Below are 57,671 nucleotides of genomic sequence, written 5' to 3' on the forward strand. Positions count from 1 at the left end.
GCCGGGACCGCCGCAGCCGCCGCCCTGGCAGCCACCGGGGCCGCCCTGGCCGCCGCCCGGACCGCCGCTCGGCATGCCCGAGGGGTTGCCGCTGGGGGCGCCGGACGGCTTGGCGGTGGAGTTGCCCGTGGGGGCACCGGAGGGGGCGCCGGAGGGGGCGCCGCTCGGCATGCCGGACGCGTTGCCCGTGGGGGCCTGACAGTTCTGCTGGCCCGAGTTGCCGGTGTTCGAGGTCGACGACGAGTCGCTCGACCCGCAGGCCGCGAGGGCGAGGGGCGAGAGCGCCAACAGGGCCACGGCGGGGAGGAGACGCACACGCTTCATGAGAGACAGCTCCAGGGAGGATGAGGAAGTCCTGAGGCCCGGAACTCAACCAACGGCCCTTAAGGCTTCCTTGAGTCCGCACTGTGCCCGGCCTGTGCGCAGGGCAAAGCGCGTCTAAAGCAACCCTTCTGACCTGGTGCTACTCTCCGAGCCCGCACCTACTCGCTGGTACAAGTCCGTGACAGAAGTGGCCGCTCCGGCGACCTCGGCGCGCACCTCGGGCGGTGCGAGCACCTCGATCCGGTCGGAGAACTGGAGGAGTTGGCGGGCCTCGCCGACCACCCCGAACGCCAGCCGGACCGTCACCCACGCGCTCTCGCCGTCGTCCTCGGGGAGTCGGGACAGATGCGCGGCCATCAGCCGCAGGAACAGGTCGAGTCGGTCGCGGCGGACCCGTACGGTGGCGTCGATGCCGCCGGGCCGCTCCTCCACCCGCCGCTTCAACACCTCCCAGGCGTCGGCGAGTTCGACTCCCGGGCGGCGCCTGACGGGGGCGTCGAGCAGTGCGGCGGAGCGCACCCGGTCGGCGCGGAACAGCCGCGGACGGGCGCGGCGGTCGGCGACCAGGTACCAGACACCGGCCTTGGCGACGAGGCCGTACGGGTCGACGGTGTACGTCCGGGTCTCCCGCTCGCCGCTGTGCCGGTAGCGCAGCCGCAGCCGGCGGTCGGCGAAGACGGCGTCCTGGAGGACCGCCAGGTCGACGGAGCGCTGCGGGCCGCCCTTCCAGCGGGTGGCGTCGACCAGGATGCGCCGGGAGGCGGTCTCGGCGGCGGGGCGGTGCGGGGCGGGCAGCGCGGCCATCACCTTGCGCAGGGCCGAACCGAGCGCGGAGTCGAGGCCGAGGGCCGCGTGGGCGCCCTGGGCGGCCAGCACGAACAGGGCCCGGGACTCGTCGGCGGTCAGGCCCGTGACGTCGGTGCGGAAACCGGCGAGGAGTTCGATGCCGCCGTGCCGCCCGCGCTCGGCGTAGACCGGGACGCCCGAGGCGGAGAGGGCCTCGACGTCCCGGTAGATGGTGCGGACCGAGACCTCCAGCCGCTCGGCGAGCTCGGGGGCGGTCACCCGGCCGCGGGTCTGGAGGAGCAGCAGGATCGACAGGAGACGGTCGGACTTCACCCCACCAGCATCCCGCCCCGGGACCGGTTCGCGAACGGTCCCCGACCGGCCCGGGATCCGCTAGCCGAGCCTGACCCGGGCCAGCTGCCGGGACTGGGCGACCAGCCGGTCCGCGCTGTCCCAGACCTCGGCGTCCTCCTCCAGGAAGCCGCCGGCGAGGTTGCGGGTGGTGATGGAGACACGGAGCGGGCCGGGGGCGGGCCTGCACCGCACGTGGACGGTCAGTTCGACCGTCGGCACCCAGCCCCTGAGGCCGATCTCGAAGGCGGTGGGCGGCAGCGCGTCCACCGCGAGGAGCAGCGAGAGGGGGTCGGGGTCCCGGCCGTCGGCGAGCCCGAACCAGGCCCGCATCTCGCCCCGGCCGGACGGGGCGCCGAGGGCCCAGCCCAGGGTCGAGGGGTCCAGCTTGAGCATCAGCCGGTCGGCGATGGCGGAGCTGCCGTCCACGGGGGCCGGGCCGTCCTCGGGGCCGAAGCACTGGTCCACCGGCGGGAAGGCGGGCGGCTTCGCCGTCGTACGGACGTCGTCGGGGAGGGCGTCGAGGTCGCCGTAGGAGGCGAGGACGCGGATGCGTTCGACTTCGGCGCCCTGGTCGTCGTACTGGAAGAGCGAGGCCTGGCCGGTGGAGAGGGTGCGGCCGGTGCGGACCGTCTCCGTGCGGACCACCGCGGGGCCCGGCTGGGACGCGGTCAGGTAGTGCGCGGAGATGGTGAACGGGTCGGCGTGCGGCAGGGCGTCCGCGAGGGCGCGGCCCAGGACGGCCAGCAGATAGCCGCCGTTGACGGCGCTGATGATCGTCCAGCCGGCGGAGAGGTCGATGTCGTAGACGCCGGGTGCGCGGCGGGTGACCGCGGTGTCCCGGTCGAACTCGCTGTCGCCGACGGTCGCGCGCGTGACGGAGGCTGCTTCAGGCATGCTTGAACGGTACAACAAGAGACTACTAAGCGGTAGCTTTTCTCGGTCACGGGGGCCCTCAGGTGAGACCAGGGCAATTTCCCGGTAAGTGTCCGCTCTCGTCCGTAAACCGATGACACGACTTCGCCCTCTGTACGGACATGAGCCTCACCGGGACCACGTTCCTCTACACGCTGATGGTGCTGTCCGCAGTCGCCCTCGTGCTGCCGCTCGTCCTGTGGTCGCGCCTGCGGGGACCGCGGATCGTGCGGGGCGCCGCCCGTGTACTGATGGTGCTGTTCGCCCAGGGCACGGCCGTCGCCCTCGTCTTCGTCCTGGTCAACAACCAGAACAACCTCTACGACAACTGGGCCGACCTGATCGGCACGGGCAACCATGTCCAGCAGGCCGCGGACCTCGGCGCCGACGGCACCGGCGGGATCTCGCTGAAACGATTGCCCAAGGTCGAGCAGCACTTCAGGAACGCGAACGGACCCGGCATGGACGGCGTGCGGGTGACCCAGCTCAAGGGCCGGGTCTCGGGCGTGAACGCCGAGGTCTACGTCTGGCTGCCGCCGCAGTACGACGAGCCGGCCTACCGGAACCACAAGTTCCCCGTGGTGGAGCTGCTGTCGGGCTATCCGGGCTCGGCGAAGGCCTGGTTCGGCTCGTTGCACGCGGTGAACCAGCTGGAGCCGCTGATGCGTGAGGGCCGGGTGGCGCCGTTCATCCTGGTCGCCCCGCGCATGAACCTGCTGGCCGGGGTGGACACCGGCTGCGCCAACATCACGGGCACGGTCAACGCCGACACCTGGCTCAGCGTGGACGTGCCGAAGATGGTCACCGACAACTTCCGCGCCCTGTCCGGTCCCGCGGGCTGGGCGGCGGCCGGGTACTCGGCGGGCGGGCACTGCGCGACCAAGCTCGCCGTCGCGCACCCCGACCGCTACCGGGCCGCGATCAGCATGTCCGGCTACAACGACCCGATCGGCGAGCGCAACTCGCTGGCCTCCGCGACCCTGGCCCTGCGCCGCGCCAACAACCCCTACGTGCTGCTGCGCGAGGACCGCACCCCGCCCGCGATCGCGCTCTACCAGTCCGGTCAGCCGGGCGACGGCTACGAGGCGGGCGTGGGCCTCGAACAGATCGCGAAGGCGCCGACGACCGTGCACGTGGTGTACATCCCGAAGAGCGCGGGCGGGCACAACATGGCGCTGTGGCGGCCCCAGTTGGTGCCGGCGTTCCAGTGGCTGACCCAGGAGATGGGGCTGCTGCACGGCCGGGCGGGCGCTACTCCTCACGCACGGTCGAGCGCCGGTTCCAGGCCCGCGGAGCTCGCCAGTGGAACCGCATCGCGAGAAGGCGCAGCACGAAAGCGGTGACGGCCGCGAGTCCACTGGTCAGCGGGGTGAGGATGTCGTAGCGGATGCAGAGCACGACCATGGTGGCGCCGACGATCGCCGGCACCGCGTACAGGTCGCGGTCCCAGCGCAGCAGTGAGGGCACCTCGTTGGCGAGCACGTCCCTGAGCACACCGCCGCCGACCGCGGTGGCGAGTCCCAGGGTGGCGGACTGGGTGAGGCCGAGCCCGTACTCGTACGCCTTCGTCGTCCCGGCGACGCAGAACAGGCCGAGGCCGGCCGCGTCGAAGACGTTCACGCCGACCTGGATGCGCTCCACGTGCGGGTGCAGGAAGAAGACCAGGAGGGCGGCGAGCAGGGGCGTGAGGAAGTAGCCGAGGTCCGTGAAGGCGGCGGGCGGCACCGCGCCGATGATCAGGTCCCGGAACAGCCCTCCGCCCAGCGCGGTGACCTCGGCGAGCACGGCGATGCCGAAGACGTCGAAGTTCTTGCGGACGGCCAGCAGCGCGCCGGAGATGGCGAACACGAAGATGCCGACGAGGTCGAGCGTGTGCTGGACGGAGGGGCTGAACAGTTGCTGGAGCACACCGCATTGTCGCGCAGGGACCGCTAGAGGGCGGGCTTGCCCGTCGTGAACAGCCAGGTGGCGAAGAGGTCGTCCAGCTGCCGGCCGCTGACCTTCTCGGCGAGCCGGATGAAGTCGGCCGTGTTCGCGTTGCCGTAGCGGTGCAGCTTCGTCCAGGTGGGCAGGAGCTTGAAGAAGGCCTTGTCACCGATGCGTTCGCGCAGCACCTGGAGGGTCATCGCGCCACGCTGGTAGACCGCGGAGGCGAACATGGTGTCGCGCTGCGGGTCCCCCACGACGGTCTGCCAGAAGGCGTTGTCGGCGGGGCGGGCGTCGTAGGCGGCCAGGAAGGAGTCGTGGGCGCTGCGGGTGCCCTGGTGCTCGGCCCACAGCCACTGGGCGTAGGTGGCGAAGCCCTCGTTGAGCCAGATGTCCTTCCAGTGCGCGACCGAGACGCTGTCGCCGAACCACTGGTGGGCCAGCTCGTGCACGATCGTCGTCTCGTTGCGGACGGCCGAGTAGACCGGTTTCGTCTGCACCTCCAGCGAGAAGCCCGCCTGCGGCATGTCGTCGACGATCGCGCCGGTCTCCTCGAACGGGTACGGGCCGAAGACCTGCGACCAGTAGTCGGTGGCGGCCGCGGTGACGGCGTACACGTCGACGTTGTTGCTGTTCTGGAGGACCGGGTCGATGGCGACGTAGATGGGGGTGCCGCCGGGGGTCGTCCCGGTCCTCACGTCGAACTTCCCGATGGTGGCGGTCGCGAGGTAGGTCGCCATGGGCTTCTTCTCGCGCCAGTGGGTGTACGTCGAGGCGCCCTTGTCGTACGTCGACACGAGGCGGCCGTTGGAGACGGCGGTCAGGCCCTTGGGGGTCTTGATGCGGATGTCGTAGGTGGCCTTGTCGGAGGGGTGGTCGCTGGAGGGGAACCAGGTGGAGGCGGCGTTGGGTTCACAGGCGACGAAGACTCCGTCGGGGGTCTTCATCCAGCCGTAGTCGGAGCCGAAGACGATGGGGCCGCTGAGGGGTTCCGGGACACCGCCGTAGGTGACGGCGACGGTGAAGTCCTTGTTCTTGCGCAGCGATTGACGCGGGGTGATGCGGATCTCGTCGCCGTCGCGGGTGAACTTGGCGCGTCTGCCGTCGACTTCGACCTTGGTGACCTCCAGCTTCTGGAGGTCCAGGTCGAAGGAGGAGAGGTTCTGGGTGGCGCGGGCGGTGAGTGTCGTACGGCCGTCCAGGCGGTCGGTGTCCGGGTTGTACGCCACGTCGAGGGTGTAGTGGCGGGCGTCGTAGCCGCCGTTGCCGAGGAGGGGGAAGTAGGGATCGCCTATGCCCGGGGCGCCGGGTTTCGGGGCCGGGGCGGCGGCGACGGCGATGGCGCAGAAAGAGGCCACCGCGGTGACGGTGGCCCCTAAGCGTGCTGAACGGGAGAGTCTCATGGTGTCGTCCCTTTCGAGCGTGTGCCGATAAGTCGGACACGGACGACTCTGCGCTCTCCCGTTCGGGCATGTGCATGACTTTGCCAACTTGTCATGCGTTACTTGTCGGTTGACTCCTGACTGGGGGATTCCGCTTCCGTGGAGGGGTTGTCGGTCGGCTGCGGGTCGGTGGGGGCTGGTCGCGCAGTTCCCCGCGCCCCTGAGTTGGCCGACTCGGCGGTGTCGTCACTTCGAGCCTCTCCCACCTCCGCCGCCACCGCCGCCGACGTCTCCGCCGACTCCGCCAGGACCTCGTCGGCGACCAGCTCTGCCGCCTCCTTCGCCACCGAGAGGAGGACCGTGTCCTGCGGGGCCTGGTCCTCGAAGTTCTCCGGATGGTGGCAGGCGACCCGCTGGCCGGGGCGGAGCTCCACGAGCTGCGGCTCCGTCGTCTTGCAGATCTCCGTCGCCTTCCAGCAGCGCGTGTGGAAGCGGCAGCCGGAGGGCGGGGAGATCGGGGACGGGACGTCGCCGCGCAGGAGGATGCGCTCGGACTTGGCGCCCCTGCGCTTGGGGTCCGGGACCGGGACCGCCGACATCAGGGCCTTGGTGTACGGGTGCATCGGCGCCTCGTACAGCGAGCTACGGTCGGCGAGTTCGACGATCTTGCCGAGGTACATCACCGCGATGCGGTCCGAGACATGGCGTACCACGGAGAGGTCGTGCGCGATGATCACGTACGTGAGGCCGAGCTCCTCCTGGAGGTCGTCCATCAGGTTCACGACCTGCGCCTGGATCGACACGTCCAGCGCCGAGACCGGCTCGTCGGCCACGACCAGCTTGGGCTTGAGGGCGAGCGCGCGGGCGATGCCGATGCGCTGGCGCTGGCCGCCGGAGAACTCGTGCGGGTAGCGGTTGTAGTGCTCGGGGCTCAGGCCCACCAGCTCAAGGAGGCGCTGGACCTCCTTCTTCACCCCGCCCTCCGGCTCCACGCCCTGGAGCCGGAACGGCGCCGAGACGATCGAGCCGATGGTGTGCCGGGGGTTCAGGGAGCCGTAAGGGTCCTGGAAGATCATCTGGATGTCCCGCCGCAGCGGACGCATCCCGGCCGTGTTCAGCCGCGTGATGTCCTGGCCCTCGAAGTGGATCGAGCCGCCGGTCGGGTCCTGGAGCCGGGTGATGACCCGCCCCATCGTCGACTTGCCGCAGCCCGACTCGCCGACCACGCCGAGCGTCTCGCCCTTGCGCACCTCGAAGTCGATGCCGTCGACCGCCTTGACCGCGCCGACCTGGCGCTGGAGGACACCCTTGCGGATCGGGAAGTGCTTCTGGAGCCCCTCGACCCGCAGCAGGACCTCACGCTCGTCGGCGGCCGGGTCCGGTTTCTTCGTCACAGCTTCGGAGTCACTCACAGCTTCGGCGCAATCTCTTCGGTCCAGATCCGCGTACGGTCCTCCGGCGAGAGGTGGCACGCGGAGAAGTGCCCGCCGCCGACCTGCTGGAGCTCCGGGCGCACGGTACGGGTGACATCGCCCTTGGGGACGTCCGCGTACGGGCAGCGGGGGTGGAAGGCGCAGCCCGAGGGGACGTTGATGAGGCTCGGCGGCTGGCCCTTGACGGGGATGAGCCGCTCGGAGGTCTCCCGGTCGATCCGCGGCATCGAGCCCAGCAGACCCCAGGTGTACGGGTGCTGCGGGCGCTCGAAGACGTCGTCGACCGAGCCGCGCTCCACGCACCGGCCGCCGTACATCACGAGGACGTCGTCGGCGATCTCGGCGACCACACCCAGGTCGTGGGTGATGAGGACGACCGCGGAGCCGAACTCCTTCTGCAGGTCCCGGATCAGGTCGAGGATCTGCGCCTGGACGGTGACGTCGAGGGCGGTCGTCGGCTCGTCCGCGATGAGCAGCTCGGGGTTGTTGACCAGCGCCATGGCGATCATCGCGCGCTGGCGCATACCGCCGGAGAACTCGTGCGGGTAGCTGTCGACGCGCTTGCCGGGCTCGGGGATGCCGACCCGGTCGAGCATCTCGACGGCCCGCTTGCGCGCGGTCTTCTTGTTGACGTCGTGGTGGACCCGGTACGCCTCCACGATCTGGTTGCCGATCGTGTAGTACGGGTGCATCGCGGACAGCGGGTCCTGGAAGATCATCGCCATCTCGCGACCGCGCAGCCGGCGCACCTCGTCGGGGTCGGCGGTGACCAGTTCCTTGCCGCCGAGCCAGATCTCGCCGGACATCTGCACGTTCTTGCCGCGCGCGCCGAGCCGGTGCAGGCCCATGATCGCCAGCGAGGTGACGGACTTGCCGGAGCCGGACTCGCCCACGATGCAGAGGGTCTTGCCCTTCTCCACCTGGAAGCTGAGCCCGTCGACGGACTTGACCAGGCCGTCGTCGGTCGGGAAGTGCACCTTGAGGTCGCGGACCGCGAGGAAGGCGTCGGGGGCGTTCCCCGGTGCCGGCTCGCCCAGGGCGGCGCCGGTCTTGGAGAGTTCGGTCACGAGAGCCTCACCCGCGGGTCGGCGGCGGCGTAGAGAAGGTCCACCAGGAGATTTGCGATCACGACGAAGAAGGCGGCGAGCAGGGTGACGCCGAGGATCGGGGGCAGGTCATTGTCGGTGATGCCCTGCACCGCGTACTGGCCGATGCCGGGCAGCGAGAACACCGTCTCGGTGATCACCGCGCCGCCGAGCAGCAGGCCCAGGTCCATGCCGAACACGGTGATGATCGGGGTCAGCGCGGCGCGCAGCCCGTGCCGGGCCACGACCTTGCGCTCCCGCAGGCCCTTGGCGCGGGCGGTGCGGATGAAGTCCTCGTTCATCGTCTCCAGCATGCCCGAGCGGGTCAGCCGCGCGTAGATGGCGGAGTAGAGCAGCGCCAGCGAACACCAGGCCGGGAAGAGCGTGTTGGCCCACTGGGCCGGGTTCTCGGTGAACGGCACATAGGTGCGGCCGAAGATCGGCCACTGGTAGGTGAAGAGCAGCAGCGCCAGGTTGCCCGTGAAGAACATGGGCAGCGAGACACCGGCGAGCGCGACGCCCATGAAGGCGCGGTCGAAGAAGCTGCGGGGCTTGAGCGCGGAGATCACGCCGATCACCACACCGGACACCAGCCACAGCACGGCCGCGCCGGCGGCCAGCGAGATGGTCACCGGGAGGCGCGAGGTGAGCTGCGGCCAGACCGCGACGTGGTTCTTGAAGGAGTAACCGAAGCAGGGCGCGTCACAGTGCGCCGTCGTGGGGCCCAGGTTGTAGGTGGCGCCGGACACGATCCCCTTGATGAAGTGCCAGTACTGGGCATACAGGGGCTGGTCCAGACCGAGGTTCTGCTTGACCGCGGCGATGTCGGCCTTCGTCGGACTCTTGCCGATGTACTGCTGCGCGAGCTGGTCGGCGGTCTGGCCGGCCATTCGCGGCAGCAGGAAGAAGATCGCGAAGGTGACCGCGGTGACGACCAGCAGCAGGATCACTGCCGCGAACGTCCGACGGAGGATGTACGAGATCACGGGGACCGGCGCCGGTGCCCGTGGGCCGCTGAGCCCACGGGCACCAAAGCCTTCACCTGCCTTCCGGGGCTACTTCTTGGTCGTGCCGATGTTGAGGTAGTCGTACTGACCGCTGAAGGCCGCCGTGGACACCAGGTTGGTGTAGTTGGCCGGGCGGTACAGCAGGACCTTGAAGTAGGTCAGCGGAACGAGCGCCGCGAGGTCCATCGCACGCTTGTCGATCTGCGCGTACAGGGCGTTGCGCGCCGTGTCGTCCTCGGTGGCGATGGCCTGCTCCAGCATCTCGTTGATCTGCTTGTCGTTCAGATACGAGAGGTTGGTGTTGCCGGAGGCGCCGATCGCGTCACCGTGCAGGATCTGCTGGAGGAAGCCGTAACCGGAGTTCCAGTCGGCACCCCACTGCATCATGTGCAGGCCGATGTTCTGCTTCTTGTCGAACGTCGGCACACCCGCGTAGTCGGTGAAGTACTTGCCCGACGGGTACTGCTTCAGGCTGGCGTTGATGCCGACCTTCTTCAGCGAGGCGATGATCGCGGTGGCCGCGTCGATCTCCTGCGGGCGGTCGCTGCGCGCCGAGATGTTGGTGTTGATCGTCGTCTTGCCGCAGGCCTTCAGCTGCTCCTTGGCCTTGGCGACGTCACCCTTGTTGTCGGTGGTCGCGTAGACGTCCGCCTTCGCGTAGCCGGTGATGTCCGGCGGCAGGACGGTCGTGGCGATGTCACCGCGGATCGGGCCGCCCTCGGCGGTCTGCACGGAGACCTTGTCGACGGCGTACTCGACGGCCTTGCGGCACTCGACCTTGTCGAACGGCGCGACCTGGTTGTTGATCGCCATGTAGACCAGACGGCCACCGTAGGTGTTGTCCGTGTTGGCCTTCAGCTTGGCGTCGTTGACGACCTTCGCCTGCGTCGCGGCCTGGACACCGGTACCACCGAGGTCGATCGCGTCACCGGCCTGGACGTCCTGGTCGATCGTCTCGGCGTTGACCTTCAGCTTGACGACGATCTTGTCCGGGTACTGCTTGCGCAGCGGGTCGGTCTTCGGGTCCCAGTTCTCGTTGCGGACGAGGACGGCCTGCTTGCCCTCGTCGTAGCTCTGGAACTTGTACGAGCCCGAGGACACGATGCTCTTGACGTAGTCGATGCCGGTGTCCTTGGCCTGCGGGACCGGCGCCGTCTGCGGCGTCGCGACCAGGTAGTCGAACTCCTGGAAGGGACGGTTGAGCTTGAAGACGATGGTGGTGTCGTCCGGCGTCTCGATGGACTTCAGGCCCTCGGCGCTCTTGTCCTTGTAGGGGCCCTTGTACGCCTTGCCGCCCTCCATGAACTGCTGGAAGTAGTTCGGGCCGAGCGAGAGCACGTCACGCGCGAAGTTGGAGCGCTCGACGGCGTACTTGACGTCCTTCGAGGTGATCGCGGTGCCGTCCTGGTACTTCAGACCGGAACGGATCTTGTACGTCCAGGTCTTGCCGCCGTCGCTCGGCACGCCCGCCTTCTCGGCGAGGTCCGGGACCAGCTTGTTGCCCTCCTCACCCGCACCGGGCTGGAAGGTCATCAGCGGGCGGGCGTAGAGCCGGCTGAGGTTGTACATGTAGGCGTAGTACGTGTTGCCGGGATCGAAGGAGTCCGGGACGTCGGAGTACTCGTACGTGACCGTCCCACCCTTCTGGGTGGAGGCGTTGACGACACCCTTGGTCGCTGCGTTGGCCCCAGCCGACTTGCTTTCGTCTCCACCGTTGTCATCGGCCTTGCTGCAAGCCGAGAGCAACAGGCTCGCACTGCCGATGGCCGCCACTGCGGCCAGCGCTGACCTTCGCATGATGGTCTGCTTCCCCTTCATTGTCGGAAATCTTGTGGACTCTCACCGCGGTCGCGGGTCAGCGGCTGCGCGGGTCGAGAGCGTCGCGGAGACCGTCGCCGAGCAGATTGAACGCGAGGACGGTCACGAAGATGGCCAGACCAGGCACGATCATGAACTGCGGGTCGACCTGGTAGAAGTCGACGGCCTGGTTGAGCATGCCGCCCCAGGAGGCCTGCGGCGGTTGGATGCCGACGCCGAGGAAGCTCAGCGACGCCTCGAAGAGGATGTTGGTCGGAATGAGCAGCGTCGAGTAGACGATGATCGGGCCGACGAGGTTCGGCAGCAGCTCGCGGAAGAGGATGTACGGCCCCTTGGCCCCCATCCCCCGCGAGGCATCGACGAACTCCCGCTCGCGCAGGGCCAGCGTCTGACCGCGCACGATACGGCCCAGGTAGGGCCAGTTGAAGAAACCGATGACGAAGATCAGCACGCTGATGTGGAGCGGCAGGCCCTCCAGGCCGAAGGCACCGCCCTGGAGCGTCGCCGAGATGGCGATCGCGAACAGCAGGAGCGGGAACGCCAGGAAGGTGTCCATCAGGCGGCTGATGATCGTGTCGACCCGGCCGCCGTAGTAGCCGGCGACCACGCCGAGGACGGCACCGATCGTGTTGGACAGGATCGTGGCGCCGAAGGCGACGACCAGGGAGACCCAGGAACCCTCGAGGATGCGGGTGGCGATGTCGCGGCCGAACTTCGGCTCCACGCCGAGCGGGTGGTCCCAGCTCATGCCGCCCCAGTCGCCCTTGGGCAGCGAGGTGTTGGGGTCGATCAGGTCCTGGTGCAGGGCGTTCGGGTCCAGGCCGAAGAGGGCCTGGATGGGGCGGGACAGCACCGCGAGCAGGACCAGCAGGATGACGATCACGCCACCGGCGACCGCCACCTTGTCCCTCTTGAAGCGGGACCAGGCGATCTGGCCCAGGGAACGGCCCTCGATCTGCCCCTTGTCGACGCCGACGAGGACAGCCTCCGGCTGCGCCTCGGCCTGCGCCCCGGTGGTCTCGATCGGTGCGGTCACAGTGACCCGACCCCTCTCGCCGGTGGTGACCGGCCTACGCCTGCCGTGGATTACGGCTTTGTCGACTTGCTCTCGATCACGGGACCGTCCGATCCCGTGTCTGACTGGGGAGTCTTCAGCGTGGCCGCGATCACCCGCCAGGCCTGGCGAAGAAAGTATGCGTAACCGTGATGCAGTGCGGAGGATTCCGTTATCCGAACAGCGGGTAACGCCCCTCGGACGCGGGGCAGTTGGGACAGAAGCGGAGATTAGCCGACCTTCGGGGCGATCCGCCGCCATCTACGCGCGGAGAAATGTGGTTGTAACGTGATGGCGCAATGACGCGGGCGGTGACGTTCAGTAGCTGCCCCGGGCCGGTGGGTAGCCGTATCCGGCCGCCGGGGCCTGCGCGGGAGCGGCGTGCGCCTCGCGGTCGTAGAAAGGCCGGGCGCCGGCCCGCATCCACAGCGCCACCGGGTCGTAGTCGTCGGACATCGCCACCGTCGAGACCGGCAGCCCGTCGGGGACCGCGCCGATGGACTGCTGCATCATCGCGCGCACCGAGTCGACGGCCGACGGGCTGGCGTCGTAGACGTCGAGACCGATGGCGAGGTACGGCGCCCCGAGCGCGGGCTGGACCCAGGCGCGGCGCAGGGAGCGGACCGCCGGGGTGCGGTGGGCGTTCTGCACGAGCAGGGCGTAGAACTGGGGGATCTCGATGCCCGGTTCCGCGAGCCGCAGCGGGCCCGCCGGCTGGCGCTCCAGGCCGGTCGCGATGCGCCGCAGGTCGAGCCAGGGGATGCCGACCCCGCCGCCCGGGGCGTGCGGGTTGAGCCAGAGGCCGAAGTGGTCGGGGTAGAGGGTGCGGGCCACGTCGACTCCGTCGACGACCTCGTAGGAGCGGTTCCAGCCGCTGGCGCTCAGCTCCTGGGCGGAGGTGACGCAGGGGGCGTAGCCGTAGCCCTCGACCTCCATGTTTCCGTACTGGGCGTCCGGGGAGCCGGACTGGCCGTGCCACAGGAGCATCCAGATCTGGCCGTTGTTCGGGGTCGCGAGGGCGCGCAGCAGTGCCTCGTAGGCGTCGTAGCGCCCGGGGGTCACCTGGCGCAGCATGTGCTCGACCGTGCCGGTCGTGGTGCCGCTGGCGCTCACGTCGTATCGCCCTTCTTGGAGGTTGCCCCGAGTATGGAACCAGCTTAAGCGCCCACGAGCCCGGGACCTGTGCGTCGTTGGCGGGTGCGGGTCGCCTGTGGCTTGTCGCGCCCGCGCGGCGGAGCCGCAAATCGACACGGCCCCGCGCCCCTTGCATCAAGTCGCGTAGGTATAGAAGGGCCGTACCTGTTCGCGCATCCAGTACCCGACCGGGTCGTCCGCCACGTCCAACAGGACCAGGTTGACCGGCCACTTCACCGGGGTCGTGCCCAGGGCCCGGCCCAGCGCGTCCATCGGCAGCGTGCGCAAGTCGCCTTCCCACTGGGAGAGTTCCACGCCGATGAACATGACCGGCTCGGCCGTCTCGATGGCGGCGAGGCAGCGGCGGGCCGTCAGGACCACGCCGGTGGCCGCGAACTCGGCGCCGGCGGCGGCGAGGAAGTCGACCGGGTCGTCCTGCCAGTCGGGTTCGTAGAGCTTGACGCGGCCGCCGGTGTTGGGGCCGTCCAGCGGGGTCCGGCCGACCCGGCAGAGGTCCGCGACCGCGGCCGGGGGCAGCGGGACGCCGACCACGCCGTCGGGGTTCACCGCGATGCCGACGTGCGGGGGCAGACCGCGGGCGAACTCGACCGCCGGGGCGATGGTGTACGCCAGATGACTGCCGGTGACCTGGCGGAACTGCTCCTCCGAGCTGAAGACCGGGACGAACGCCTGGCCGCCGATCTCCAGCGTGGGCAGGTCGAGGGGGCCGCTGTGCGGGCCGCCGCCGTTCGGCAGGGGGATCCAGACGAAGCTGCGGCCGAGCACCTCGATGATCCGGCCGCCCGCCGAGGGCATGCCGAGGGAGGCCGAGAGCACCTCCTCCAGCTCGTTGCCGGGCCATCCGCCGTGCGGATGGGGATGTGCTGACTGTGCCGGGAAGTCCGCGGGAAGATCCGCCGGGAAGTCCATCTGTCTGACCGCCTGCTGTGAACCGCTGATGTGGCTGAAAGGCTAGCGGGTGCGGGCGGTGCGTGGCTCAGCCCGTGAACCCGATCCGCCGCAGGACGTCCGCCGCGTCCCGGTCGATGAGCACCGCCGAGTCGCAGCCCGGGGGCAGGTCGCCCCGCTCCACGGACCGGATCAGCCGCGCGGCCGCGCCCCGGTGGCGCAGGAACGCGTACCGCGAGACACCCCGGCCGCGCTCGCGCTGGCCCGCCAGCGCGGTGCGCGGGGTGACGTCGAGCAGCAGCAGGTGCAGGGTGCCGCCCCGGCGCCGGGCGTCCCGGGCCAGCCAGCCGCGCACCCAGGCCTGGGTGCCGCAGTCGTGCACGACCACACCCTCGCCGGAGCGCAGGGCCCGGCGCAGTCCGGCGTAGTGCGCGAGCCGGACCAGGGGGCGGTAGACGGCGTACGGCAGGAAGCGGGCCAGCCGGCCGTCCCAGCGGTCGCGGGTGTCCTGGGAGTCGACGCGTGTCCCGGTGACCGTGCGCTGCATCAGCGTGGTCTTGCCGCTGCCGGGCAGACCGGTGATGACGACGAGGTCCCTGGGGCCGAAGAGCAGGGCGTGCGGGCTGTGGCCCGCGCGGTCGCGCAGGTCGCGGACGACCGGACGCGCGCCGCAGGCCTCGACGGCCGGGGCCGCGGGCTGCTTGGGCAGCGCGAGGCCCGTGGTCGTCGCGTACGCCGTGGTCCTGTTCACCGTCATCGTCCTCCTCCGGGGTCAGGGGTTCCCCTCCCCACCGAGCGTAAAGAGAAGGTAATGGACGATCTCTCGCGTTTCTGTACTCGTACCGCCACAGGCCGGTTACAAAGGGGAGCGGCGGATGCGGCCCTGCCGTCGGCGTCCGATGCGTGCAATGATGTCCGCGCCAACTGCATACCGGCCGCTTGAATCCGCGCGGGAGAGTCCTGGGTACGTGTACCCGGGCGCCGAAGGAGCAAGTCCCTCCCTTGAATCTCTCAGGCCCCGTTACCGCGCGGGCGAGGCACATCTGAAAAGCGGGCCGCCCTGCCGCGGTGGCCCCACCCAAGGTGCAAGCCATGTCCTTCATGGCGAACCTCTCAGGTTCCGATGACAGATGGGGAGGACTACCTCGCCCGTCACACCCATGTCCTGGGATCCTTGGAGACGACCGTCCGATGAGCAGTTCTGAACTCCGTCTCACCGCGCTCGATGCCCTGCATCGCTCCCTCGGTGCCACGATGACCGACTTCGCCGGCTGGGACATGCCCCTGCGCTACGGCTCCGAACGCGACGAGCACACCGCGGTGCGCACCGCGGCCGGGCTCTTCGACCTCTCCCACATGGGCGAGATCACCGTGACCGGACCGCAGGCGGCCCAGTTGCTGAACTTCGCGCTCGTCGGCAACATCGCGTCCGTCGGGGTCGGCCGGGCCCGCTACACCATGATCTGCCAGGCCGACGGCGGCATCCTGGACGACCTGATCGTCTACCGCCTCGGCGAGACCGAGTACATGGTCGTCGCCAACGCCTCCAACGCCCAGGTCGTCCTCGACGCGCTGACCGAGCGCGCGGCCGGCTTCGACGCCGAGGTGCGGGACGACCGGGACGCCTACGCGCTGATCGCCGTACAGGGACCAGAGTCCCCCGGCATCCTCGCCTCGCTGACCGACGCCGACCTCGACGGGCTGAAGTACTACGCCGGGCTGCCGGGCACGGTCGCCGGGGTGCCGGCGCTGATCGCCCGCACCGGGTACACCGGGGAGGACGGCTTCGAGCTGTTCGTGAAGCCGGAGCACGCGGTCGAGCTGTGGCAGGCGCTGACCAAGGCGGGTGAGGGCGTCGGGCTCGTCCCCTGCGGGCTGTCCTGCCGGGACACGCTGCGTCTGGAGGCGGGCATGCCGCTCTACGGGCACGAGCTCTCGCGGGAGCTGACGCCCTTCGACGCCGGGCTCGGGCGGGTGGTGAAGTTCGAGAAGGAGGGCGACTTCGTGGGCCGCGCGGCCCTGCGGGAGGCCGCGGAGAACGCCGGCCACGAGCCGCCGCGCGTCCTCGTCGGACTGATCGCCGAGGGCCGCCGGGTCCCGCGCGCCGGGTACGCCGTCGTCGCGGACGGCGAGGTGATCGGCGAGGTCACCTCCGGCGCCCCCTCCCCGACCCTGGGCAAGCCGATCGCGATGGCGTACGTCGACGCCGGGCACGCCACGCCGGGCACCGCCGGGATCGGTGTGGACATCCGGGGCAGCCACGAGCCGTACGAGGTCGTGGCGCTGCCGTTCTACAAGCGCCAGAAGTAACCGGCGCAGGTGATGCTGAGCACATCACCGCTGCTCACGCATGCTTTCCTTCATCAGCACTCCCCCGCGTACAGGAGAATTCAGGCCATGAGCAACCCCCAGCAGCTGCGCTACAGCAAGGAGCACGAGTGGCTGTCGGGCGCCGAGGACGGCGTCTCGACGGTCGGCATCACGGAGCACGCGGCCAACGCGCTCGGCGATGTCGTCTTCGTGCAGCTTCCGGAGGTCGGTGCCACGGTGACCGCGGGCGAGACCTGCGGCGAGCTGGAGTCGACCAAGTCGGTCAGCGATCTGTACTCCCCCGTGGCCGGTGAGGTCACCGAGGTCAACGAGGACGTCGTCAACGACCCGTCGCTGGTGAACTCCGCCCCGTTCGAGGGCGGCTGGCTGTTCAAGGTACGCGTCACGGAGGAGCCGGCCGACCTGCTCTCCGCCGACGAGTACACCGCCTTTTCCGCCGGCTGAGGAGTCCGCACCTGATGTCCGCACTGAACACGTCCCTGCACGAGCTCGACCCGGAGATCGCCGCCGCGGTCGACGCCGAGCTGGACCGCCAGCAGTCCACCCTCGAGATGATCGCGTCGGAGAACTTCGCTCCGGTCGCGGTCATGGAGGCGCAGGGCTCGGTCCTCACCAACAAGTACGCCGAGGGCTACCCCGGCCGTCGCTACTACGGCGGCTGCGAGCACGTCGATGTCGCCGAGCAGATCGCGATCGACCGGGTCAAGGAGCTGTTCGGCGCCGAGTACGCCAACGTGCAGCCGCACTCCGGTGCCTCCGCGAACCAGGCCGCCCTGTTCGCGCTGGCCCAGCCCGGCGACACCATCCTGGGCCTGGACCTGGCGCACGGCGGTCACCTGACCCACGGGATGCGGCTGAACTTCTCCGGCAAGCAGTTCAACGTGGTCGCGTACCACGTGGACCCGGCGACCGGTCTGGTCGACATGGCCGAGCTGGAGAAGCTCGCGCGCGAGCACCGGCCGAAGGTGATCATCGCGGGCTGGTCCGCCTACCCGCGGCAGCTGGACTTCGCGGAGTTCCGCCGGATCGCCGACGAGGTCGAGGCGTACCTCTGGGTCGACATGGCGCACTTCGCCGGTCTGGTGGCCGCCGGGCTGCACCCGAACCCCGTCGAGCACGCGGACGTGGTCACCTCCACGACCCACAAGACGCTGGGCGGCCCGCGCGGCGGGATCATCCTCGCCAAGCAGGCCTTCGCGAAGAAGCTGAACTCCTCCGTCTTCCCGGGCTTCCAGGGCGGTCCCCTGGAGCACGTGATCGCGGCGAAGGCGGTCTCCTTCAAGGTCGCCGCCTCGGAGGAGTTCGCGGAACGCCAGCGGCGTACCGTGGACGGTGCGCGCATCCTCGCCGAGCGTCTGACGGCCGACGACGCCCGGGAGGCCGGGGTCAACGTGCTCTCCGGCGGCACCGACGTGCACCTCATCCTCGTCGACCTGCGCGAGTCCGAGCTGGACGGCAAGCAGGCCGAGGACCGTCTCCACGAGGTCGGCATCACGGTCAACCGCAACGCCGTCCCGAACGACCCGCGCCCGCCGATGGTCACGTCGGGCCTCAGGATCGGCACGCCCGCCCTGGCGACCCGTGGCTTCACGGCCGAGGACTTCGCCGAGGTCGCGGACGTGATCGCTTCGGCGCTGAAGCAGTCGTACGACGTCGAGGCCCTGAAGGCCCGGGTCAAGGCCCTGGCGGACAAGCACCCGCTGTACCCGGGTCTGAACAAGTAGTTCCACGGCGGGGGCACCCGACGACGTGTGCCCCCGCCCTGTTTGAAGGAGTTCCCGTGGCCATCTCGGTCTTCGACCTCTTCTCGATCGGCATCGGCCCGTCCAGCTCCCACACGGTCGGCCCGATGCGCGCGGCCCGCATGTTCGCCCGGCGGCTGCGCAACGAGGAGTTGCTGCCGTCGGTGGCGTCCGTCCGCTGCGAGCTGTACGGCTCCCTGGGCGCGACCGGGCACGGCCACGGCACCCCTAAGGCGGTGCTGCTCGGGCTGGAGGGCGCGTCCCCCCGCACGGTCGACGTGGAGAACGCGGACGACCGGGTGGCGGAGATCAAGGCCGCGGGCCGGCTGAACCTCCTCGGCGAGCGCGAGATCCCGTTCTCCTTCGACGACGACCTGGTGCTGCACCGCCGCAAGACGCTGCCGTACCACGCCAACGGCATGACGGTGTGGGCCTACGACGCCTCCGGTGCCGAACTCCTGTCCAAGACCTACTACTCGGTGGGCGGCGGGTTCGTCGTCGACGAGGAGGCGGTGGGCGCGGACCGGATCAAGCTGGACGACACGGTGCTCAAGTACCCGTTCCGCACGGGTGACGAGCTGCTGCGGCTGGCGAAGGAGACCGGGCTGTCGATCTCCTCGCTGATGCTGGAGAACGAGCGGGCCTGGCGCACCGAGGACGAGATCCGGGCCGGGCTGCTGGAGATCTGGCGGGTCATGGGGGCGTGCGTGTCGCGGGGCATGTCCCGCGAGGGCATCCTCCCGGGCGGCCTGCGGGTGCGCCGGCGCGCGGCGGTGACGGCCCGTCAACTCCGGGCCGAGGGCGATCCGTTGGCGCACGCGATGGAGTGGATCACGCTCTACGCGATGGCCGTGAACGAGGAGAACGCGGCGGGCGGCCGGGTGGTCACCGCGCCCACGAACGGCGCCGCGGGGATCATCCCCGCGGTCCTGCACTATTACATCAACTTCGTGCCCGGCGCCGACGAGGACGGCGTGGTGCGCTTCCTGCTCGCCGCCGGCGCGATCGGCATGCTCTTCAAGGAGAACGCCTCCATCTCCGGCGCCGAGGTCGGCTGCCAGGGCGAGGTCGGCTCCGCCTGCTCGATGGCCGCGGGCGCCCTCGCCGAGGTCCTCGGCGGCTCCCCCGAACAGGTCGAGAACGCCGCCGAGATCGGCATGGAACACAACCTCGGCCTCACCTGCGACCCCGTCGGCGGCCTCGTCCAGATCCCCTGCATCGAACGCAACGGCATGGCCGCGGTGAAGGCGGTCACGGCGGCACGGATGGCGATGCGGGGGGACGGCTCGCACAAGGTGTCCCTGGACAAGGTCATCAAGACGATGAAGGACACGGGGGCGGACATGAGCGTGAAGTACAAGGAGACGGCTCGGGGTGGGTTGGCTGTGAACATCATCGAGTGCTGAGGCAACAGAACCTGGCCAGCGGGTTCGTGCTTTCAGCGCTGCCAGGACCTTCCTTTCCCGTGGTGCCCGAGTGAGGTCTGTAGCGTGCCTGTCGGCTGCTCGCAGTCCGCTTGCGGTCTTCTGAGGTGTCCCGCAGCGCTGGGCTCCTCCGTAGCAGGTGAGGCGCTCAGTCCAGAACAGCGATCACTGCCTCTGACACCAGCAGCCCGGCCTCCTCGAACCGCCGCCCCTCCACGCCGTCCCGCACCGATCGATCTCCTCATGCAACTGACGGAGCGCCTGTTCATCGAACCCCTGGCGACCTTTGAGGTAGTCCACTCCTCGCCCGATGAATCCACCATCGTCGTCGACCACACAGGGCCAGATCGCGCACACCGCAGCCACGACAGCTTCGGCAACCCCTACCGTCCGAAAATCGACGCCGAAGCCATCCCACTCCCCGATGAGTCCACGAATGATGGAGAGTTCATCTGATTCAAACTCTCTCTCCAACTCACCTTCCGTGTCTGGTTCGATCCAGGCAATGGAACCTTCGTGTGACACGGCGATTCGCCCATCCCGCAGATCTGCACTCAACCCACGAGCGGTCAACTGGCCTTGAAGGACCTCCACGGTCACTCCTCGAGGCAAACACACAACAAGTGATTTCACCGCTCACCCATCTCCAGCAAGGAATCTCACCTCACCCCATCGAAAACCCGTTGGCCACTAGGCATCCGATTCCTCCTGACCCATACCTCCACCCAATATCCGCACAAAGCGATTTTCAGCAAGCGAGGGATATCCATCCGTCACTCGCGCCAATCCCTCGCGAATGAATCTGTCTCCAGCCACGAGGAAATCATCGACTGCGCAACTCACTTCACGGTCCACATAGCTTGGAACCGCGCGAAGGGAGAGCCGGTCGGGATGGAGCTTGAAATCGATGAATTCATCATTCTCCGTGAATTCAATCCTACCAAACCCTGGGGCGCCTTGAACGAATGCCATCACTTGATGGACGCAGTACATGGCATCGAACAGCGGTACCCATCCCCACGGAGGACCAATTTCGACACCATCATGCGAGATGTGCAACGTTCCCAAGAAGTAGTACCACCTCAGGTCACCTCTCGACACCTCTGCCAAATCGTCACCTTGAATATGCTCTCGACCATGACTGGAGTAGTCCATGCTCGAACCAAAACGGATCTCCATATGCACTCACTTCACAGGGAAAGCATTCCGGACATACTTGAGGTCGGGGTCATAGTACACACGGAGCGTGTAGAGCGGAGTCCGTTTCGAGTTCCTCATATGCCCAACCGGCTCTTCGTATGTGAATTCTTTGACCACGCCATCCTTATTATCCGTCCCTTCGTTCACCTTTCCTCTCCTCAGTACATCTTTGATGAGTGCCGCCCGAGATTCTGGCGTAGTCTCGGGTAGCCATTCCGTCTTGGACGCATCGCTGGCGAATATACCCTCGGGTGTATGGCCATTCGTAATATGCGCATCATTGATGGTTACGTCATCGTAGTTATCGCTCCCTGAGCTGGAGTTTGTCTTCGCTTCCCTGAATGCCTTGCCCAGCCCGTCGTTGATGCGGCCGATGCCATCTGCTGTACCGACCGCGCCGACCCCGATCAGGCCCACGCCCCCCGCGACAGCGGGTGCGCCGGCCAGGCAGCCGACGCCGGTGAGGCAAACGGCTGCGCCGCCGATGACTGCGTCACCGCCGAAGCCCATCAGGAACATGCTGCCGACGGTTTCCGCGCCGCCGATCCAGACATCGGGCTGGGAGAAGATCGCGGTGCCGTAGTCGACGACGGTGTTCTTGACATCCGACAGCCAACCCCAGCCACTGCTCTTCTTCTTGGTCTGGCCGGTGTTGCTGGTGGTTGCCGTACCGCTACTGCATTTGTGCGTGTCGCAGTAGTGGCTGGAGCCCTGGTACTTCTTCGATCCCGGGTCGTTCTCGGCGTGATAGGTGCCGTACGTGCCGTTGCTGCCGGAGCAGAAGTGCACCGGCCCGCAGCTTTCCAGGCCTGTCGGATCGCTCTGGGTGACCGGGCTGTTGTCGGCGTAGGTGTAGCCGTTGAGGGATTGGCTGTCGCTTGTGTCGAGGAGTGGATCGACGCTGAGGAAACGGCCGATGGTCGGGTCGTATTGGCGGGCGCCGACATAGGTGAGACCGGTGGAGGAGTCGGCGGACTTGCCGAGAAAGGCCTTGTCGTCCGGCCAGGTGCCGGTGCCGCCGGCGCGGGAGGCGCCGAAGGGGGTGGTGTACCGCTTCGTGACCGCCTGGCTGGTGGCGTCGAGGACCAGGCTGCTCGTCCCGTGCTGGTCGGCCGCGAGCCAGGAGAGGGTTCCGGTGCCGGACTTGTTGGTGCGCAGGGCGATGGTCTGGCCGGCTGCGGTGTAGTACCGCTGGGCCCAGTACTTGGCGGTCGAGGTGGACGTGTCGAGGTGGACCTCGGTGCCGTCTTCGAGGTACAGCACGGTTTCGCCTGCCGTCCGGATCGGCGTATGTGGTCGTGTACTCCGTACGGTCGGCCGGCACCTCGACCGCGGAACCGGTCGCCAGCGCTTTCTGCGCGGCCGCGGCGTCCGGCGAAAGGGACGCCGAATCGACGGAACCCGCATCCTGACCGTCAGCAACTGCCGTATACGCGGCGGCCGTTGCGGCAGGCTGAATCAACAAGACGATCGCGGCCAGCCACGCCGTACGTGACGACCGCACACGTCTACCCCCCGAAGTCTCCACAGCCCACCCCTGAGCACTTGACGAACCGATCACCATCACTTGGCGATTGAGGATCATGGCAAGGAAGGCTCAGTCGAAGTCCAAGGGACGTTCAAAGATTGAGCAAGCAAACGACTCAGCAGATGCAAAGAATGTGATCGTTCACCTTGATGACAGCCGCCGTACGGAGACGCGACAACTGTCGAGAGATCCAAGGCCCGCCGAGGTCACCCAACCCGGCTTGTCCAGGTCGGCCACATGGTCATCGAGTGCCTGGGGGTGTGACGGCTACGGCCGGGTCGGCTCGGCGGGTCCGGTCAGTTCCGTGTAGAGCGGTTCGAAGTCGAAGGGGTACTCGATCGCGGCGCTTCCGGCGAGGGACTGGACGGCGTGTCGGCGCATGCGGGGGCCGTAGGTGGGGTGGCTGATCAGGTCCGAGTAGGTCTTGCGTTTGGCGAGGTCCAGAAGCTCCGCCGTGTCGGCCAGGTAGACGTCGAAGCCCGGGTACATGAGGCCGAGGTAGGGCAGGTCGTCGAAGTCGAGGGCGAGGACCGGGTATTCGCCCTCCTCGTCCGGCTCGGTCACGGCGAGGACGCGTCGGGAGTCCGAGCCGCCGGGCAGCAGGAAGCACTCGGCGAAGTGCCCGGACAGCCACGCGAACTCCGGGCCCCAGAAGTCGCCCATCTCGTCCGCGACCAGCTGGTCCAGCGGCCGGGGTGCGAATCCGCCGTCCGGGGTGAACCAGTGGTGGCGCTCCAGCAGGCTCGTGTCGTACGCCAGCCAGGCGCGCAGGCTCGGCGACAGGGGGCGGCCGGAGGGGAACGCGGCCTCGGCGAGGACGTTCTCAGGCATCGGGCGGGGGGTGCCGCCCTCCACCCAGGGCACGTTCACGTACGGCAGCAGATACGGCAGCGCGCTCGCCGCGGGATCGCGTCGGACCGCCTCGATGACCCGCTCGGTCAACCGGACTCCGTGCATGGGCTTTCTCGCCTCTTCGTGGGTCGTGTGTCGTGTGTCAGGTGTAGTCGTGTGTCAGGTGTAGGTGTGTGTCAGGTGTAGGTGTGGTCAGGGCAGGAAGGGGCTGATCCAGTCCGCGAACCGCCCGCCGAACTCCGCCTGCGCCGCCGCGAGGACCGCGTCGGGGTCCTTCGCCACCGGCAGGCCGAAGTGCAGGTCCAACCAGGCCACGTACTCGTCGTGGCAGTCGGTGTGCGGATCGTCCTCGTCGCGGTAGAAGTACGCCCTCTCGTGCTCGACGCTGATCTCCTCGTCGAAACCGAGGAGTTGGAACAGCTCGCGCAGATGGCGGGCCACCACGTGCTCCCCGCCCTCGTCGCCGAAGACGACCACGGGGAGGCTCGCCAGGTCCTCCCGGTCGTCGACGCGCCACAGCGCGTAGAACGAACCGCCGCCGGTGGCCTGGGCGAAGGGGATCAGGCGGGCGAGGAACTCCGGGTCCTCCGACCAGGCCGGCAGACCGGACTCCTCGCCGTATTCGGTGAGCCCGAATCCCCGCGCGTAATTCTCGTAACCGACCCTGTCCTGGAAGGCCTTGAGCAGGTTCAGTTCGTCGATGGGGGAATGGTCCAGCCTCACCAGGTGGACCTCACCAACGCCCGTTCCGCGCCCGCCAGATGGACGGCCGCGCTGAGCCAGACCTGGGCGTAGCGGTCCGCGTCCGGGTCGCTCAGGCGGCCGAAGACGTCCCGGGTACGGCGGTCCGCCTCGGCGGTGAGGGCGGTGGCCAGGTCGGCCATGGTGCCGAAGCCGCTGCGGCGCAGGGCGGCCGCGCTGCCCTGCCGGTCGCCGTCCCGCGCGGGTTCGGCGACCGCTCGACGCCCTCCGGCGACCGCGAGTTCGACCAGCCGCCGCATCCGCCACAGCGGGGAGTCGGCGAGGGGGTCGGCCGGGGTGCCGTCGAACCCGGCCACGGAGGGCAGGGCGTCCGGGGGCGGGAAGTGCGCGCCCCGGAGGCGGTCGTACCCCAGGTCGGCACGGTCCAGCCACTCCGGGGGCAGCCGCAGCGTGGCTTCGGTGCCGGGCACCGGGCCCACGGCGAGGGGACGGAGGGTGGCGGCGCGGTCGGGGTCGAGGCGGGCGATCACCCGGATACGGATGCCGGGGCGGGCGGCTAGCTGGGCGAAGTTGGGGGTGTGTGCGAGGTCGGGGTGGGGGTGCGCGGGGAGGAGGCGGATCGGCGGGCCCGGGGGTGGGGTGAGGGTGGGGGTGGGTGGGGTGGCGTTCGGTGATTCCGCCGGTCGAGCTGTGAGTGGGTCGGTCTGCGGCCCGTCCTCCTCGGCGCCGGGGCGCAGTTCGCGTGCCAGCAGGGTGTCCCCCGTACCGCCCACGATCACCAGGTCGCAGCCGACGAGGGCCTGGTTGGTGTCCTCCGGCTCGGTGAGGTGGGACATGATCTGCTCGGACAGGGGGCGGTCGAACAGGGCCGTCAGGGGGGCGGACGTCCAGGGCCGGCCCGGCACGGGGGTGGCCTTGACCCCCTTGCCCGCGCCCAGGCGGCCCTCCGGGGAGATCGTGGCGCCGGAGATCAGCAGGCCGCCGCGGGCCAGTCGGGCGTGGTCCAGGGCGCCGGAGCCCAGCGCCACGGTGGCCGTCGCGGCGTCCCTGGCGCGGGCCGGGCCGCCGGGCTTGACGTCGGCGACGGAGAACCAGCGGCCGTCCTCGCCGAGCAGGTGGGTGACGACACCGCCGTAGCCGGTGGCGCTGAGCACCGGCTCCCGGCAGACGCCGAGGACCTTCAGCGCGCCGCCCGCACGGTAGCCTCGGCGGGCCGTGCCGACCAGGGCCGGATCGGGGTCGGCGGACGCCAACCGGTGTGTGGTGAGCAGGAGTTCGCGCACGGACTCCACCAGGTCGGCGAGCCGGTGCCCGTCCTCGCGGGCCCGGGCGGACCGCAGTCCCCGTACGACCCGCAGCGCCGCGGCCTCCGCCCGGTGCAGCCCGGCCAGCCGCGCGGCGTGCGCGGCGCGGAGCAGTTCGGCCTGCGGGACGGCTCCGGCGGCGGGGACCCCTGCGGTGAGTACGGCCGCGGCGGCGGCCCGGAGTGCGGTGGCCGCGGTGACCTGGGCGCGGGTGGGGCCCGAAGGCGGGGCGGGGGGCGCCTCCACGGCCGTTGAACGCGCCGGTGCCGTCGGCTCATCGGCCTCTACCTCTGCCTCTACCTCTACGGCGGTGTCGGCGGCGCCCGGTTCCGCCACCGGGCAGGCGCTCAGGATCGCGGCCCGATGCAGGCACCGGGGTGCCAACAGGCAGCCGCAGACCGCCTGTTCGGCTTCGGTGATCGTCCCCGAAGGACCTGGCGTGAGGACCACCTCCGCGTCCTCGCCGCACCGGATGCTGAGGGTCCCGTCGGAGTCGGCGACCGGGAGCGTCGCGTACGACTCGACCGCGGCGTCCAGCTTCTTGCGGAGCCGGGAGGTCAGGCCCTCGACGGCGGCGGCGACCACTTCGGGTGCCGCCGGGGGCAGTTGGGGCTTCATCGGGATCATCGGGGTTCTCCGCGCAGGCGGTCGCCCACCCAGCGGGCGAGGGCGAGGGGGCTGAGGGCGGCGACGGGCATGCCCGCGGCGACGAGCTGGCGGGCGATCGGCACGGAGTAGCGCGGGGTTCCGGTGTCGTCCAGGGCCGCGCAGCCCATGAGGTGCACCCCGGAGGCGGCGAGGGACCGTACCTCGCCGAGGAGTCCGGCGAGCGGGTAGCCCTCCTCGAAGTCGCTGACCACCGCCACCAGGGTGCGGCTGGGGACCGTCACCAGGGAGCGGGCCCGGGCGAGACCGGCCGCGATGTGGGTGCCGCCGCCGACCTGGACCTCCAGGAGCAGCGACAGCGGGTCGCTCACCCGGTCCGTCAGGTCGATCACCTCGGTGGAGAAGGCCAGGAAGTGGGTGGAGAGGGTGGGCACCCCGCCGAGCACGGCCGCGGTGAGCGCGGACCAGATGACGGACGCCTCCATCGAGCCGGACACGTCGACCACGAGGATCAGCCGCCAGTCCGCCTCCCGGCGCGACCTGGTGCTGAACACCGGCCGCTCGGGCACGACGACCATCCGGCCTTCGTCGAGTCGCCGGGTGTGCGCGAGGTTGGCCCGCAGGGTGCGGGGCAGGTCGAGGCGGCCGCCGGGGCGGTGGGTCGGGCGCGGGGTGGCCAGGCCGGTGAGGGCCGGGCGCAGCCGGGTGGCCAGCTCCCGGGCCAGCTCGTCGACCAGGCGCCGTACGAGCGGTCGTAGCCGGGCCAGTTGCCGCTCCGGCAGACCTCCGGCGAGGGAGAGCACGGAGGTGAGCAACTCGACGGAGGGGCGTACGGCGGTGGGGTCCAGCTCGGCGAGCACATCGGTACGGCCGTGCTCGGCGGCCTGCGCGAGCACCTCCTCGCGGACCTCCGCGCCGAACAGGGCGGTGAGTTCCTCGCCCCATTCCCGGGCGGTCGGGAAGGACGCCTCCTGGCCACCGCCTCCGCCCTGTCCGAGGTCCACGGAACCCTCGCCCCGGCCGGAGCCGTACAGCTCGTCGAGGGCCTGGGCGTAGCGGCGGGCGGGGGCGGGCAGGCGGTCGGACTCGCGGCCGAGCAGGAGGCGCCAGCGGTCGGTGGGGGTGAGGTGGGACGCGGGCGCGGACCTCGGCGGTGCCGGAGCCGTGGGAAGCGCCTCGGCCCGCGGTGCGGTGGTGGGCACCGGAAGCCCGAGTGCCGTCAGTTCCGCCAGGCCCGCCGCGTCTGCCGCGGTCCACAGGGCCAGGAGTTCCGGCGGGGCGGCGAGGGTCAGGTCCAGGCGGTCGCCGAGGCGGTCGGTGACGGTGTCGAGGAGGCGGCCGCGGGCGGTCGGGGTGAGGGTGTCGAAGCCGCCGCGCAGGGCGGGGAGGCGGTCCAGGAAGTCCTGGTCGGTGAGGGTCTCAACGCGGTCGAGGAGCGGGTCGAGGGCGGCGGGGGCGGACTCCAGGAGGGGCCCGGTGGCGCCGAGCAGGCCGGTGAGCAGCTTGGTCAGCCGGCGGCGGCCGTCCGGGTCGGTGGCGGTGTCGATCCAGCCGGCGACCCGGGTGCCCAGGGTGTCGGAGCCGTCGAGGTCGAGCAGGACCCGGGCGGCGAGGGCCGCGCCCTGGATGACCGGTGAGGCGGTGCGCGCGAGGGTGCCGAGGGCGTCGTCCACGCGCAGACCGAGGCGGTGTTCGCCGGCCCGGGCGGACAGCGCGATGAGGGCGGCGGCGTCCTCGGGCCGGTCGCTTCCGGCCAGGCCCGGCAGGGCGCGTACGGCGGATTCGAGCAGGGTGCCGGCGAGTTCGGCCGCTTGCCGGTCGCGGTCGGGTGTGCCGCCGGGCAGGTGTCCCCGGCGCAGTGCGTCCAACAGGTCCAGGGCCGCGAGGAGTTCGGGGAGGGTGCCGGACCGCGGCAGCAACTCGGCGGCGTCCGCGAGGCGTTCGGCGACCAGGGCGGGCAGGTCGCAGCGGGCGGCGGCGTAGAGGGCGGCGATGACATGGACGCAGGTGGCGGCGGTCTCGTGGCGGTGGGCCTCGCGCAGGGTTCCCTCGGCGGCCAGCGCGAGGGTGACCCCGCGGACGCCTGCCAGGTCGAGCCGTACGGGCACCGACGGGGTCCACGCCAGCTTCCACCTCGTGGTGAGCGCGGTGCCGTCACCCGTGCCGGCGACCTCGACGGATTCGCCGTAGAGCGCGTGGCACACCGCGAGACGCTGCAACAGCACTTCGCGGCGGCGGTCGAGGTCGGAGCGGAGCGGGTCGAGCCGGATCTCGCGCGGCCCGGGGTCGTCGGGTCCTGGCAGCCGCAGTACGGCGAGTTCGGCCTCGACGGCGGGTCCGAGCCCGGAGCGCGGGGTGCCGGGGGCGACTCTGCCCCACCCGGTGCCGACCAGCACGCCCTCCATGGCCCGGGCGAGCGCACGCCCACGCCCCAGCGGCTCGCCCTGCCCCAGCACGGTCGTCAGCGCCTCCACCAACTCGCCACGCCCCGGCGCCGGAAGCCCTCTGAGCCGGGCCAAGTCGCAGGCCAGCCGCAGGGTTTCGGCGGCCTCGCCGGTGCCCGCGGTGTGCCCCGCCGCACGCAGCGCGCGGCACACCTCGGTGATCCCCCGGGAGGCCGCCTCCCGCACCCGCTCCGGTTCGCCGCCCGCGGTGAACACCGCCTGCTGCCAGCGGGGGTCGCGGATACCGGCGGGGTAGCCCGAGCGGGCGTCGAGGAGGTCGAAGGCGTAGGGGACGAAGGAGGTGACGATGGGCGAGGCCCCCTCGCCGACGCCGACCGTCGCCGTCCCTTCGACGTCCACCGCCGGGGCCGGGTCGGTCAACGCCGGTGCGTGGAACGCCCCGACCACCGCCGCGACCCGTCGGCCGCCCGCACCGGCCGCCGCGAGCACGGAGCGCATGTACGCCTCGCGCGTCAGGTCCACGGCCGGTACTCCCCCGGACGCCTCCGCGTCCCGGCGCAGCGCCCAGCCGACACCGAGGGCCGCGCGGCGGATCGCGTCCGGGGTGCTGCCCGGGGCGAGCACCTCCACGGTACGGTCCCACAGGTCGTCGCCGTCGCGGCCGGTGCCGGCGGCGGTGAGGGCGTCGGCGAAGACCGCCCGCGGCTCGCCGCCCCCGGTCGTCTGCTCGACCTCGCCACCGGGCCGTACCGCGTCCCACCCCGGATCGCTCAACGGCAGGTCGCAGCAGAGGACTTCGGCCCCCCGCGCCCGCGCCCAGCGGACCGCGGCCAGTTCCGGGGAGAAGTCCGCGAAGGGGTAGAAGCCGAGCCGTCCGTCCTCCCGTGCCCCGGCCAGGGCGACCGGCGCGAGCGTGCCCGGGTCGGCGAGGTGGAGCAGCCACGGCTGGAAGTCGGCCGGCAGCTCCACGCACACCACCTCCGCGCCGGACGCGTCCAGCAGGGCCGGCACGGCGGCGGCGAGGGCGGGACTGTGATGCCGTACGCCGAGGAGGTAGGGCCGTACGGAATCCGCCAGCCCGGCGACGGCCGCGCGGGGCTCCTCCGCGTCGGGGACGGCCACCCGCGGCTCCTCCAGTACGGTCGCGGTCTCCCGGGGTTCCTCCACGGCGCTCAACGCAGGTTCTCCCGCAGGTCCCACAGGCGGCGCCACATCGCTGAGCCGTCCTCGGCGCGGCGGCGGACCGGGCCGTCCCAGTAGCCGAGGAGGCGGGCGTGGTCGGTGGGGTCGTCCTTGCGGACCACGCCGAGGAGGTGGGCGGGGACGAGGTCGAGGGTGTCCCCGGCGGGGAGGTACGCCGTGGCCACGCCGAGGGAGGTGGCGACCTGGACGGCCTCGGCGGTGGACATCACCGTGCCGGGGCGCTCCACGTCCCAGCCCTCGGCGGAGCGGCCGGTGCGCAGGTCGCGGAAGACGGTGACGAGGACGTCGAGGACGGCGTCGTCCACCCCGAAGGCCGCGCCCGCGCGCTGCACGGCGGCCACCGCCTGGCCCCGGACCAGCGCGGCCTCGGCGTCGGCGTCGGCGATCGGCTGCACGGTCTCGAAGTTGAAGCGGCGCTTGAGCGCGGCGGACATCTCGGAGACGCCCCGGTCACGGAGGTTGGCGGTGGCGATGACGGTGAAGCCGGGGGCCGCCGCGACCTGGGCGTCCTCGGTGCCGGACAGTTCGGGGACGCTGACGCGCCGGTCGGACAGGATCGACACCAGGGCGTCCTGCACCTCGGGCAGACAGCGGGTGATCTCCTCGACGCGGGCGACCCGGCCGCTGCGCATGGCGCTGAGCACGGGCGAGTCGACGAGGGCCTGGCGGGTCGGGCCCTGGGCGAGGAGGAGGGCGTAGTTCCAGCCGTAGCGGAAGGCGTCCTCGGTGGTGCCCGCGGTGCCCTGCACGGTGAGCGCGCTGGTGCCGCAGACGGCGGCGGACAGCAGCTCGGACAGCATGGACTTGGCGGTGCCGGGCTCGCCGACGAGCAGCAGTCCGCGCTCCCCCGCGAGGGTGACCACACAGCGCTCCACGAGGGCGCGTTCGCCGACGAACTTCGGTGCCACGACGAGCCGTTGGCCCGCCGCCTCCAGTGTCCTGCCGTCGCTGCCGCAGATGAAGGTGACCACGGCACGCGGGGTCAGTGCCCAGCCGGGCGGGCGCGGGCCCTCGTCGTGTGCGGCGAGGAAGGCGAGTTCGGTGGCGTGGCGCTCCTCGGCGGGCAGGACCTGCCGGGCCGGGGCGGTCGTCGCCGTCGTGGTGCTCATGGACGTCCTTGGTGGTTCGGTGCGGATGGGGCGGGGCCCTGACGGGTGTCGAGCAGACCGCGGCCGCTGCGCTGGGCCGCGTGCCAGTCGGCCCACCGGTCCCCCGCCACGGCGGCCAGCAGGTGGAAGACCTCGCCGACCCGGTCGACCGCGACGGCCAGGGCGCACAGGCCGTCGACGAGACCGGTGGCCGGGGTGTCGGCCGCCGTCGCGTGCAGGGCCCGGACCAGCGCGACGGTCCCGGCGTCACGGTCCACGGCGGTGAGGTCACCGGCGAGCGGTGTGTCGGCCGACTGTGCGGTGTCGAGGAGCGGGCGCAGGTCGGGCAGTTGGTCGAGGAGCGGCCGGAGTCGGGCGGGGTCGGTGCGGGTGAGGGTGTGCAGCAGGGCCCATCGGTCGATGGAGGTGCGGCCCCGGCTCGGCAGGGTCGCGGTGGTGACCGGCGGCTCCGCGCCCAGCATCACCGCGGCGAGGATCTGGTTGACCGGGCTGCGGCGCGCTTCCGGGAGGCTCTGCTCGAAGTCGCGGAGTTCCCGCCAACGGCCGGACAGGATCAGGGCGGTGGGCAGGACCGGCGTCTCGGCCGCCGCCTCGGCGACCTCGACGATCCGTGCGCGGGCGGCCGGGTCCGGCTCGGGCCGCAGGAGTTCGTCGCGGATCAGTCCCACGATGTACGGCCCGAAGCCTCCGTACCGGTGTCCGCGAAGGCCCCCGTGCTCCTCGGGGGACCGCAGCCGCCGGCCGGCCTCCGCCAGGTCCGGGGCGTCGAGCCGGTCGCAGGCCCGCTCGGCCTCCGCCTGCCGTACCCGGAGGCGGAGCCAGGACGTGGTCAGGTCGAGGAAGTCGGCCGGGGCCGGGTCGTCGAACCCGGCCGTCGGGGCGGGGAACCAGGGCAGGCCGGCGAGCGGCAGCCAGGTCGCGGTCTCGGCGAACTCCCGCAGTGCGTAGGCGTCGTACAGCCCGTCGTAGCGGTCGTCGGCGGGCTCCTTGAGCTGTCCGTCGTAGCCGAAGCTGTCCAGCCAGACCGTGCCCGCCCAGGGGCCGTTGAGGACGAGCCGGGCCAGCATGTGGCTGCGGGTGGCGCCCAGGATCAGCGTGCCGTCGTCGGGGTCGGCGCCGGCCGGGAGGTCGTAGAAGGCCTCCCTCGGGTCGTCGAACTGGGCGTAGAACTCGCCCGGTCCGGCGTCGAAGAAGTCGGTGCCCTCCGCTTCCTCCCACTCGGTGATCTCGTCGGGCCGTCCGGCCCAGGACTCGTGCAGCGGGAACGGCTCGCGGTAGCCGGGCTCGTCCTTCTCCCCGAAGGGCTGCGCGCCGTACCGCATCAGCAAGGCCCCGGGGTCGCCGAACTCCAGCAGATAGCGGCGGTAGTTCTCCGGCAGCCGCAGCCCGTTGCGGGCCTCGAACGCGGCCACCTCGGTCTCGGGGATCGGCACGAACGCCCGGCGCCAGACCTGGCCGTCGCCCGGCCGCAACGCGTCCCACCGGGTGAGCAGTTCGCGGATACGGGCCAGCCGCCGGTCGATCTGTCCGGCGTCCAGCGGCCGTCGGGACACGGTCGGCTCAGCCATCGTGGAACTCCTCGCTGTCGGTGCTGTGCTTCATCGGCGACGGCCTCTCTTGACCTTGAGCTCCTCGAAGCGCGGCACATCGCCCTCGCGCACCCGCTGCCAGGCCCTGCGGTACAGGTCGGGGGCGGGTTCGGTGGGCACGACCACGCTCAGCGGGATGTGCTCGCCGCTGATCAGGTCGCCGTACAGCGGCAGCTTCCACTGCTCCAGGGGAAGGCGCGGGAACGTGAGGGTCTCCCAGCCGCCCGGCAGGAACAGGGAGCGGGCGGCGCGGGTGCGGCTGGCCTCCACCACCAGGTCGGTGGCGGCGAGTTCGGCGCGGGCGGCCTTGAGGCGGGCGGGCTTCCAGCCGGTCCAGCGGGCCGTGTTGCGGTCGGTGGGGTCGGGCATCGCGAGGAGCATCAGGTAGAGGGCGGCGGCGTCCTCGCCGATGCCGTACTCCTTGGCCACCTCGGTCACCAGCTCCGGTGCCGAGCGGGAGGGGTCCTGCCGGTACCAGGTGCCGTCCTTGTCGCGTGCGCCGCGGAGCGGGTCGCCCGGGTCGGCGAGGAGGGCCTCGAAGCGGGCGGCGCGGGCGAGACGCAGGGCGGGCTCGACCGGGAAGGGGGCGCCGCTCTCGTCGAGGCGCAGGGCGGGCAGATAGGGGTCGTGGCCGTCGGCGTCGAGGAGGGCGACCTTCAGTCCCGGGGCCGGCCTGTCGTCGTAGGTGGCCATGACGACCGCGCCGTACCGCTCGAAGCCGTCACCGACCTCGGTGGGCCGGCCTGCCGCCTTGCGGAAGTCGGGCAGGTAGACGTACCGGTTGAGGTCGAGCATCAGGCCGGGGTGGGCCAGCCGGTCCCGTACGGCGCCGAGGGCGGCGGGCAGTGCGGTGCGGATCGGGTCGCCGACGGGCAGCCGGTGGGCGAGCCAGGCGATCAGGGTGATCGAGTCGATCAGCGTGGCCGTGGTGAATCCGACGGCGTCCTCGTCGACCTGGCCGACCCGGTCGTCGGTGACCGTCCACTCCAGGTCCTGGCTGAGGGAGGGCTCGGAGGCGGGGTCGAGCAGCGCGGACAGGGTCGAGTGCTCGGCCCGCAGGGCTCGCCGTGCCTCGCCGAGCAGTGCCTCGGGCAGCATCCTGCGCTTGCCGACCTCGCTGTTCCAGACCTCCGCGGCGGCGGCCGTGTCGGGGCCGTCCGTCCACAGCCGGGCCGGGTCGCGGGGCAGCAGTGCGGCGACGACGGCTCTGAGGACGGTGGTGTCGGTCCTGCGCAACTCGTCCTTGGCCAGGGCCGCGTCCGTCACCTTCACCCCGAGCACGGCCCGTGCCTCCGGGGTGAGGAACGACTGGTCGGCGCTGTCGACCTGCGGCACGCCCGCCACGATCAGCCGGGCCATGGTCGAGGTGACGCCGGTGAGCAGGGCGAACTCCTCGGCCGCCGCCGGGAGCCACGGGGCCGGTCCGCGCCGGTCCGCCTCGCTGAGGAACGCCGTGAGCCAGTCGGCCTCGCGGTCCTCGCCGACCGGGTCGACGGATTCGACCGTGTAGGGGGCGGGGGCCTCGAAGCGGCCGGACGGGTCGTGGAACAGCGCCTCGAAGTCGGCGCCCTCCTTCTCGTCGCGCGAGGTGCAGGCGGTGACCGCGAGGAAGGCGCCGCCGTCCAGCGGCAGCACGCCCTTCAGGTGCCCCTCCCGCCACTCGCCGGCCGGGGTACGCAGATGGCTCGCGTCGACATGGAGGGAGACCCGGCGCCAGCGCGCGGGCCCGGCCGCCGAACCGAGCCCGAGCGTGTCGAACTCCCGCAACAGCGCCACCAGGGTCTCCCGGTGCTCCGGCGAGGTGGTCGGCGACGCGACCCGGAACGCCATGGAGGTGAGGAGGTCGGGCAGGGGTGCCGAGTCCAGGTAGCCGCCGGGGAGTTCGGGGCCGTCCAGGTGGAGACGGGGGGTGGGTGTGGGGTGTACGGCTGCGCTCGGGGCGGATGTGGGGTGTACGGCTGTGCCCGGGGCGGGTGTGGAGCCGTCGTCCCCACCGAGCCCCTCCCCCGAGCCGCCCTCCTCGTCCACAACCCCCGCAGCCGCCTCCCCCGCCCGGACCGCCCGCCGCAGCACCCGCAGGCGCCGGAAGACGTTGTCCCGGTCGGCCCCGTAGTGGTACCAGCCGCCGCGGGACCCGTCGAGGCCGCTGAGCGCCTCGCGCAGCAGGCGGTCGGAAGGGCCGGCCGGGCCCTCGTCCTCCTGGGTGCCGCCGAGTTCCGCGGTCAGGCGGGTGGCCGCCGCGTCGAGGACCTTCTGCTGTTCGACGGCGTACTTCACCACGCCCGCGATGCCCGCCAGCAGCGCCTCGTCGGTGACCTGGTGCAGCAACTCCACGACGCCACCGGTGAGTTCGGCGTGGATCAGGGCGCGGGCGGTGTCGTCGTCGACGGCCCGCAGCGCGGCGGAGCCCTGCGGGTCCCGGGGCCGCAGGCAGTGCCAGTAGCGCAGCGGCGGCAGCAGCGGGGTGCCCGCGGCGAAGTCGCCCGGGGCGCGGTCGACCTTCGCGGTGGCCGTGACGACCCCGTCCGCGTCGACGAGTTCGATGCTCCAGCCGGACCGGACGACGGCCACGGGCCGGTCGGCGCCCGGGAAGAGCACCGCGGCGTACGGCATCCCCGTCCGCTCGTGGACGGTGACCCGGCGCCCGGCCAGGTCCTCCCCGTGCCAGTGGCCGTCCGGCGTGCGCACCGCGCGCCAGCCGAGCAGCCCGTCCACCGGCACCCCGGCGGGCGTGACCTCCTCGGAGGGGTACGGCGCGAGCGAGCCCGGCGCGTAGGTGCCCTCGCCGTAGGCGTCGGCGAGGAAGGCGGGCGCGGTGTTGCGGCCGAGTCGCCCGGTGGCCGGGTCGTACTCGAACCAGCCGTCCCCTCCTCCCCAGATCCAGTAGGAGGTACCGTCGCCGAGCAGGTTCGCCTCCGCGGGCACGGTGGTGTCGCCGCGGTGCAGGACACCGGCGCCGCTGACCCGCCCGCCGCCCGGCAGGGGCAGGCTCGGGACGCCGTTGTCCTCCCGGTACCAGTTCATCTGGGTGCCCCGGGGGACGCGGGCGCCCGCCAGGGACAGCACCCGGTCGGGGCTGTGGTGCCAGTAGCCGCGCAGCTCGTGGTCGTAGGTGCGCCAGTGGACGAGCAGTTCACCGTCGACGAAGTGGAAGCCGGGCTCACCGAGGACGCCCTGTCCCGGCACCCGCAGATCGTGGGTGAGCACGGTGCCCTCGGCGCCGATCACCCGGGCCTGCGCCGCCCCTGCGGTGACGAGGTGCGGCCAGGCGTCGGCGACGTACAGGTCCTCGACGCTCCGCGCGTCCACGAGTTCCCTGGCCGCCTCCTCCCAGGCGGGCCAGCCGAGTTCGTCGATGAGCCCGGCCCTGAGCGCGCGGGCCAGCAGCGGGGCGAGGTCGGTGGCGGCCACCTCCCGGATCTCGTCCTCGGCGAGTCTGAGCGCCTCGCCGGGGAGCCACTTCAGCCGCCGCAGGGCCTCGGGGAGGCCGGGCAGTCCGGCGGCCTTCGAGCGCCGGGCTACCGTGCGCACCCAGTCGGCGAGCAGCGGCCGGCCGCCGGGCGACTGGGCGAGGACCCGGATCGTGTCCAGGTCGTCCTCGTCGTCGCCGAACATGTCGGCCGCTTCGTGGAAGACGGTCCGGAACCGCTCGTCGGCGGCGAAGGCGAGCAGGTCGCGCCGGTCGTCGCCCTTGGCCCACCGCTGGAGTTCCACCCGGTGGTGGACACCGGCCGGCACGCCCAGGGCCAGCAGCAGATCCAGCAGGTCCAGATCGTGCCCGGCCAGCAACTTCCCTCCCGACGCGGCGAGTTCGGTGCGCAGCCGGTCGGCGGACAGCTCCGTGACCCGGTACAGGGCGGGCAGTCGCGCGGGTTCCTGGTAGCCCAGTGCGCGGTCCTGGAACTCCAGGAAGCGGGCGAACCAGCCCGCGGTGCCGTCCTGCGGCCGCTCCTCGTCGGGCAGCGAGTCGTCCCAGAGCCCCACGAGGGCCCCGGACTCCTCCAGGATGTCCAGCCACAGCAGGAGTACGGCCTGGTCGCCGGAGTCGGGCATGAGGTTCAACAGCGCGCCGCGCACCGCGGGTTCGCGCCGGCCCAGGGCGACGACGGCCGCGCGGTGGCTCTTCCACCAGCCCGGCGCCGCCTTCGCCGTGGCGGACAGTGTGAGCAGGTCGGCCAGGTAGGCCTCCTCGACCGCGGCCCCGTCCCGGCCGGCCGCGCGGGCCAGCCTGCGTACGTCGGTGGCGAGTTGGGCGGACGGCACGAGTCCGCCCGCGGTGCGCCGTACGCACATCCGGGTGAAGCGGTCCAGGGCCTCCGGGGCCGGCACCCGGGCGGCCAGCTCCTTGCCGTACCCGGACAGCGCGGTCGCCGTCAGCGCGCCGGCCAGCGCGAACTCCAGGAACACGGCGTCCAGCCGCTCCTCGTCCACGGTGAGCCCGTACTCGGCCTCGGCGTCCCGGGCCCGGCCGAACATCTGCGCCGCGTAGGTGGGGTTCTCCACCGACAGGAAGACCCTCCCGGCCTGTTCGTAGAAGGTGGGCAGGAAGTGCGGTACGGAGACGGCCAGTTGGCGCGCCGTCTCCCGGTAGGCGTCCAGGGCGGCCTTCGCCCGGGACTTCGCCTGCCGGGCGATCCGCTCCAGCTCCGGCAGGACGTCCAGCGCGTGCTGCCCGTCCTCGGGGTGGTGCACCAGCACCCACTCCGGGAACCCGAGCGCCTGCCGCGCCCCCAGCCCGACCTCGACCGGTTCCGCGTCCGGTACGAGGCCCAGGAAACCGGCGGCCAGGTCCTCGGCCGCGCCCAGCTCCCCGGCGACCAGCCGCACGACCACACGGTCGTCCAGCCCCGGATGCGTGTACGACCGTGCCGTCAGCGGCACCGCGCGCTCACCGGCGCCCTCCGTGCCGAGCGGCAACACCGCCCCGGCCGCCAGCAGTTCCTCGTACGCCACCCGCGCTCCCCCGCTCACCGGCCCGGCTTCCGCACTCGACGCCGTCGCCTCCCCGCTCATTGACCCCGCTCCCCCGCTCAACGCCCCTGCTTCCCCGCTCACTGACCCCGCTCCCCCACTCACCGAACCCGCTCCCCCGCTCACTCGCCCGTCACCTCGTCGATCTCGCGCCCGGCGTACAGCGCCGCCGCCATCCGCATCCCCTCCGACCAGGCGACCGGACCCACGTCCACCGGTCGCAGTCGGCGGCCCTCCGGGTCCAGCCAGGACAGCCCGCCGGTCCGCACCTCGTAGTCCCAGGGCTCCCCGATCCACACGGCTGCCTCGACGGTGCGCTCCCCGTCGCGCACCCGGCAGGTGGCCCGGGACCCGGAGACCCGGTAGCCCAGCGAGGTGGCCCGGGCGGCGAGCGCGGAGCGCCAGAAGCGGCCCCCGGCGAACTCGGTGACCTCCCGCGCCTTCTCGTCCAGGTAGGCGGGCTTGTGCCAGGTCCCCCGGTGGATCTGCTCGACGCGCTGCACGATCCCCAGCTCGGCCGCGAACTCCCGCAGCTCCTCCAGGTCGGGCAGCAGCACCGGGTGCGGCAGCGTCACGGTGCGCGGGGACAGTCGTACGGTCTCGCCGTCGAGGTCGACCACGCGCAGCTCGCCCGACTCGGTCACCCCGCGCAGGAAGCCCACCTCGTCCGGGTCGTCGCCGACCACCACGAGGTCCCGCAGCGCCGACTGCCAGGCCTCGTCGGGCCAGACCCTGGCCACCACCGCGGTCGGCACCGGCAGTGACGACACCATCCAGGTGTCCACCTGTGCCACGCAGGCCGCCGCGTGCCGCTCCAGCCACTCGGCGAGCCGCCGCAGCCGCTCCACCTCGGCATGTCCCTTGAGCGCCTTCGGCAGCGACTTCAACTGCCGTCCCGCCGCCCGGCCCGCCGTGGCCCTGGCCGCCACCCGGCCCTCCACCAGGGCGACTTCGTATCCGTCGCCCGCCACCAGCCAACCCACCGGCCCCCGCCTTCCGCATCAAGGAATGGACACACCGCGGCCGGGGATCCGGCACTCGGTGTGACGATGAGCGGAACGTTAGGAGGTGCCACTGACAATCGTCCGGGCGAATCTCTCCGGCGCACGCCGAGTCAAGCCGCGTGACCTGGGACGACACATCCGCAGAACCACGTAATCACGCTACGTACTACCGGCCGGTCATCTACCGGGCCCCCGGGTGGACGGCCGGGGCGCGGTGATCGAGATCAGCGGCGACCCGCACCGGAGCGAGCCCGACTCGACGGGTTGTCTCGTACGACTGCCGCGCACGGCCGTGCCCGAACCGCCGCTGCTCGTCCTGGTCCACCGGCCCGCGCAGAGCCCGGACCCCTCGACCTCACCTCCCGCCTCACAGCACGGCGATGAACCCTCCGAAGGCCGCCGTGTCGATCGTGAACCTGGAGCCCCGCCGGGTGGTGGTGCGCAGGGTCCGGTCGGTGGCGGAGGTGTCGGTGAACAGCCGAAGCGTGGCAGGGGACTTGACGCCCAGGTCGCGCAGGTCGAAGGCGAGCTTCTGGGCCTGGCCGGTGGGCGCGGTGTAGTCGGCGGCACCGGAGTCGAGGCCGGGCGCGATGGTGAGGGTCCGGCCGTTGACTCCGGCGATGTACCAGGTACGGCCCTTGCGGCGGGCGACGACGACATGGCTCGCGGGGTCGGCGGCGAGGAAGCGGGTCTCGTCCCAGGCGACCGGCACGGTGCCGAGGAGTTCGCGCACCTCGGCGGGCTGGGCGAGATAGGCCTCGGGGCCGTCGGCGTAGCCGTTGAAGCCGGACTGGTAGATCACGGTGAGGGCGAGTTCGTGGGCGTCGGTGGTGCGGCGCGGGCTCTGCGGCAGCGCGTAGGGGGCGAGCAGGGTGGTGCCGTAGTCGAAGGCGCCGACGACGTTGCGGCTGATCGCGGCGATGGTGGTCTGCTCGGGCATCTGGTCGGCGAGCGGCTTGGTGTTGGAGTAGTTCTCGCTGGCGAGGCCCGCCTCGACGCCGAGCAGGTGCGGGTAGGTGCGGTCCCAGCCGCGCGGGACCGTGGTGTTGTGCAGCACGATGTGCAGCCGGTAGCGGGCCGCGTCCTCGATCACCTCCCGCTGCCGGGCGAGGAGTTGCTGCTTGTCGGCCTCCCACATGTCGACCTTGACGCCCGCGACCCCGGCGTCGCGCAGCAGCTTGAAGCGGGCGCGGCGGGTGGTGGCGTCGGCCATCAGGTCGCGCGGGGTGCTGGCGCTGTTGTTGTTGGTGCCGCCGGAGTTGTGCCAGAGGAAGACCTTCAGACCGCGCGCGGCGGCCTCGGAGACGATCCGCTCCAGCGGTACGGCGTTCCCGGCCGCGTCGTTCATCTGGTCCCACTTGGCGTCCACGAGCGCGTACGGCCAGCCCATCGCCTTGCCCAGGTCGAACCACTTGACCGTGGCCTCCAGGCTCTGCGGGCTGCTGTGGTCCATCATCCAGCTGAAGGTCGCGGGCCCGGGGCGCACCCACGAGGTGTCCTCGATCGCGCAGGGCACGCCGAGGTCGGTGGCGAGCGTGGTGTTCGCGACCTCGGCGGCGGTGCGGCCCACGGCGACGAACCGCCAGGGCGTCTGCCAGGCACCGGTGATCTGCGGGGTGCCGGGGCCGAGGGTGCCGAGCGCCTCGTCGTCGTAGGGGAAGGCGACGGTGTACGTCACCTTGCGCGCGGCCGTGTCGAGGGCGGGCTGGGCGAGGTGGCAGGCGGCGTAGGTGCCGTCCATGCCGGACTCGCTCGCCAGCACCCACCACTGCTTGCCGTCGCGCGCGGCGGTGCGGGCCAGCAGCGGGAAGGAGGCGCCGCGCACCGAGGTGGTGGCGTCGCCGAGGGCGGGGACGGTGTGGTGGTCCCTGGGGATGTACCACTCCTGGTACTTGGGCTTCTGCACGGTGTACGGCTGGGTGAACTGGGCGCCGCCGTCGGCGGGGACGTGCAGTGTCAGTCCGGTCGCCTCGGCCACGACGGTGCGGGTGACGCCGTCGCCGCGGTCGGGGAAGCGGTAGCGGAAGGCGGCGCCCTCGCTGTCGGCGCGCAGGACGACGTCCATGGGCAGGCCCTTGGCGTTGCGCAGCGAGACCACGCGCTCGGTCGCGGTCTTGCGGACCCGGGAGACCTTGCCCTGGAGGAGTTCGTAGTCGACGGCGACCGTCCTCGGGCGGCCGCGGCCGGTGAGGGTCAGCCGGGCGGCGAAGTCGGCGTCCTCCAGGGTGAGTCCGAGCGGGCTCGCGGGGACGACCTCGGTGCCGTCCACGGCCACGGAGTAGGACGCCGTGCCGGAGTCCAGGCGCAGGGTGACCCGCACGCGCCCGCAGGGGGACACCGCGGTCACCGGGCCGTGGGCGGCCTCGGAACCGGTGGCGGCCTGCGCGGATCCTGCCGCGATCGGGACCGTCAGGGCCGCGGCTGCGGTGGCGGTCCCGGCGATGACGGTCCTCCGGGAGACACTGCCGGAATTCTCATGGTTCATGGCGGACTCGGATCCTTTGCGTGGGGCGGGAGTGCCGGGCCAAGGGTGTCCGCGGCCGGTGAAGTCGCGGTGATCCGCTCATGAAGAACGATTGAGCGATACGTGTCCCCGCACCGGGCAAGTGGGGCATCATCAACTCTCGTCCCCCCACTCGCACTTCTAGGGAGCCCCCACATGCTCCGTGGCATCGATGTCAGCGCGTACCAATCGTCCAGCTTCGACACGGACGGATACTCCTTCGCCTTCGTCAAGGCGACGGAGGGCCGCTCCTACGTCAACCCGAAGCTCACGGCCCAGACCAAGCACGCCCGCGACGCCGGACTGGTCGTCGGCTTCTACCACTTCCTCTGGCCCGGCAACCTCACCGCCCAGGCCGAGTACTTCGTCAAGCACGCCCCCGAGAAGGCGGGCGACATCCTCGCCGTCGACTGGGAGACCACCAGCGACGGCACCCACGCCTCCAACGCGGAGAAGGACCAGTTCATCCGCAAGGTCAAGGAACTCCGCCCGAACAACCGGGTCGTCCTCTACGCCAACCGCCACTACTGGCTGAACGTCGACACCACGTCCTACGCCGGCGACGGCCTCTGGATCGCCGACTACGTCACCGCCGGCAAGCCCCGCATCAAGGCCAAGTGGCGCTTCCACCAGTACACCGACGACCCGCTGGACAAGAACGTGGCGGACTTCGCGAGCAAGGCGGCGCTGAAGGAGTGGGCGGCGAAGGCCTGACGCGACAGCCATGTCAACATGCTGAGCCTGCCCCGGGATGCCCGAAAGCACCTCGGGGTCACACTCGAAGGCGAGGTCGGGTGCGAGGTACCGCTGCTGGCAGAACGTCACATATTCCTTGAGATCGTCTGCCGACCGGCACCGTTCCTCACTAGCATGGGCCAACCGACATGCACAGGACGGACATGGCGAACGTCTTCATCAGCCACCGGACCAGCGACGGGGCCGCGGCCGAGCGACTGGCGCGAGAGATCGCCACGCCCGGACACACTGTGTGGCTCGACGAATGGCACATCCGATTGGGCGACTCCATCGTGGAGAAGATCAACAGCGGCCTGGACGGCGCCTCTTATCTCGTCCTGTGCTATTCGGACGCGCCGGACGGCGTCCAGAGTCCCTGGACCTCGCGCGAGTGGATGTCCGCGCTGCACCGCCAACTCGACGGCCAGGGGGTGCGCGTCCTGCCCGTACGGTTCGGCGGATCCGCGCCCGCCATCCTCGCCGACCTCAAGTTCGCGGACCTGGCGAAGGACTGGGACCTCGGCGTCCGACAACTGCTACAGGCGATCCGCTGATCGCGGAACAGCGGAACCGCTCATCGGGGGGCAACACATGGTGCAAGTCCTTGTCGCACACGCACAGGGTGAAGAAGACCTCGCCGAAAAGGTCGGCGCCCCTCTGGCCCTCGCCGGATACGAGGTCCTGCACTACGGCACGCTCCTCGTCGGCGAGTCCCTGAGCGACAAGGCCTCGCAGGCGATCGCCCAGGGAAGTCCACTCGTCCTCTGCGGAACGGTCAGGGCGGCCGGCACTCCCTGGGCACGGCGGCTGGTCAACGCCGCCCGGCACCACCCCGGCGTACGGATCTTCGCCCTCCAGATGGAGCAGGACGCGGACCTGGAGACACTGACCCTCGACGGCAAGGTCGCTCTCTACTGGCAGGACCCGGCCAGAGCGATCGCCGCACTGGTCGACGCCCTCTCGGCGTACTACCCGGTCGACGGATCCGACGAGCCGACCGGCGGTCGAGCATCCGACGACCTGGAAAGCCGGTACCGCGACCTCGCCCTCAGCACCTGCGACATCGTGCACCTCGCCTATCTCCCCATCGAGGACCGCGAACTCGCCACCAAGGAACTGCTGTTGCGCAGTCTGTACGTCTCCCTGCGCGTCGGCGTGCAGATCGCGTTGGGAAGCGCCGCGCACGAACTCGACAAGACGCTTCAGGACATGGAGGGTCAGCGCGGAGGGATCGGCAATACGACCGACTCCGAGTCCCGGTTCTCCATCGGACGGCGTCTCGAGCAGTCGAAACGGCTGGTGGTGCTGGGCGATCCGGGGGCCGGCAAGAGCACCATGCTGCGCTGGATCGCGACAGCCTATCTGCTGCGTCTGAAAGCAGACCCGGACTGGCGGGAGCTGCCCGACGTCGACACCCTCCCCGATGCCGATTGGCTACCCCTCCTCATCCGGTGCCGGGAGATCGACGAGGGACAGGGGCTGGGATCGCTCGAAGACATCGTCCGACGCCAGCTACGTCACGACGCCCAATCCAGATTCTCCGAGGCGGAGACCACGAGCCTGGCCGAGGTACTGCTCGACGCTCTTCAGGACGGGCGGGTCCTGCTGCTGATCGACGGTCTCGACGAGATCGCCGACCCGGGCCTGCGGGCCCGGTTCTGCAGCCAGATCGAGCAGATCCACGTCGCCCACCCGCAGGCTTCCATCGTCGTCACGTCCCGGATCGTCGGATACAAGGAGATGGGGCTGGCCATCGGTCGCGGTTTCGAGCATGTGACGGTGCTCGATCTCACCCCGGAGGACAAGGACGACTTCGCGCAGCGCTGGTGCGAAGTGGCCGAACCGTTGGCAGGCCGGGAGGAGGCGAGGCGACAGCTGGTGAGTGACATCCACAGCTCGGACCGCATCGAGCGCCTCACCGGCAATCCGATGCTCCTGACCACGATGGCACTGGTCAAGAAGAAGGTCGGCAAGCTTCCGAGTCACCGTGCGGATCTCTACCGGGAGGCCGTGGACGTGCTCCTGAGCTGGCGCAGCAGCGCGAGCGAGCGGATCGACCGGTACGAGGCGCTTCCGCAGTTGCAGTATCTGGCGTACTCCATGTGTGACGCCGGGGTGCAGCAGATGCGCGAGGACCAGGTGCTCGACACGCTCGAACGGATGCGGGAGGAGTTCCCGGTCGTCCGGGCGGCCCACAATCATTCACCCCTTGAGTTCCTACGACTGCTGGAGAGCCGGACGGGCATCCTCGTCGAATCCGGCCATGCCCGCCACCACGGTGAGCTGGTGCCGGTGTACGAGTTCCGGCACCTGACATTCCAGGAGTACCTGGCGGGGCTCGCGCTGGTGACAGGGCGTTTCCCGGGCAAGGAGAGGGGGAGGCCGCTGGCGGATCAGGTGGCTGTGCTCGCGGCACGGACTTCTCCCGATCCGCACTCGTTCAGCAATCCAGCCGCAGCAGAGAGCTGGCACGAAGCCCTCCGCCTGTGTGTTATGTCGTGCAATGACGACGATGTGGACAGTGTGCTTCTCGCCATCGCACTCCCGCTGGGAGACGAGCCTGAAGAAACCGGTGCCGTCAGGGCAACGCTGGCCGTCGCGTGCCTCTCCGACGAGCCCAATGTGAGCGAGGGTGCGGCACTGCAGATCATCGACAGGTTCGTCGAGGCATCAGATGACGACAGGTACAGCAACAGAGACTCGCCCAGTGCTGAGATGTTGGCTTCCATATGGGGGCCCGTACTGATCCGTCGCCTGATCGCGGCCTGGCTGGAGAAACCATCGGATTTCTGGCGACTCGGCGGTGTAATCTCCTCAGCGCTCGGCCACGGCATACCCAAGTCAAGCCACGAGGTGGAAGTCTGGGTTGGACAGCAGACCCGCCGGCTTGCCGAACCAGACGCCTGCACCTCTATCGAAGCAGCGCTCGCGCTTATGGAGGCGGGATTCCAGGGCACCATCGTACTTGTGCCCGATTTGATACCGCGACTGACGGCGATGCTGTCACTCGGACTATGCGAAAGCACATCAGCCGCTTGGGCTCTCTGCTGGCTGTCCAAAGGCACATCGGTCTACGCGCAACAACGCACATGGGAACCCACAACTCAGCAACTGCACGAATTGACACGGATCATCAAGACCGGAGAACTGTCCGCGGAGGCCGTCGCGTATCTCTTGCTCTGTTTCGACGACAGCAGCAAGGCCGCCCACCACGCTATGGGCCCCTCCGTGATCAAGCACTTCGAAGCAAGCACGTCAAAGGGGCGCGAACTCCTCTCGCAGGAGTACGCGCGGCTCTTTCCTCAAGAGAGCGCCCCAGTAATCCCATTTATCCGACATCGCGACCCGGAGGTTCGCCGGGCGGCGGTCCTCCTCCTGTCAGCCCTGGAGACCTCCCAGGCAGCAGACACCCTGCTGGATATCCTGCCCGACACCAAGGAACCCGAGTTGTACGAGTCCATCGCTCGGTCCCTGGGTCGATTCGGCGACTCACGCGCGGTGAAACCACTGCTCAACCTCAAGAAAGAGCTGACATTGGAACCGCCGTCGGTGGTGATCGCCGCCCTGTCGGCATTGGGCGACCAGCGATCCGCTCGGGCCGCCACACAAGCTCTGAGAAGCGTGGACAGTGAGGAAAGAGCCCGCGCCCTGTGGTCGCTGGCGTCCGTGGAGCGGGACAAGGTCACCCGTGTACTACTGTCCCGCGACCGCTATGACAATCGGCCAGGACGTGATCCTCAGCAGAAAATCACCGAAAAGGATCTCGCAGCGTACAGCAAAGCAGTCCAGCTCCCCTTGGAAGAAGTCCGCACCCGCTACGAAGACCTAGCCACCCGCTACTCCCTCAAACTCGCCTGGATCCCCACCCAACGCTGACCCCGCTACCCGGCGAACGGATCCTCCAGCTCCCCCCGCAGAATCCCCGCCGCCCCCTCCGCGTCCCCCTCCGCCACCGCCCGCACCAGCGCCGCGTGGGCCGCGTCGGCGGTGTTGGGGTCGGTGGTGCGGGCGGCGGTCAGGGTGAGGAGGTCGGTCAGGCCCTCGCGCAGGGCGGGGGTGAACTCGTGGAAGAGGTCGGTCAGTACGGGGTTGTGGGCGGCGGCGACCACCGTGGCGTGGAAGGTGATGTCGGCGTCGACGAAGGCCGCGTCGGAGGCCGTGGAGGCGGATCGGCGGCCCTCCAGGGCGCGTTCCATCGCCGTCACGTCCTCGGGGGTGCGGCGGCGGGCGGCGAGGGTCGCGGCGTGGACCTCCAGGGCCATGCGGACCTCGTAGACGTCGGTGACGGCGGCCCGGCGCAGCCGGGTGGGCCAGTCCTCGGTGACCTCGGTGGCGGTGACGAAGACGCCGGCGCCCTGGCGGGCCCGCACCAGCCCGGCCCCGGCCAGCGCCCGCAGCGCCTCGCGGACCGTCGAGCGGCCGACGCCGAGTTCCTTCGCGAGGGTGGTCTCGCCCGGCAGCTTGGCGCCGACGGGCCAGTGGCCGGCGGCGATGTGCTCGCGCAGGCGTTCGGCGGCCTGCTCGACCAGGGGGCTGGGGCGGACGGGGCCTAGCGGCACGGCTTGCACCTGCTTGTCTGAGGAGTCAGCAGAATTCTACTTGTCTGAGGAGCTGAGGAGTCGCTACGGTACGGCCATGACGTTCCGCGGTCTCCTTCTTCTCGGCTGCCGCGGCGGGGCCTGACGCGACCGGCACCCCGCCGCGGGACGCCGTGCTGCCGGTCACCGTCCCGACCGCGACGAAGGCAGCCACCGCAGTGCAGACCCTCTGGAACCCCCAGCGCCCCGGCCCCATGCCGTTCCACCGCTACCGCCCCTACGACCAGCGCGTCGACGTCCCCGTCTCCGACCGGGGCTGGCCCGCCGCCCGCATCGACCGCGCCCCGCTCTGGGTCCCCGTCGACCTGCGCGACGGCAACCAGGCCCTGGCCGAGCCGATGGACACCCCGCGCAAGAGCCGCTTCTTCGACCTGCTGGTGCGCACCGGCTTCAAGGAGATCGAGGTCGGCTACCCCTCCGCGAGCCGCACCGACTTCGACTTCGTACGGCACCTGGTGACCAGCGGGGCCGTCCCCGACGACGTCACCCCCGTCGTGTTCACCCCGGCCAGGGCCGACCTCATCGACCGGACCTTCGACTCGATCGCAGAGCTGCCGCGGGCCGTCGTCCACCTCTACATCGCCACCTCGCCGGTGTGGCGGGACGTGGTCCTCGGCCGGGACCGGAAGGAGGTGTGGCGGACCGTGCGGACGGCGGCCGAGCGGATGGCCCGCCGGGCCGCTCCGGGGACCCGCTTCCAGTTCTCCCCCGAGACCTTCAACCTCACCGAGCCGGACTTCGTCCTGGAGCTGTGCGACGGGCTGACCGAGCTGTGGGACGCGAGCCCGGACCGCCCGGTCACGCACAACCTCCCGGCCACCGTCGAGATCGCCACCCCGAACGTCTACGCCGACCAGATCGAGTACCTGCACCGGAACCTGGCCCGCCGCGACTCCGTGATCCTCTCCGTCCACCCGCACAACGACCGCGGCACCGGCGTCGCCTGCGCCGAACTCGCCGTGCTGGCAGGCGCCCAGCGCGTGGAGGGCTGTCTCTTTGGCAACGGCGAGCGCACCGGCAACGTCGACCTGGTGACCCTCGCGATGAACCTGTACGCCCAAGGGGTGGACCCCATGGTCGACTTCGGCGACATCGACGCGGTGCGGGAGACCGTCGAGCACTGCAACCGGCTCCCGGTGCACCCCCGCCATCCGTACGCGGGCGACCTCGTGTACACCGCGTTCTCCGGCACCCACCAGGACGCCATCAGCAAGGGCCTCGCCCACCGGGAGCGGCACCCGGACGAGCCCTGGCAGGTCCCCTACCTGCCGATCGACCCGGCCGACGTGGGGCGGACGTACGAGGCGGTGATCCGCGTCAACTCCCAGTCCGGCAAGGGCGGAACGGCGTATCTGCTGCGCACCCGGCACGGCATCGACCTGCCCGTGCGGATGCGCCCCGACTTCGCCCGGGTGGTCCAGGAGGCCACCGACACCGGCGGCCGGGAGATCACACCCGGGGAGCTGTACGAGCTGTTCGAGACCACCTACCTGGCCGAGGGCGACGTACGGCTGCACGCCTGGTCATCGTACGAGGAGGCGCCCGGCGTGCACCGCTTCGTGTGCACGCTGGAGGCCGGGGACCGGGTCGGCGACCACGAGGGCACGGGCGGCAGCCCGGTCTCCGCGTTCGTGGACGCGCTGGCCGGGGCGGGGCACACCGTCGAGATCGTCGACTTCACGGAGCAGGAGCGGAAGCGGGAGCGGGAGCAGGAGCAGGAGCGGAAGAGGGAACAGGAGCAGGAACACGGCCGGGAGGGCGGCACCGTCGCCTACGCCGAGTGCCGCGTGGACGGCCGTACGGCCTGGGGCGCGGGCGTGGGCGTGGGCGTGGGGCCGTCGGCCGGGGTGCGGGCCGTGCTCTCCGCCATGAACCGGGTGACGCGATGAGGGAGGTGTTGCGCGCCGCGGACGTGCACGTCGTCAGGGACGGGAAGGCGATCCTCCAGGAGGTCTCGCTGACCGTCCGGGCGGGCGAGCACTGGGCGCTGCTCGGCGCCAACGGCGCGGGCAAGTCCACGCTGCTCAGCCTGCTCGGCGCCCTGGTCCACCCCACCCGGGGCACGGTCGAGGTGCTGGGCCGCCGGCTGGGCCGGGTCGATCTGCGGGAGCTGCGCGCGTACGTCGGTCACGTCAACCCCCGCCATCCGCTCACCGCGCCGCTGCGGGTCCGGGACATCGTCCTGACCGGGCTGACCAACTCCGTGGTCCCGCTGCCCCGTTGGGAGCCGACGCGGCAGCAGCGGGAGCGGGCCGACCGGCTCGTCGCCACGCTGGGTCTCGCCGACCTCGGCGAGGCGCGCTGGCCCACCCTCTCCCAGGGCCAGCGGGGCCGCACCCTCATCGCCCGCGCGCTGATGCCCGAGCCGCGGCTGCTGCTGCTCGACGAACCGGCGACCGGTCTCGACCTGCCCGGCCGGGAGCGGCTGATCGACGCGCTGGACTCGTTGCGCCGGGAGCATCCGACGCTGGCGACGGTCCTGGTCACCCATCACCTGGAGGAGCTTCCGGCGGGCACCACCCACGCGATGCTGCTGCGCGACGGCCGGGTCCTCGCGCAGGGCCCGGCACCGCACGTCCTCACCGGTGACCAGGTCGGCAAGTGCTTCGACCTGCCGCTGGTCCTGGAGCGGCACGACGGCCGCTGGACGGTCCGCATCCGGGGCCGGGCATGACGAAGGGGGCGCCCCGCACCGCCGGGCGCCCCCTGCTCCGTACGCCTTACTTGCTCAGGTAGGCCCAGAACTCGTCGAACGACAGGAGCTTGTCGCCGTTCAGGTCGCGGCTCTTGATGATCGCCTCGGCGACCGACTCGGTCACGTTCCAGTCGCCGCCCTGGGCCAGGGCGGACTTGAACTCGGCGGCGGTGATGGAGCCGTCACCGTCCGCATCGATGCGCTCGAACTGCTTGCGTGCTTCCTCGATGTCGATGTGCGCCACCGGTCCGCCCCTTTTCTGGCCTCTGTCGTGTCCTGCTGGCTTGCTGCCGCAGGTCAGATTAGCGGCCCGCTCCGGCCTCCAGTGCGGCGACCACCCAGGCGAAGTCCTGCTCATGGGCCGGGAGGGGCGCGCCCTTCAGAATCCCCATGAGTTCGCGGTACCGGGCCAGGCCGGTGTTGTGGGTGGCCTTCATGCGGTCGAGGACGCCGGCCCGGTCGGCGTCGCCGAGCAGTTCCCGCAGCACCGCCTCGGCCTCCGGCGCCTCGGGGGCGATGCCGTCCGCGCGGGCCCGGCCCACGAGCCGGACCAGCCGCTCGAAGAACCCCATGGCGGCGCCGGGCGAGGTGCCGGACTCCCGGTCGGCGGAGTTGAACTCGGCCGCCCTGCGCATCAGCGCCCGGAACTCCGGGTCCCGCACCAGCTCCGCGAGCTCCACCCAGGCGTCGACCTGCTCTGGGGTCGGGTCGTCCGGCAGGTTCAGGGCGCTGTCGCGCATCCGGTCCCGCACGTCCGGGTCGGCGAGGTCGAGTCCGTGGAACGTCTCCGCCACGAACTCCTCCATGATCCGCCTGCGTTCGGCGGCGGACAGTCGTGCCAGCTTGTGCATCAGGGTCATCTCCTCCGCGGTCGAACCGCGTCTCGCGACGGTCGACAGCACCGCGCGGGTCACCTTCAGCGAGGCGATCCGCGCGTCCAGCGCGGCCACGTGCGCGGCGGCGACCGACGCGAGGTTCTTCTCGCCCTCGACCACCTCGCGTACGACGTCCAGGCCGAGACCCAGTTCGCGCAGCGTGCGGATCAGTTCCAGGCGGGCGGCGGCCTCGGTGTCGTAGAGCCGGTAGCCGCCCGTGGAGCGCGCCACCGGGTGCAGTACGCCCTCGTCGGACCAGTAGCGGATGGTCCGCACGGTCAGTCCGGTGGCGCGGGCCAGCTCGCCGATGGTGAAAAGCGCGGTGCCGTCCTCGATCATGTCTGCGAGTGTGGGCCTTCCAGTGGGTGGAGACTCAAGGGAGGCCGCGATGGAGACCCTGCGGGACATTCTCGACGCGGCGGCCCGCGGTGTCCTCCCCCCGGCCGACGGCGGCACGACGGTCGTACGGCAGGCGAGCCCCAGGGACGCGGGGGTCCTCGCCTTCACCGGCCACTCGGTCGTCTTCACGGACGAGGACCCGCGGTGGGTGTACGACACCCTGCGCGGCCTGGACTGCGACGCGCTGGCCGCGACCATGAACCCGCGTTTCCTGACCGCGTTCCTGGACCGGACCGGCCGTCGGACGGACACCGTCGACGCGATGCTGGTAGCGGACCCGCTGCCGGGCGAACCGCCGCTCCGCCTCACGGAGATCGAGGACGCGCGGCACCCGCGCGTCCGCTACGCCCGCCGCCGGCGCGACGGCGTGCGGGCCTGGACGGCGGAGGGCGGTGTGATCGTCATCGGCCGCGGCATCGGCGGCCGTGCGGAGGTCTCGGTCGAGGTGGACGAGGAGGCGCGCCACCGGGGGCTCGGCCGTGCCCTGGTGACCGCGGCCCGGCAGCTCACCGCGGAGCCGCTGTGGGCGCAGATCTCACCGGGGAACGCCCGCAGCACGCGGGCGTTCCAGGCGGCGGGCTACCGCCCGGTGGGCGCGGAGGCGCTGCTGCTTCAGTGCCAGGGCTCGTAGTACGGGTTGCTCTCGCACTCGCTCATGATCTCGACCTTGGTCCTCTTGTCGACCGGGCAGACCCCGATGACGTACTGCCGCGCGATCCCGCCGGGGAAGGCGACCTCGACCTGGTCGGCCCACTTGTGGGTGTCCCCGATGGTCTTGTTCACGTCCACGCCGCCGGGGGCGTCGATGTAGTAGTTGTAGCCGGACTTCCACCACGTCTTGTACAGGTCGTGGTCGTAGGTCGTGGAGACGTACGGCGAGGGCTGGTTGACGAGGACGTACTGCGTGATGTCGTACTGCCCGGTGACGACGTCCTTGGGGTGGAAGCCCTGCTCGAAGACGATGTCGGGACCGCGGCCGTCACTGCGGTAGAGGGTGCCGCAGGTCGTGCGCCAGACCGGCTCGGGGGTGATGCGCCCGACGTCGACCCGGCGGTCGACGGCGGCCTTGACCGGGTCGTCGAAGCGGGGACAGGCCGGGGCCTTCTCCGATGCCGTCCCCGGGACCCGCTCCGGGGCTTGCTCCGGGGCCTTCTGGGGTACGGCGGCCGCGGTCGTCGCGAAGACGGCGGCCAGGGACAGCACGGCGGCAGCGGCGCGCCGCCGCAGGCGAGTTGTGATCATGGTGACCACAATTCCGGCCCTGCGACGGCGCGTTGGGGACCTTCACCCGTACGACGGCGTGTCAGCGTGTCAGCGGAAGATGCCGGTGTGGCCCAGGGAGTACCGCCCCGGCTGCGGGTAGACGGCCAGCCCGTGCGGTCCGCTGCCCACCTTGACGCGGGCGAGCTGCTCACCGGTGCGGGTGTCGATGGCGTACACCTCGGAGTTGTAGCGGCCGGACAGCCACAGGACCTTGCCGTCGGCCGAGACGCCGCCCATGTCGGGGCTGCCGCCGTGCGGCAGACGCCACTTCTTGGTGACCTCGCCGCGCGCGAAGTCGAAGACGGAGACGGTCCCTTCGCCCCGGTTGGAGACGTACATCTCGCGGGAGTCGCGGCTGACGTAGAGGCCGTGGGTGCCCTTGCCGGTGGGCAGCAGGGTCGGCTTGCCGAACTTGTCGCCGTCCAGGACCCACATCCCGTCGGCCATCATGTCCGCGACGTAGAACCGCTTCCCGTCCGGGGAGATCTTGACGTCCTGGGGCATCGCCCCGTCGAAGGGGAGTTTCTGCTGCCCGATCACCTTCATCTTCTCGGTGTCGACCTTCAGCAGCTCACCGCTGAACTCGCAGGACACGATGAAGTACCTCCCGTCCAGGGAGAAGTCGGCGTGGTTGACGCCGTAGCAGCTGACCGGCACGGTCTTGACCCGCTTCATGGTGTGCGGGTCGCGGAAGACGAGTTCGCGGTCGAGGGAGGCCATGACGACGGCGTACTTGCCGTTCGGCGTGAAGTAGAGGTTGTACGGGTCGTGCACCTCGACCGGCTTGCCCGCCTTCCCGGTCCTCGGGTCGATGGGCGTGAGCGTGTGGCCGCGGTTGTTGTTGACCCACAGGGTCTTCATGTCCCAGGAGGGCACGACGTGTTGGGGCTGGCGTCCGACGTGGATCGTGTCGATGATCTCGTACGTCTTCGGGTCGATCACGGAGACGGTGTCGGACTCGGTGTTGGGCACGTAGACCCGGGACGGGAAGTCCTTGACCACCGGCGACAGCCTGCCCGGGCGGTCGGCGGCGTACACGTCCTTCGGGTCGAGGACGGGCGGCATCCCGGGCAGCCCTCGCACCGGCTTCCGCACCGGCTTCACCGGGACGGGGGCGGCCGCCTTCGTGCCGCGGGCCTCGTCCGACCCGTCCCCGGTCTCGGTGCCGCAGGCGGCGAGGACGGCGAACGCGGCCCCCGCGATCAGGGCGTTCCGCATGAACGTGCGCTTCATCGGCGTGGGAGGCATCAGCTGAACAACTCCGTGGTGGTCACCGCGGCCAGGCCGCGACGGTCGAGTTCTTCCAGTACGACGGGGAGGGCGGCGATGGTGTCGTCGTAGCCGAAGTGCAGGCTCACCACGGACCCTTCGCGGATCTCGGCGAGGACCTTGCGGGCGACGGCGGGGGCGCCTGGCGAGGTGAAGTCGAGGGAGTCGACGTCGTAGGAGAGGACGTGGGGGTAGCCGGCCTCGCGGGCCAGCCGGGTGACCAACGGCGAGGCGGTGGGTGTGCGGGAGGGGCGGAACCAGGTCCCGATCGACCGGGTGAGCCGCCGCAGCCGGTCGGCGCAGCCGGTGATCTCCGCCCTCGCGTCGGCCTCGGACATGCCGTTGATGTCGACGTGGTGGAGGGTGTGGTTGCCGAGGTCGTGGCCGCCGTCGAGGATGCGGCGGGCGAGGTCGGGGTGCGCGTCGAGCCAGGTGCCGACGGCGAGCACGGTGACGCGGGCGCCGTGTCTCTCGGCCTCGGCGAGCAGGGTGCGGGCGGTGGCGGGATCGCCCTGGCCGTGGAAGGTGAGGGCGACCCGGGGACGGGTCCGGGGGCCGTGGGTCAGCTGGTCGGGCAGACCGGAGAGGCGACGGGGCCCGGGAGCGGCGGGGGCACGGGTGGGGGCGTGCGGCGAGCGGGCGGGGTGAGCTGCGGCACCGCTGGTAGCACACCCCGCGGCGAACGCCAGCCCTGCGGCGGCGAGCAGCACTGCCCGACGATCGGTAGCGGTCACCCGCCCCATTTAAGGGGTTACATCACGGATTGCGGCTGATCGACCCACCGGCTGGCGGGCGGCGGGGGCGGCGGTCGAAGCGGCCGGCGGTCGGTCCGGCTGGCGGCCGGCCCGGCTCGCGTCGAACCGGGCCGCGGTCGAACGGCCAGCAGTCGAAGCGGCTGACAATCGGCCCCGGCCAGCAGACGAACCGGCAGGCGGTCTCGGCCCGGCCAGCAGTCGAAGCGGCTGACGGTCGCCCCGGCCCACGTCGAACCAGGCCGCGGTCGAACAGCCAACAGACAAACCCGCTGACGATCGACCCCGGCCAGCAGACGAACCGGCTGACAATCGGCCCCGGCCACCGGCCGAACCGGCAGGCGGTCAGTCTGGGCAGCAGCTGAACCAGGGCGGTCAGTCCGGGCAACAGCCGAACCGGCTGATGGTCGCCCCCGCCAGCACTCGGACCGCCTGACGGCCGGTCCCGCTGATGGTCAGCCTGGCCAGCGGGCCGGCCCGGCCAGCAGTCGAACCGGCCAGCACTCAACCCGGCCAGCACGCGGCCCGGCCGGCGGTCGGCCCGACTAGCGGGCCCGGCCGCCCCTCCGCCCCCCTACCGATCCGCCACCCGCATCTCGAACCACGTCGTCTTGCCGCGCGGCAGCAGATCCACGCCCCATCGGTCGGAGAGCTTGTCGACGAGGAACAGTCCCCGGCCGCTGACGTCCATGTCCTGTACCGGCATCAGACAGGGCAGCCCCCGGGACGGGTCGCGCACCTCTATCCGGATCCACCCGCGCCGCCGCTTCATCCGCAGCCCGAACACCCGCGCCCCGGTGTGCCGTACGGCGTTGCCGACGAGTTCGGACACGAGTAACACCGCGTCCTCGGTCATCTTCGGGGTGAGCCCCCAGTGGCGCAGGACGATCACCTGGGTCAACCGGCGGGCGGCGGCCGCGGATTCGGGCCGGGACGGGAGCGGAACCTCGGCCTCCGTGGGATTTCCGAACAGTTCGAGCGCCTTCTGTGCGTGCTCGTCCTCGACCGCCGGAGACCAGCGTGCCGCCGTCACACGGCCGTCTCCCCGCGGCTGTTCGAAACCCTCCAGCCCCGCCATGCCCCCATCATGGCCGCCGACGGCGTCCCCCGGGGCCGTTCCTGACGAATACGCCCCCCGGAATGCGTCGTTCCGAGGGAGTCGATCGGCATATGCCAACGGCACTTCAGTGCCTTCAGTAGCCCGTCTGACCTGCGGCGGAGGCTCGGTTGGAGGCAATCGACGGACTCCCTCGACAAGGCAGAGTTAAGGTTGCCTTAAGGCTCCCATAAACCGCCCCATCGAGGGACCCGGATCAGACATCGCGTCAATTGCAAGTGGTTCAGAGGAATTTCGCCTTGCCGGGGCCCTCCTCGACGAAACTCTTCATGCCGCGCTCACGGTCCTCCGTGGCGAACAGGCCCGCGAACCAGTTCCGCTCCACCGCGAGGCCCGTCTCGATGTCGGTCTCCAGGCCCGTGTCGATCGACTCCTTCGCCGCGCGCAGCGCGAGCGCCGGACCCTGCGCGAGCTTCGCCGCCCAGGCGTGCGCCTGCGCGTACACCTCGTCGGCGGGCACGACCCGGTCGACCAGACCCAGCGTCAGCGCCTCGTCCGCCTTGACCATCCGGCCCGTGAAGATCAGGTCCTTCGCCTTGGACGGGCCGACCAGCCGGGCCAGGCGCTGGGTGCCGCCCGCGCCGGGGATCAGGCCGAGCAGGATCTCCGGCTGCCCCAGCTTGGCGTTGTCCGCGGCGATCCGGAAGTCCGCGCACAGCGCGAGTTCGCAGCCGCCGCCCAGCGCGTAGCCGGTGATGGCCGCGACGACCGGCTTGGGGATGCGGGCCACCGCCGTGAAGGAGTCCTGGAGACCGCGGGCGCGCAGGACCATCGCGGTGTGGTCCATGTTCTGCATCTCCTTGATGTCCGCGCCCGCCGCGAACACCTTCTCCCCGCCGTACACGACCACCGCGCGCACGTCCGCACGCCGGGTCGCCTCCTCGGCGAGCTCCTTCAGCCGGTCCTGGGTGGCCACGTCCAGCGCGTTCATGGGCGGCCGGTCGAGACGGATGGTGCCGACGCCTTCGGCGACTTCGAGATTCACGGTCATGCAGGCCAGGTTAACGGCGACTAACGACAGCGGCCCCGGTGCCGTATCTCACAACACCGGGGCCGCTGATCGTCGTAAGGACTACGCCTTCCACTTCTCCCACGACATGTTCCAGCCGTTGAGGCCATTCTCCGGTGCCACCGTCGCGTCGTCGGAGTTCTTCACGACCACCACGTCACCGATCAGCGAGTGGTTGAAGAACCAGGCCGCCGGTACACCGCTGTCGTAGCCGCCCTTGACGTCCCGAAGGCCCACGCAGCCGTGGCTGGCGTTGTAGTTGCCGAAGGCGTCGCCGCCCCAGTAGTTGCCGTGGATGAAGGTGCCGGAGTCGGTGAGGCGGGCGGCGTGCGGGACGTCCTTGATGTCGTACTCGCCGCCGTAGCCGACCGTTTCGCCGTTCATCCGGGTCACCGCGAGCTTCTCGCTGATCACCATCTGGCCGTTCCAGGTGTCGTAGCCGGGCTTGCCGGTGGTGACGGCGATGGTCTTGACCGTCTTGCCGTCCTGGGTGACCTTCATCGTGTGCTTCTTGGCGTCCACGACGGAGACCTGGTTGCGCCCGATGGTGAAGGACACCGTCTTGTCCTGCTTGCCGTAGACGCCCTTGCGGCCCTCGACGCCGTCGAGGTTGAGGCTGACGGTGACCTTGGTGCCCTCCTTCCAGTACTTCTCGGGACGGAAGTCCAGGCGGTCGTTGCCGAACCAGTGGCCCTCGACGTCGACGGCCGGCTCGGTCTTGACCGTGATGGCCTTCTCGACGTCCGCCGGGCTGGTGATGCCCCGGGTGAAGCGGACGGAGAACGGCATCCCGACGCCGACCGTCGAGCCGTCCTCGGGCGTGAAGTTGCCGATGAAGGTGTTCTTCGGGGTCAGCGTGGTGAAGCTGGAGTCCTCGGCGGCGGTACGGCCCGCGGAGTCCTTGGCGACCGCGTGCACGCTGTACTTGGTGCCCGAGGCGAGGTGGAGGGACGGCGTCCAGGAGGCGCCGTCGGCGGCTATCTTCCCGGCTATCGCGGTGCCCTTGGCATCCTTGACCTGCACCTCGGTCAGCTTGCCCTTGGTGGCGCTGACCTTCAGCGCGCCACTGGTGTCGACGGACTGCGCGCCGTCCTTCGGGGCGATGGCGACGACCGCCTCGGACTGCTTGGTCTCCGCCTGGGAGGAGTTCCCCGCCGCCTTGCCCTTGGAGTCCCCGGAGTCCGAGCCTCCCCCGCCGCACGCGGTGACGGCCAGCAGGACGCCGACGATCAGCGCCGCTCCCCTGGCCGCTCGTCCCCGCGCGTCAACCGACGCCCCCGATATCGGTCGCACGTTCAACTCGTCTCCCCTCGCCGGGCCTGGTCAGACCCGCATTGCGCTCGCGCTCCCCGCGCGGTCGGCGCATATTAACCAGATAATTTTGAGTTTCCCGTCAGTACAAGGTCACCATTCAGTCACTGCCCGCCTTCCATGCCTTCCAACTCATATTCCACCCCCCGAGCCCATTATCGGGAGCGACCTTTTTGTCATCGCTGTGGACGACTTCGACGACGTCGCCGATGAGACTGCGGTCGAAGAACCAGCCCGCCGGGGTGTCCGAGCTGCCGCCCTTGACGTCCCTGAGGCCCACGCAGCCGTGGCTGACGTTGACCTTGCCGGGGGCGTCCGGCGCCCAGTAGTTGCCGTGCAGGAAGGTGCCGGAGTCGGTCAGGCGCAGGGCGTGCGGGACGTCGGGGATGTCGTACTCGCCGCCGAAGCCGACCGTGCGGCTGTTCATCCGGGTCACTTCGAGCATCTCGCTGACGACCATCCTGCCGTTGTACGTGGTCGTCCTCGGCGCCCCCGCGGTGATCGGCACGGTGGCGAGCAGCTCGCCGTCCCGCCGTACCTGCATGGTGTGCGCGGCGGCGTCCACGAGGGAGACCTGGCTGCGGCCGACGGTGAAGGAGAAGGTCTTGTACTGGAGCCCGTAGACGCCGGGCGCGCCCTCGACGTCCCGCAGCCGCAGCGCGACGGTCACGCGGGTGCCGGGTTTCCAGTAGTGCTCGGGGCGGAAGTCGAGGCGGCCGTCGCCGAACCAGTGCGGGCGGATCTCGACGGGGGGCTTCGAGGTGACGTGCACGGCGCGTTCGACGGCGGCGCGGTCCTTGATCTCCCGGTTGAACTCCAGGGAGACGATCATCCCGGTGCCGACGGTGGAGCGGTTCTCGGGGGTGACGTACCCGATGAAGCGCTCCTCGGGGACGTACGTGGTGAAGGTGGTGTGGCGGGCCGAGCGGCGGCCGTGACCGTCCAGGGCGACCGCGTCGACCGTGTACTTGGCGGCGAGGGCGAGCTGTCCCTCGTCGGGTTCCCAGCGCAGGCCGTCGTCGGAGATGTGCCCGGGCACCGGGTACTCCTG

At 70.8% G+C, this 57,671-nt stretch carries 45 protein-coding genes, 1 pseudogene and 1 riboswitch (1 of these 47 running past the window's edge); of the genes and pseudogenes, 12 read left to right on the plus strand and 34 right to left on the minus strand.

The genetic code is table 11. The features are described from left to right. From G3I78_RS42795 to G3I78_RS42805, 3 genes are all read right to left on the minus strand, one after another. A partial coding sequence (locus G3I78_RS42795; protein WP_164435142.1) for a hypothetical protein occupies window positions 1-324 on the minus strand: 324 nt, incomplete at its 3' end. 114 nt (window positions 325-438) lie between these two features. Then, window positions 439-1,443, minus strand: a complete 1,005-nt coding sequence (locus G3I78_RS42800; protein WP_164435144.1) for a YafY family protein — start codon at window positions 1,441-1,443, stop codon at window positions 439-441. Window positions 1,444-1,503: 60 nt separating this feature from the next. Further along, window positions 1,504-2,358 (minus strand): thioesterase family protein, encoded by an 855-nt coding sequence (locus G3I78_RS42805; RefSeq protein WP_164435146.1) that lies wholly within the window; start codon window positions 2,356-2,358, stop codon window positions 1,504-1,506. Between the two features lie 140 nt (window positions 2,359-2,498). Between G3I78_RS42805 and G3I78_RS42810 the strand changes: the two genes are divergently transcribed. Next, window positions 2,499-3,719, plus strand: coding sequence for an alpha/beta hydrolase-fold protein (locus tag G3I78_RS42810; RefSeq protein ID WP_164435148.1), 1,221 nt, complete (start codon window positions 2,499-2,501; stop codon window positions 3,717-3,719). Here the strand turns inward: G3I78_RS42810 and G3I78_RS42815 are convergent. The 10 genes from G3I78_RS42815 to G3I78_RS42860 all read right to left on the minus strand — a co-directional run bounded on the left by G3I78_RS42815 (window position 3,628) and on the right by G3I78_RS42860 (window position 14,881). Further along, window positions 3,628-4,284: a trimeric intracellular cation channel family protein gene (locus tag G3I78_RS42815; protein WP_164435150.1), complete on the minus strand. Its 657-nt coding sequence runs from the start codon at window positions 4,282-4,284 to the stop codon at window positions 3,628-3,630. The two genes, G3I78_RS42810 and G3I78_RS42815, sit on opposite strands and share 92 nt — an antisense overlap. 23 nt (window positions 4,285-4,307) lie before the next feature. Continuing rightward, window positions 4,308-5,705: a M1 family metallopeptidase gene (locus G3I78_RS42820; RefSeq protein WP_164435152.1), complete on the minus strand. Its 1,398-nt coding sequence runs from the start codon at window positions 5,703-5,705 to the stop codon at window positions 4,308-4,310. Window positions 5,706-5,803: 98 nt separating this feature from the next. After that, entirely contained in the window at window positions 5,804-7,078 is a 1,275-nt protein-coding gene (locus tag G3I78_RS42825) for a dipeptide ABC transporter ATP-binding protein (protein ID WP_343243990.1), read from the minus strand. Window positions 7,079-7,092: 14 nt separating this feature from the next. After that, window positions 7,093-8,184, minus strand: coding sequence for an ABC transporter ATP-binding protein (locus G3I78_RS42830; RefSeq protein ID WP_164435156.1), 1,092 nt, complete (start codon window positions 8,182-8,184; stop codon window positions 7,093-7,095). Next, the gene (locus tag G3I78_RS42835) at window positions 8,181-9,188 is read right to left on the minus strand and encodes an ABC transporter permease (RefSeq protein ID WP_164435158.1); all 1,008 of its coding nucleotides are present in this window, start codon (window positions 9,186-9,188) and stop codon (window positions 8,181-8,183) included. The genes G3I78_RS42830 and G3I78_RS42835 overlap by 4 nt, the downstream gene beginning before the upstream one ends. A gap of 69 nt (window positions 9,189-9,257) precedes the next feature. Beyond that, the gene (locus tag G3I78_RS42840) at window positions 9,258-11,027 is read right to left on the minus strand and encodes an ABC transporter substrate-binding protein (protein ID WP_164435160.1); all 1,770 of its coding nucleotides are present in this window, start codon (window positions 11,025-11,027) and stop codon (window positions 9,258-9,260) included. A gap of 37 nt (window positions 11,028-11,064) precedes the next feature. Then, a complete protein-coding gene (locus G3I78_RS42845) occupies window positions 11,065-12,063 on the minus strand; it encodes an ABC transporter permease (protein WP_164435161.1) in 999 nt (332 codons plus the stop codon). Window positions 12,064-12,399: 336 nt separating this feature from the next. After that, entirely contained in the window at window positions 12,400-13,194 is a 795-nt protein-coding gene (locus G3I78_RS42850) for an enhanced serine sensitivity protein SseB C-terminal domain-containing protein (RefSeq protein ID WP_164435162.1), read from the minus strand. Window positions 13,195-13,350: 156 nt separating this feature from the next. Then, on the minus strand, window positions 13,351-14,145 hold the full coding sequence (locus tag G3I78_RS42855) for an enhanced serine sensitivity protein SseB (protein WP_164435163.1): 795 nt from the start codon (window positions 14,143-14,145) through the stop codon (window positions 13,351-13,353). A 67-nt stretch (window positions 14,146-14,212) separates the two neighbouring features. Beyond that, on the minus strand, window positions 14,213-14,881 hold the full coding sequence (locus tag G3I78_RS42860; protein ID WP_164435164.1) for an AAA family ATPase: 669 nt from the start codon (window positions 14,879-14,881) through the stop codon (window positions 14,213-14,215). Window positions 14,882-15,064: 183 nt separating this feature from the next. Next, a riboswitch (glycine riboswitch) is annotated at window positions 15,065-15,161 on the plus strand. Window positions 15,162-15,315: 154 nt separating this feature from the next. Here G3I78_RS42860 and gcvT point away from each other — a divergent pair. The 5 genes from gcvT (at window position 15,316) to G3I78_RS42885 (ending at window position 20,077) form a co-directional block, all read left to right on the plus strand. Continuing rightward, entirely contained in the window at window positions 15,316-16,434 is a 1,119-nt protein-coding gene (gene gcvT / locus G3I78_RS42865) for a glycine cleavage system aminomethyltransferase GcvT (protein WP_164435165.1), read from the plus strand. Window positions 16,435-16,521: 87 nt separating this feature from the next. Further along, a complete protein-coding gene (gene gcvH / locus G3I78_RS42870) occupies window positions 16,522-16,899 on the plus strand; it encodes a glycine cleavage system protein GcvH (RefSeq protein ID WP_164435166.1) in 378 nt (125 codons plus the stop codon). 14 nt (window positions 16,900-16,913) lie between these two features. Next, window positions 16,914-18,179: a serine hydroxymethyltransferase gene (gene glyA, locus G3I78_RS42875; protein ID WP_164435168.1), complete on the plus strand. Its 1,266-nt coding sequence runs from the start codon at window positions 16,914-16,916 to the stop codon at window positions 18,177-18,179. Between the two features lie 56 nt (window positions 18,180-18,235). Then, window positions 18,236-19,603 carry an L-serine ammonia-lyase gene (locus G3I78_RS42880; protein WP_164435170.1) on the plus strand — a complete coding sequence of 456 codons (1,368 nt, stop codon included), beginning with the start codon at window positions 18,236-18,238 and terminating at the stop codon, window positions 19,601-19,603. A 261-nt stretch (window positions 19,604-19,864) separates the two neighbouring features. Further along, window positions 19,865-20,077 carry a hypothetical protein gene (locus G3I78_RS42885; RefSeq protein ID WP_164435172.1) on the plus strand — a complete coding sequence of 71 codons (213 nt, stop codon included), beginning with the start codon at window positions 19,865-19,867 and terminating at the stop codon, window positions 20,075-20,077. 234 nt (window positions 20,078-20,311) lie between these two features. Here G3I78_RS42885 and G3I78_RS52465 read toward each other — a convergent pair whose 3' ends face one another. From G3I78_RS52465 to G3I78_RS42940, 11 genes and pseudogenes are all read right to left on the minus strand, one after another. Next, window positions 20,312-20,776 (minus strand): hypothetical protein, encoded by a 465-nt coding sequence (locus G3I78_RS52465; RefSeq protein WP_239158385.1) that lies wholly within the window; start codon window positions 20,774-20,776, stop codon window positions 20,312-20,314. 849 nt (window positions 20,777-21,625) lie between these two features. Beyond that, window positions 21,626-22,099: pseudogene (locus tag G3I78_RS52470) on the minus strand (RHS repeat-associated core domain-containing protein); the annotation flags it as partial. Between the two features lie 517 nt (window positions 22,100-22,616). Further along, window positions 22,617-23,291: a hypothetical protein gene (locus G3I78_RS42900; protein WP_239158386.1), complete on the minus strand. Its 675-nt coding sequence runs from the start codon at window positions 23,289-23,291 to the stop codon at window positions 22,617-22,619. 102 nt (window positions 23,292-23,393) lie between these two features. Further along, window positions 23,394-23,924, minus strand: a complete 531-nt coding sequence (locus tag G3I78_RS42905) for a hypothetical protein (protein WP_239158387.1) — start codon at window positions 23,922-23,924, stop codon at window positions 23,394-23,396. Next, a complete protein-coding gene (locus tag G3I78_RS42910) occupies window positions 23,921-25,825 on the minus strand; it encodes a hypothetical protein (RefSeq protein WP_164435265.1) in 1,905 nt (634 codons plus the stop codon). The genes G3I78_RS42905 and G3I78_RS42910 overlap by 4 nt, the downstream gene beginning before the upstream one ends. Before the next feature lie 5 nt (window positions 25,826-25,830). Then, complete coding sequence (locus tag G3I78_RS42915) at window positions 25,831-29,340, minus strand: DUF5682 family protein (RefSeq protein WP_164435269.1); 3,510 nt, start codon at window positions 29,338-29,340, stop codon at window positions 25,831-25,833. 50 nt (window positions 29,341-29,390) lie between these two features. Next, window positions 29,391-30,530 carry an AAA family ATPase gene (locus tag G3I78_RS42920; RefSeq protein ID WP_164435179.1) on the minus strand — a complete coding sequence of 380 codons (1,140 nt, stop codon included), beginning with the start codon at window positions 30,528-30,530 and terminating at the stop codon, window positions 29,391-29,393. Continuing rightward, window positions 30,527-32,098, minus strand: coding sequence for an SMI1/KNR4 family protein (locus tag G3I78_RS42925; protein ID WP_164435181.1), 1,572 nt, complete (start codon window positions 32,096-32,098; stop codon window positions 30,527-30,529). The genes G3I78_RS42920 and G3I78_RS42925 overlap by 4 nt, the downstream gene beginning before the upstream one ends. Before the next feature lie 30 nt (window positions 32,099-32,128). After that, window positions 32,129-37,132, minus strand: a complete 5,004-nt coding sequence (locus tag G3I78_RS42930) for a DNA-binding protein (protein ID WP_203616299.1) — start codon at window positions 37,130-37,132, stop codon at window positions 32,129-32,131. An 80-nt stretch (window positions 37,133-37,212) separates the two neighbouring features. Continuing rightward, complete coding sequence (locus tag G3I78_RS42935; protein ID WP_164435183.1) at window positions 37,213-38,073, minus strand: DUF4132 domain-containing protein; 861 nt, start codon at window positions 38,071-38,073, stop codon at window positions 37,213-37,215. A 388-nt stretch (window positions 38,074-38,461) separates the two neighbouring features. Continuing rightward, on the minus strand, window positions 38,462-40,579 hold the full coding sequence (locus G3I78_RS42940; protein WP_164435185.1) for a glycoside hydrolase family 97 protein: 2,118 nt from the start codon (window positions 40,577-40,579) through the stop codon (window positions 38,462-38,464). A gap of 174 nt (window positions 40,580-40,753) precedes the next feature. Here G3I78_RS42940 and G3I78_RS42945 point away from each other — a divergent pair, with 174 nt between their 5' ends. The 3 genes from G3I78_RS42945 to G3I78_RS42955 all read left to right on the plus strand — a co-directional run bounded on the left by G3I78_RS42945 (window position 40,754) and on the right by G3I78_RS42955 (window position 45,208). After that, window positions 40,754-41,311, plus strand: coding sequence for a GH25 family lysozyme (locus G3I78_RS42945; protein WP_164435187.1), 558 nt, complete (start codon window positions 40,754-40,756; stop codon window positions 41,309-41,311). A 185-nt stretch (window positions 41,312-41,496) separates the two neighbouring features. Then, the gene (locus tag G3I78_RS42950; protein WP_164435189.1) at window positions 41,497-41,886 is read left to right on the plus strand and encodes a toll/interleukin-1 receptor domain-containing protein; all 390 of its coding nucleotides are present in this window, start codon (window positions 41,497-41,499) and stop codon (window positions 41,884-41,886) included. A 37-nt stretch (window positions 41,887-41,923) separates the two neighbouring features. After that, window positions 41,924-45,208, plus strand: a complete 3,285-nt coding sequence (locus tag G3I78_RS42955; RefSeq protein ID WP_164435191.1) for an NACHT domain-containing protein — start codon at window positions 41,924-41,926, stop codon at window positions 45,206-45,208. Window positions 45,209-45,213: 5 nt separating this feature from the next. On the opposite strand, the gene G3I78_RS42960 is transcribed toward G3I78_RS42955, so the two are convergent. Then, a complete protein-coding gene (locus G3I78_RS42960) occupies window positions 45,214-45,891 on the minus strand; it encodes a FadR/GntR family transcriptional regulator (RefSeq protein WP_164435193.1) in 678 nt (225 codons plus the stop codon). Between the two features lie 233 nt (window positions 45,892-46,124). Here G3I78_RS42960 and G3I78_RS42965 point away from each other — a divergent pair, with 233 nt between their 5' ends. Both G3I78_RS42965 and G3I78_RS42970 read left to right on the plus strand, forming a co-directional pair. Further along, window positions 46,125-47,819 (plus strand): 2-isopropylmalate synthase, encoded by a 1,695-nt coding sequence (locus tag G3I78_RS42965; RefSeq protein ID WP_164435273.1) that lies wholly within the window; start codon window positions 46,125-46,127, stop codon window positions 47,817-47,819. Next, on the plus strand, window positions 47,816-48,604 hold the full coding sequence (locus tag G3I78_RS42970; RefSeq protein WP_164435202.1) for an ATP-binding cassette domain-containing protein: 789 nt from the start codon (window positions 47,816-47,818) through the stop codon (window positions 48,602-48,604). Before G3I78_RS42965 ends, G3I78_RS42970 begins: the two co-directional genes overlap by 4 nt. A gap of 46 nt (window positions 48,605-48,650) precedes the next feature. Here the strand turns inward: G3I78_RS42970 and G3I78_RS42975 are convergent, their stop codons facing one another. After that, window positions 48,651-48,869: an EF-hand domain-containing protein gene (locus G3I78_RS42975; RefSeq protein WP_164435204.1), complete on the minus strand. Its 219-nt coding sequence runs from the start codon at window positions 48,867-48,869 to the stop codon at window positions 48,651-48,653. A 58-nt stretch (window positions 48,870-48,927) separates the two neighbouring features. Further along, window positions 48,928-49,839 carry a MerR family transcriptional regulator gene (locus G3I78_RS42980; protein ID WP_164435212.1) on the minus strand — a complete coding sequence of 304 codons (912 nt, stop codon included), beginning with the start codon at window positions 49,837-49,839 and terminating at the stop codon, window positions 48,928-48,930. Between the two features lie 49 nt (window positions 49,840-49,888). Between G3I78_RS42980 and G3I78_RS42985 the strand changes: the two genes are divergently transcribed. Continuing rightward, complete coding sequence (locus G3I78_RS42985; protein WP_164435214.1) at window positions 49,889-50,530, plus strand: GNAT family N-acetyltransferase; 642 nt, start codon at window positions 49,889-49,891, stop codon at window positions 50,528-50,530. Here G3I78_RS42985 and G3I78_RS42990 read toward each other — a convergent pair. The 7 genes from G3I78_RS42990 to G3I78_RS43020 form a co-directional block, all read right to left on the minus strand. Beyond that, a complete protein-coding gene (locus tag G3I78_RS42990) occupies window positions 50,512-51,141 on the minus strand; it encodes an ADP-ribosyltransferase (RefSeq protein WP_164435216.1) in 630 nt (209 codons plus the stop codon). The two genes, G3I78_RS42985 and G3I78_RS42990, sit on opposite strands and share 19 nt — an antisense overlap. 69 nt (window positions 51,142-51,210) lie before the next feature. Further along, window positions 51,211-52,395 (minus strand): YncE family protein, encoded by a 1,185-nt coding sequence (locus G3I78_RS42995; protein WP_164435275.1) that lies wholly within the window; start codon window positions 52,393-52,395, stop codon window positions 51,211-51,213. Window positions 52,396-52,409: 14 nt separating this feature from the next. Beyond that, complete coding sequence (locus G3I78_RS43000) at window positions 52,410-53,174, minus strand: polysaccharide deacetylase family protein (protein ID WP_164435219.1); 765 nt, start codon at window positions 53,172-53,174, stop codon at window positions 52,410-52,412. 583 nt (window positions 53,175-53,757) lie between these two features. Next, window positions 53,758-54,261: an ATP-binding protein gene (locus tag G3I78_RS43005; protein ID WP_164435221.1), complete on the minus strand. Its 504-nt coding sequence runs from the start codon at window positions 54,259-54,261 to the stop codon at window positions 53,758-53,760. A 262-nt stretch (window positions 54,262-54,523) separates the two neighbouring features. After that, window positions 54,524-55,291 (minus strand): enoyl-CoA hydratase-related protein, encoded by a 768-nt coding sequence (locus G3I78_RS43010; protein ID WP_164435223.1) that lies wholly within the window; start codon window positions 55,289-55,291, stop codon window positions 54,524-54,526. 81 nt (window positions 55,292-55,372) lie between these two features. Beyond that, complete coding sequence (locus G3I78_RS43015; protein ID WP_164435225.1) at window positions 55,373-56,608, minus strand: Ig-like domain-containing protein; 1,236 nt, start codon at window positions 56,606-56,608, stop codon at window positions 55,373-55,375. Between the two features lie 112 nt (window positions 56,609-56,720). Further along, window positions 56,721-57,671, minus strand: the 3' portion of a protein-coding gene (locus G3I78_RS43020) for an Ig-like domain-containing protein (RefSeq protein WP_164435228.1). 276 nt of this gene lie beyond the right edge of the window; 951 of the gene's 1,227 nt are visible here — the last part of the coding sequence; its start codon lies beyond the right edge, outside the window; the stop codon is at window positions 56,721-56,723.

The organism is Streptomyces sp. SID13726 (assembly GCF_010548375.1).
In the GTDB taxonomy this organism is placed as follows: domain Bacteria; phylum Actinomycetota; class Actinomycetes; order Streptomycetales; family Streptomycetaceae; genus Streptomyces.

What these genes read in the sequence shown, in the direction of transcription:
- G3I78_RS43000 (WP_164435219.1), bottom strand. Translation starts at nt 53,174, where the DNA reads ATGGGGCGGGTGACCGCTACCGATCGTCGGGCAGTGCTGCTCGCCGCC.
- G3I78_RS42985 (WP_164435214.1), top strand. Translation starts at nt 49,889, where the DNA reads ATGGAGACCCTGCGGGACATTCTCGACGCGGCGGCCCGCGGTGTCCTC.
- G3I78_RS52465 (WP_239158385.1), bottom strand. Translation starts at nt 20,776, where the DNA reads ATGGACTACTCCAGTCATGGTCGAGAGCATATTCAAGGTGACGATTTG.
- G3I78_RS42855 (WP_164435163.1), bottom strand. Translation starts at nt 14,145, where the DNA reads ATGGACTTCCCGGCGGATCTTCCCGCGGACTTCCCGGCACAGTCAGCA.
- G3I78_RS42925 (WP_164435181.1), bottom strand. Translation starts at nt 32,098, where the DNA reads ATGGCTGAGCCGACCGTGTCCCGACGGCCGCTGGACGCCGGACAGATC.
- glyA (WP_164435168.1), top strand. Translation starts at nt 16,914, where the DNA reads ATGTCCGCACTGAACACGTCCCTGCACGAGCTCGACCCGGAGATCGCC.
- G3I78_RS42990 (WP_164435216.1), bottom strand. Translation starts at nt 51,141, where the DNA reads ATGATCACAACTCGCCTGCGGCGGCGCGCCGCTGCCGCCGTGCTGTCC.
- G3I78_RS42820 (WP_164435152.1), bottom strand. Translation starts at nt 5,705, where the DNA reads ATGAGACTCTCCCGTTCAGCACGCTTAGGGGCCACCGTCACCGCGGTG.
- G3I78_RS42940 (WP_164435185.1), bottom strand. Translation starts at nt 40,579, where the DNA reads ATGAACCATGAGAATTCCGGCAGTGTCTCCCGGAGGACCGTCATCGCC.
- G3I78_RS42920 (WP_164435179.1), bottom strand. Translation starts at nt 30,530, where the DNA reads ATGAGCACCACGACGGCGACGACCGCCCCGGCCCGGCAGGTCCTGCCC.
- gcvT (WP_164435165.1), top strand. Translation starts at nt 15,316, where the DNA reads ATGAGCAGTTCTGAACTCCGTCTCACCGCGCTCGATGCCCTGCATCGC.
- G3I78_RS42950 (WP_164435189.1), top strand. Translation starts at nt 41,497, where the DNA reads ATGGCGAACGTCTTCATCAGCCACCGGACCAGCGACGGGGCCGCGGCC.
- G3I78_RS42840 (WP_164435160.1), bottom strand. Translation starts at nt 11,027, where the DNA reads ATGAAGGGGAAGCAGACCATCATGCGAAGGTCAGCGCTGGCCGCAGTG.
- G3I78_RS42885 (WP_164435172.1), top strand. Translation starts at nt 19,865, where the DNA reads ATGCAACTGACGGAGCGCCTGTTCATCGAACCCCTGGCGACCTTTGAG.
- G3I78_RS42955 (WP_164435191.1), top strand. Translation starts at nt 41,924, where the DNA reads ATGGTGCAAGTCCTTGTCGCACACGCACAGGGTGAAGAAGACCTCGCC.
- G3I78_RS43005 (WP_164435221.1), bottom strand. Translation starts at nt 54,261, where the DNA reads ATGGCGGGGCTGGAGGGTTTCGAACAGCCGCGGGGAGACGGCCGTGTG.
- gcvH (WP_164435166.1), top strand. Translation starts at nt 16,522, where the DNA reads ATGAGCAACCCCCAGCAGCTGCGCTACAGCAAGGAGCACGAGTGGCTG.
- G3I78_RS42970 (WP_164435202.1), top strand. Translation starts at nt 47,816, where the DNA reads ATGAGGGAGGTGTTGCGCGCCGCGGACGTGCACGTCGTCAGGGACGGG.
- G3I78_RS42910 (WP_164435265.1), bottom strand. Translation starts at nt 25,825, where the DNA reads ATGAAGCCCCAACTGCCCCCGGCGGCACCCGAAGTGGTCGCCGCCGCC.
- G3I78_RS42980 (WP_164435212.1), bottom strand. Translation starts at nt 49,839, where the DNA reads ATGATCGAGGACGGCACCGCGCTTTTCACCATCGGCGAGCTGGCCCGC.
- G3I78_RS42810 (WP_164435148.1), top strand. Translation starts at nt 2,499, where the DNA reads ATGAGCCTCACCGGGACCACGTTCCTCTACACGCTGATGGTGCTGTCC.
- G3I78_RS42930 (WP_203616299.1), bottom strand. Translation starts at nt 37,132, where the DNA reads ATGAGCGGGGAGGCGACGGCGTCGAGTGCGGAAGCCGGGCCGGTGAGC.
- G3I78_RS42945 (WP_164435187.1), top strand. Translation starts at nt 40,754, where the DNA reads ATGCTCCGTGGCATCGATGTCAGCGCGTACCAATCGTCCAGCTTCGAC.
- G3I78_RS42965 (WP_164435273.1), top strand. Translation starts at nt 46,125, where the DNA reads ATGCCGTTCCACCGCTACCGCCCCTACGACCAGCGCGTCGACGTCCCC.
- G3I78_RS42805 (WP_164435146.1), bottom strand. Translation starts at nt 2,358, where the DNA reads ATGCCTGAAGCAGCCTCCGTCACGCGCGCGACCGTCGGCGACAGCGAG.
- G3I78_RS42860 (WP_164435164.1), bottom strand. Translation starts at nt 14,881, where the DNA reads ATGACGGTGAACAGGACCACGGCGTACGCGACGACCACGGGCCTCGCG.
- G3I78_RS42995 (WP_164435275.1), bottom strand. Translation starts at nt 52,395, where the DNA reads ATGAAGCGCACGTTCATGCGGAACGCCCTGATCGCGGGGGCCGCGTTC.
- G3I78_RS43010 (WP_164435223.1), bottom strand. Translation starts at nt 55,291, where the DNA reads ATGACCGTGAATCTCGAAGTCGCCGAAGGCGTCGGCACCATCCGTCTC.